Genomic DNA, 57,671 nt, shown 5'->3' on the forward strand with positions numbered 1-57,671 from the left:
TAATTTGCTCTTTGATGAAAAAGGCCTTAATATTATTAATCTCAAAACAGGAGAGCTTTCTTATCCTAGCAATGCAGATGGTCATCAAATGGTTAATGTCTGCGAAGAACTCTCTCAATCGCCCATTGCAAATCCTAAATGGAAAATCTATACAAATCATATCTATTTAGACAAAATGGATACATCAAAACTTCCTATTACCGGGAAAGTTTGCAATGAGTTTATTGATTTATTACACAAACATGGAGGCATCAAAGAATACTATTTGAGCCGATCTTTTTTGCCATCTACAAACATTTTTGGACTATTAGGTGGAATGTTTTTGGAATTTATACGCGAGAGAGGCGTATTTTTCCATTCTTTGCTTATTTTTGAAGAAAATATAGATATGTTTAGAGTGAGTTGTTATTTTGTAGATTATGAAAAATTATTTGAAAATGTTTCTCCAAAAAGTTGTTATTTATTTGTTAAAGATCTTATAGATAAATTTTTTGTCCGTAGTTTCTTTTCTCAAAAAAAGATCACTAATAACTTTCTAAGGCTTGAACTTAAACTCTACTCAAGCCCAAAACTAGATGCTTCTAAACAAGTAATTGATGAAGAATATGCAAGTAATTCAAGAGGGTGGGGGAGTTTTGAAGACGAAATTATAGGGGTGCAAAATACTTTAAAAAATATTTCTTTTGATGCAAATGCCTATCCTGTATTAAATCTTCCTCAAAGAGTAAATGCTCCTATTTGTGTTGTGGGTAATGGTGCTAGTTTGGATGGATTGCTTCCTTTTATCAAAGAAAATCAAGACAAGATGATTATTTTCAGTTGTGGTACGGCCTTAAAACCTCTGAAGGCTTATGGAATAAATCCGGATTTTCAAATAGAAATAGAGAGAATTGATTATCTCAAAGATGTTTTAAAAGAAGCACCATTGGGAGATACTCCCTTACTGTGTGCAAATATGACTAATCCAGAGGTTCTATCACTAGGTAAAGAAAGCTATATTTTTATGCGTGGAGGAAGTAGTAGTGGGTATTTATATAATTCCAAAAGTGTAATAGAGTTTTCTGCCCCCTTTGTTGGGAATGCAGGTTTTGCTTTAGCTTGTCAGCTCGGTTCTGAAGTGTTGCTATGTGGTTTGGATTGTGGTTATATAGAAGGTCTTGGTAAACACGCTTCTCATTCTTATTATGGGCAAGAAGGCTTTGTTTTACCTGCTGATGCTTCTAGGGTAAGGGGGAATTTTGACAAAGTTGTTTATAGTGATTCCATATTTTTACTTTCTATTCAAAATATCACTCAAGCCATCAAAACTTTTAATCCAAAAATGGCACTTAATCTTGGTGAAGGGGCTTATATAGAGGGAGCTAGAGCTACTCGTCCAAGTGAGTTTGATTTGGTGAAAATCAAAAAAAAGAAGCTTGTTAGTCAAATCAAATCTTATTTCACATCCAAAACAAGAATGGCATTTAACGATGTTCGTACGGATTTTTATATCCAAGAAATATCGGATTTTAGAGATGAACTAAAAAATATGTTTCAAACAAATGTAAAAAACAAACGCGAACTTTTTGCACTCATTGATGAGGTGAATTCAATATGTGCAAAAAAAAGTTTTTCGTCTCCGTTTGTGGGGATAATGTTTGAAGGGAGTTTAGCTCATATGTCTCAAAGCTTAATGATTGCTTCTCTGCATTTGGATAGAGATGATGTAGAAGCTTTTTATACAGATGCAAAAGAAGTCATAAAAGAGGCATTAGATCGAATGATGTTTAAATATCGCTTAAGCATCCCCTTGAGACAAAAATAATTTTAAAGCACTCTGTTTTATCTTGACAAAAGCTCTTGAGTTGAGTATAATTCGCCCTTCTATAAGATGTTTTTCGGGGCGTAGCGCAGTCTGGTTAGCGCACTTGGTTTGGGACCAAGGGGTCGAAGGTTCGAATCCTTTCGCCCCGACCATGCATTTTTAGAATTTTTATGGTGGGTGTAGCTCAGTTGGTTAGAGCATCAGGTTGTGGCTCTGAGGGTCGTGGGTTCGATCCCCATCTCCCACCCCATATATATATTATTAATTTACTTGATAAAACTATTTCTGCGTTCGTAGCTCAATTGGATAGAGCACCAGACTTCGGATCTGGGGGTTATGGGTTCGACTCCCTTCGAGCGTACCACCCAGATTTTACGCGCTCGTAGCTCAGTTGGATAGAGCAACAGCCTTCTAAGCCGTAGGTCGCAGGTTCGAATCCTGCCGGGCGTACCACTTCTATAATTTCGAATTATTCAAAAAAACAAAAGTATCAAAACCATATCTGTTATCATTGAATTCATAATAGGGTATTACAATAGTAAGAATCTTAGAAAAATGACATATCTCATCGAATTCAAATAATCTAAAAATAAAAATTATCTCAATAGGGGCAATAAACAATGGAGAATTGGCACAGCAGTCAGATTAAAAATCTTTATGGCACATATGGAATTTTACAATTAGAGGCACTTGAAAAAACTTTTAAATTTGAATGCCGGTGTTCTAGCATCAAACTTACTCAAATTCTAAATTCATCACCTGAGGCTGAGAAAAAAGAAATAGAACCAAAAACATTTTCATTCAATGATAAAAAACACTATGATTTTTTTATTCAGTTCAATCAAAAAAATCCTATTGATTGGAAGGCTTGTGATCATATATTGATAAATTATATTAGTGACTGGATAAATGATAAGAGGCTTTTTATTGTTTTGTATCATCCTGTATTTACAAAAATCAGTGATTTTTCTATTGAGGGTAATTTATCCTTATCAGATGAAGGATATTATGATTATTGGGTAGAACAAAAATAATCAAATTATAAAAAATCATATAATAGGTAATAAAAAATAGAAATAGATAAATATTTTGTTTATTAACAGCAAAAATAGTTGTATAATATCCTATAAAAATATTAATAATAATTCATAAGGATTTTATATGAAAAAATCTATTTCGTTTTCTAATAGTGGAAAAAAATCTCAAAATATTACAGAAGAACAATCATTTTATTCAAAACCTAATTTTGATGTTTTATTAGATATTGAACGAATGATCCAGGAGTGTGAAAAAATCTTAGAATCAAAAGATGCAAAAGCTGCACAAAGTCTTAAGGCAAAAATTTTGGTTGATTATGAAAAATATTATTATAAAGCGATGAATGAAAGCTTAGGAAAAGATATTATTTGTGAATATGATATTTATGGACAATATCATTCTGATGTGTTGCATATAGATCGATGTTATAGATTGAATCATGAGAAATTATTTGAGAATTTATATATCCTAAAGACAAAAATCACATCCTTGAAAAAAATATTTGACAAAAAGCCTAATATTTTTTTGTAGAATTCTTGTTATGTTTTTTGAGATAAAAATAATCCACACAATACTAGAATACTCCCTATAGCAATGTGATAGGTAATCGATTCTCCTAAGGTGATGGAAGCTATGATGACAGAAATAATAGGTACTGTGTACATATACGCACTTGCCTTGAGTGTTCCTAAAAGCTTCATTGAAATTCCCCAAGATAAATAACATAAAGCAGAAGCAACTACACCTAAGAATAAAAGATTCAAGATATCTTTTAGGTTTAAAAATCTATCTAAAGAGGGATTTATCCCTTCGACAAATAAGGTCATAGAGCTGAATATAACCCCGTAAAAAAATATTTTTTTAGTGATAGCTAGAGTGTGAATGTTTTTTTGTGTTTTAAAAAGCTTTTCTAGTAGAATTGTATAAATAGACCAGCACAGACCTGCTAAAATACATAAAATATCACCTAGTGGATTGATATGTACAGGACTATCACCTTTATAAACAATGCAAATAACCCCAACAAGTGAAAATAAAAATCCTATGATAAAAAATTTATTTAATTGTTTTTTGAAGAATATAAATCCCAAAATAGCTGTATAGATAGGATTTATAGATACGAGTACTCCTGCATTTGAAGCAAAGGTATATTCGAGTGCTATATTTTCTAGTAAAAAATATAGACATACTCCGCTTAATCCGCATAATCCAAATAATATTTCTTCTTTTATGGAGGTGGGTTTTAGGACTCTTGGATAAAATATAAACAAACAAATATAAGCGATTATGAAACGAAAAATCAAAATTTCATACGAACTAAAATGTATTAATAATGCTTTTGTGGAGCTAAATGTACTGCCCCAAACAAAAACAGTAAAAATAGCTAAAAGATGTCCTTTTGAGTTTTTCATATTTTTTGATACCCCAATAAGCAAGTTAACAAGATGATAGGAAACTCACACACAACCTAAGAAATAATCAATAAGTATTAGTGTGAGTTTTATTGTTAGGGGAGATGAATTACATATATGAAATCATTACATCTGCAAATTCAGAACATTTTACTTCTTTTGCACCTTCCATAAGTCGTGCAAAATCATAAGTAACTTTTTTTGACTGGATTGCTTTTTTCATAGAATCCACAACAAGATCAGCTGCTTCTAACCATCCCATATGACGGAGCATCATTTCTGCACTTAAGATAATAGATCCTGGATTGACTTTGTCTTGATTAGCATATTTTGGAGCTGTTCCATGTGTAGCTTCAAACATTGCAACACTATCATTCATATTTGCACCTGGTGCAATTCCAATACCTCCAACCATTGCTGCAAGTGCATCTGAAATATAGTCTCCATTTAGATTCATTGTGGCAATTACATCGTATTCTGCAGGACGCAAAAGGATCTGTTGTAAAAACGCATCAGCAATCACATCTTTGATGACGATTTCCTTCCCTGTTTTTGGGTTTTTAAATTTGCACCAAGGACCATTGTCTATTAATGTTGCTCCAAATTCCTTTTGGGCTAGTTCGTATCCCCATTTCATAAATGCCCCTTCGGTAAATTTCATAATGTTACCTTTATGCACAAGTGTTACAGAATCTCTATCGTTATCTATAGCATATTCAATGGCTTTTCTTACCAAGCGATCGGTGCCTTCTTTACTTGCAGGTTTGATACCTATACCACTACTTTGAGGAAAACGAATTTTGGTAACTTTCATTTCATTCATCAAGAAATCAATAATTTTTTTTGCTTCAGGAGTTCCTTGTGGAAATTCAATTCCAGCATAGATATCCTCGCTATTCTCGCGAAATATAACCATATCTACTTTGTTTGGTTCTTTTACTGGACTTGGACTACCATACCATCTCACTGGACGCAAACAAACATATAAATCCATCATTTGACGTAATGCAACATTGAGCGATCTAAATCCTTCCCCTACAGGAGTTGTTAAAGGACCTTTGATAGATACTTTGAAATAGTTGATTGCATCTATAGTATCTGGTAATAGCCATTGTTGCATTGGCGTAAGAGATGATTCATTTTTAAATTTATTAAAGCATTTTTCACCTGTATAAACTTCATACCAAGAAATTTTTCTCTCACCTTTGTATGCTTTTTGAATACTAGCATCGATAACTTTTATCATTGCGGGGGTAATATCTACTCCAATACCATCTCCTTCAATATAGGGTATTACTGGATTATTGGGGACTTTTAATTTTCCGTTTGAGTCTAAAGTGATTGCTTCACCTTCTTTAGGTAGTTGCAAGAATTTTGGATTATAGCCATTGAAATTTGACATTTGATTTCTCCTTTGAAGTTTTAAAAATAATATCGCATAGTTTAGCACTAAAAAATAAAATTATATGAGATATTTGATTTTATTTGATATTTTTTGTTTGGATTAAGTTAGATTAAGTCTTTATGTGTAGAATGATTAATATGGTTTGTTCAAAAAATCGAAAGGATTGCAGAATGGGAACAATAAGTTTAATTAATAACGAGACAAATGAGAAGTTTGATTTTAATATCATCAACTGCACTAGAGGACCAAAAGCTGTAGATTTTTCTAAGCTATTTGAGACGGCGGGGATTTTTTCATATGATCCCGGATATGGCTCTACGGCAGGTTGTGAATCTACTATTAGTTACATTGATGGAAAAAAGGGAGAGTTGCTTTATAAGGGGCATAAAGTTGAAGAACTAGTTGCTAAGTATAAATTTACTGATGTTTGTAAGCTTCTTATTAATGAAGAGTTACCTAAGGATGAAAAAGAATCCAAAGAATTTGATCTAGAACTCAGACATCGCAGTTTTTTACATGAAGGATTGATAAATCTTTTTTCAGCTTTTCCTGATGGAGCACATCCTATGGCAACTTTGTCTTCAGGGGTCTCAGTGCTATCCACTTTATATTTTGATCATAAAGATATGGAAGATGAAGATGATTATCAGACAATGGCGCGAAGGATTATTGCAAAAATACCCACAATGGTTGCATTTTGCTATAGAAATTCTGTGGGAGCTCCTTTTATTTATCCAGATATTCAACGTTCTTATGTGGAAAATTTTCTGTATATGTTACGAGCTTATCCGCACGGAAAGCTCAAGCAGACTATTAAGGGAACAGAAGAAATTACATCTTTAGAGATTGAGGCGTTAGATAAAATTTTTACTCTTCATGCCGATCACGGTCAGAATGCTTCTACAACGACAGTTAGAAATGTTGCCTCAACAGGTGTGCATCCTTATGCAGCTATTGCTGCAGGTATTTCCGCTCTATGGGGACCAGCACACGGGGGAGCAAATGAAAAGGTTCTCAAACAGCTCAACGAAATAGGTGATGTTAAAAATGTTGATAAATTTATTGATAGAGCAAAAGACAAAAATGATCCTTTTAGGTTGATGGGTTTTGGACATAGGGTATATAAAAACTACGATCCCCGAGCGAAGGTGTTGAAAAATCTAAAAGATGAATTAGATAAAAAAGGTATTCGCATGGATCATCATTTGAGTGAAATAGCTCAAAAAGTAGAAGAAGTTGCTTTAAGTGATGAATACTTTATAGAAAGAAACTTGTATCCAAATGTAGATTTCTACTCAGGTATTATTTTAACAGCATTAAAAATCCCTACACAGCTTTTTACTCCGATTTTCGTAATAGGTAGAATGCCTGGCTGGTGTGCTCAATTACTTGAACATATTAAAAATCCTCACGCAAGAATCACCCGTCCTAGACAGGTGTATTTGGGTAAATAATTTTAATTTAGGTCTGTAACTACAGGCCTAAATTCAAGACAAAACTATCACAATAACATTTTAAGTAATATCTTTAGAGGGGGCAGGATTTGATGATGAATTTTTTTAGAAGCATAAGTGATTTTAGTGCTAAATATTTGGCACTTATTGTGGTTATTTTTACGGCTTTAGCATTATTCTTTCCTAGTTATTTTTCATTCATTAGACCTATTTTTATCAATCCTCTATTGGGTTTGATTATGTTTGGAATGGGATTGAGCATAAAAATACAAGACTTTAAACTACTTTTCAAAAAACCAAAAGAAGTGATTATAGGCGTGGTTGCTCAATTTGTAGTGATGCCATTTTTAGCTTTTGTGCTAGTGAAGGTTTTTGCACTTCCTGTGGAAATTGCTATTGGAGTTATACTTGTTGGGGCAAGTCCGGGTGGAACAAGCTCAAATGTTATCACCTATTTGTCAAAAGGCGATGTAGCATTATCGGTGGCTATTACTAGTTGTACAACTTTTCTAGCACCTATTATGACCCCGTTTCTAATTTATATCTTAGCTGGTGAGAGCATAAAGATTGATATGTTTGGAATGTTTTATAGTATCGTTCAGGTTGTTATTATCCCTATTATCTTGGGAGCTATTATTCATAAATTTTTCCCAAAATTTGCACACTTGATACAAGGAGTGTTGCCTCTTATATCAACTATTGGTATTGTTGCTATCATTGCTTCAATTGTGAGTAGAAATTCTGCAAATCTCCTCTCAAGTAGTTTTATGATTGTTTTAATCGTTATTTTACATAATCTTTTTGGCTATTTGTTGGGCTTTGTGATAGGAAAAATTACAAAACAACCGTTGGCAAAAATAAAGGCGATTTCAATTGAGGTAGGTATGCAAAACTCTGGATTAGCAGCTTCTTTAGCTGTTACACACTTCGCGTTTTATCCTCTTGCAAGTGTCCCTGCTGCCATATTTAGTGTATGGCACAATATATCAGGAGGAATTTTAGCGAGTATTTATTCAAGGATGAAAAATTAAAATAGACTTATAAGCTTCAAATTTCACTAAGATGGATTATTTGATAATATGACCTTTTATCAAAAGATATAAACTCAAATCGTCGAGTTCGTTTTGTTTTTGGTATATTTCCTTTGCTAAATCCTCATCATTTTCTATATTTCTCTTTTGTGCGGTGGTGGTAAAATACTCCAAGCCAAAATCTGGTGTGTATAGAAATTGTTCATTTCCTATTACTTCAAAACCTAATGCTATTTTATTTCTTTGAAATGATAGTGTGTGATTATTGCTAAAAAGTGGTGTTCCAAAACTGTGATACACGAAACCTTTTGGAGAAACTAACTCTACAATAGTGGGAGTAATGTCAATATGCGATCCAATATTGGCAAGTTGTTTTGGTGATAGCACAGGAGAGTATAGGATGAATGGTACAGTATGTGTAATGCTTGGTTTGTTTGTAGGAATTGGGGAAATTCTACCGTAATGATCAGCTGTAATTACAAATAACGAATCCGGAAAAACTTGAGACATTTTTAAAATAAAATGGGTAACTTGTTTATCATACCACCAAATATGTCCTAGAATATTTGCATCCATTCCGTTGGTTATTTTATTTTTTGGAAAATTTTCTTTCCAAAAATTCTGTATTTTCTGTATTGGAACATCAAAATAATTCAAATCAACATCATAAGGAGGGTGTACAGAACTTGTCATTATCATATTGAAAGTTGGTTTTGAGCTAAGAGAAACTTTTTGTCCAATAAAATCAAACAAAATATTATCGTGAACACCCCATTCGTTTTGTATATGTTTTTGATAATTTTTGCCTTTGGCAAATTTTAGCACATTGATCGCATCATATGTTTTGTCAAAACCTTCAATTGTTGCAATTTTTGCAAATTCTCCCCATACGCTATAGCCACCATAATAAAATGTACTTTCATAACCTAGTTGATGGAAGATATTGCCCGGTGCAGTTTCAAATAATGAAAAACGTCCTAATAATTTATAAAGTAAAAAATCAGTTTGAGGTATTCCTGTGAGCTGAACTCCTAGGCTTCTGGTGGTGCAGGGTGCATTTTCCAAAAAATGTGCTAATTTGAATCCGTGTTTATTATCTATGAGGGATTTTAATCCTGATGTCAGACCTATTTTGTCAAATACAGGATCAAATGCCCAGTCGCTAAAACTTTCAGATATGATGTAAAAAATATGTTTGATTTGAACATTTGATGTATTGGTGCTTGTGTGGGAAATGAATGGATAAATATCTAATGGAGCTCGGGGGGGGGGGGTAATATTAAAGTAGTTTTGAGCGATTTTAAGCTCTTTTTCTGTAGAAAAATTCATTTTTGCTAGAGATTTATTATCGTTAAAACTTCCTAAGACTTTGTAAAGATTTCTAAGAAAACCATGTTGAGTGCGTTTAAGAAAAACATCCTTGGGGGGCAATAAGGTATCATCAAGTTTGTTTTTTACGCTCAATGTATAAAGTAACGCACAAATGTTGAGCACACCAATAAAAACAATAACCATATAAACGGATTTTTTAGCAATGGTCAAAAAACATTCAAAAATTTTTAATGTTTTTTTAAAAAAAATACAATAGGCAATACTTCCAATTATCCAAATAAGAATTTTGATTATCACTCCATACTGTCCGCTAAAGCCAGTTTTGATGATTGCTATAGTATCGTTATTTATGAATTCAAAGAGCGTAGTATTAAAACCATCTGTGTAGATTTGATAAAATAACATTTCAGAAATACCCAAAAATAAGCAAAGTGCAAAAATAATATATGCGTAAATATTAGAAAATCTAGCATATGAGGGAAACAAGATAATGAATTCACTTATTACTAAATAAATTATGGCGAAAAATGCTATATATCGATTATCATACTGCAGACCTATGCCCAAATTCTTTATTACTTCATAAAATCCAACATCTCCCATGAAATGTTCGTATATTCCTACATATAAGACAAAACTAACACGTATGATAAAAAGTAAAAATATTAAAAATAATGTAAAAACAATCGTTTTTGCTATTGGGTTTAAAAACTTCATATTCTCTGCTTTAAGCTATTTAATTTTTGAGTAGATTTGAGTGAATAAAACTTCTACTTTGATTAATTCTAACATATTTTATTTAGAAAATTTGAAAATATTACCAAAACAGTATTTTGAGTCAGCATAATTTTTCTCATTACATAAACGAATATTTTCTGATATTATGTGGAACCCTTTGAATTTTAATAGGGCTAGGCGAAGAATTAAAACCAAAATACAGAGTTTGATTTTTGTTGCTAGATAGCTTTGGTCGCATTAGTAAAAGTTGGTTTTGATAGAATAATTTAGAATTATAGAACCTATTGCAATACTAGGAAAAACATATGGAATTTTCTCGTTTATTTTTTTAAGATTCTTGTTTGAGAACTAACCATTTTTTAATTCTTCTTTGAGTAAGATAAGCTGAATCAACTTTTTAAAGATATGAGCGTGAAATGCATAATAGGGTATTGTTGCTAGAAGATGATGTTTTGCTTTCAGAGATTCTTATAGAGTTTTTAAATGAACATCACTTCAATATTCATCATTGTACAGATGCGTTGGAGGCAATGGATATTGCATATGAACAAAACTTTGATATTTATCTTTTAGATGTGATGATACCTGATGGAGATGGGTTTAAGGTGCTTAAGAGTTTGCGAGAGATGGGAAAAACTACCCCAGCAATTTTTATCACTTCTTTATCAAGTATGCAAAATCTTGAGCAAGGTTATCAGAGTGGATGTGATGACTATATCCGCAAACCTTTTGAACTTGAGGAATTATTGCTCAGAATCAATGTCTTGCTCAAAAGAAATTTTGCTCATAAAAATACAGATTTTGAAGATTTTGGAAATGGAGTGCGTTTTGAATTTCATACAAAAGCAGTTTATCAGGGTGATAGACTCTTATTTCTACCCAAAAAAGAAATCAAGCTTTTGAGTATTTTTGTGGAAAAACCCAATCAATTTATCACACAACAAGAGATATTTGATGAATTATGGGGGTATGATGAACAACCAAGTGATATGAGTTTGCGTGTGTATATCAAAAACCTTCGCAGCCTTATTGGAAAGGATAAAATTGTCAATCAAAGAGGAAATGGCTATTGTTATGTCAAATGATGAGGAAAAATCTGTTATCTTAAAGATTCTTTCTCTTTATATTATTACAACAATGATATTTTTAGGGATATTTTTCGGTGCTTATTATAATCGTAGTTATGGGCTTATATTACATGAGAGATCAAATGAGTTGCGTGAAGTTTATGAAGATTTGATACGAACGCTTGATAAAAATCATAGCATTAATCAACATACTTTAAGTGAGCTTCTCAATGTAAATCCAAATCTTCATGTGATGATATTAGATAAGAATAAGGTTCCAGTTTACAACAATCTTAATATGGTATTGCCAGAAAAATATCTCAATAAGAAAAATGGTATTTATGTGTTTGATGGCTATGTGTTTATCGACTCCAAGCCACCAAAACATCGAAAAATTCATAAAAAAAATCTATCAAGATCTGATTTATTTTCACAATATCAAGTCATTATTCGTGGAAGTAATATTACTTCAGATATTTGGTGGTTGCGAGTGAAGATGATAGGGTTTTTATTGCTGTCTTTACTGAGTGTGGGGGTGATTGCATATTTTTTACTCAAATTTTCCTTGAAACCCTATAAAAATAAAATCAGTTTTCTTAATCGCTTTATTAAAGATACTACGCACGAGATAAATACGCCTATAAGTGTAATATTAATGAGTATTGAGAGAATAGAAAAAGAAGAAATTTCTGAAAGCAATCTTAAAAAAATCAATCGTATCCATATTGCCGCTAAGACACTTGCGAGTATTTATAGAAATATTGCTTTTTATAGTGTCGCTCAGCAAAAAGATAAAAGTATTTGTGTGGATGTAAAAGAACTCTTAGAACAAAGATTAGAGTTTTTCGATCCATTGTTTGTGCAGAAAAACCTTAATATTAGGACTTCTTTTGCTCCTTCTTTTATCAATGCAACTATAGATGAGATGGGATGCGTGATCGACAATCTTTTGAGTAATGCTATTAAATACAATAAAAAAAATGGAGAAATACAAATCAATCTTGAACCAAATAAACTTTCTATCAAAGACACAGGATGTGGGATATATGAAGAGAATATGAAAAATATTTTTGAACGTTATATCCGATATAACCATTCTCAAGGTGGATTTGGTATTGGATTAGCTCTTGTCAAAGAGCTTTGTGATCGTTATGGTGTTGCTATTAAATGTGAAAGCAAAGTAGGGGAAGGGAGCTTGTTTGTTTTGGAGTGGAAAAAAATACCTAGTAGTAAAATCTTATAGCCCTCCAAATCTTCTTGTGCGTTCTTGATAGGATTGTATGATTTTGTGGAGTTCTGTAGGGGTAAAATCAGGCCAAAGTGTTGTGCTGAAAAATAATTCTGCATAGCTTGATTGCCAAAGTAAAAAATTCGATAATCGCATTTCTCCACCTGTGCGAATGAGTAAATCTACATCCGGGATTCCTGCTGTATCGAGGTTTGATTGTATGAGTTCTTCAATGTTGGATTCTTCTTTATAGGATTTTTTTGACAATATTTTTTCAAAAGTTCTTTTTATTTCATCCCTTGATCCATAATTTAGAGCTAAAATTTGTGTCAGTGCAGTGTTTGAAGATGTGGTTTTTTCTAGATCCTTGATAAGTGCTTTTAGTGGATCGTTAAAAGCATCAATATTTCCAATCGCTTTGAACCGTATATTGTTTTGATGATAAGTATTAGCTTCTTCTAGTAGATATTTTTTTAGACTTTTCATCAAAAAATCAACCTCAGTTTTTGGGCGATTCCAATTTTCTGTTGAAAAGGCATATAAGGTCAAGTAAGAAATATCATTTTTTGCACACCATTGAGTGATTTCTCTAACTGTCTGAATACCCTTCTTGTGACCTTGAGTACGCATTTTTCCTTTTTGTTTTGCCCATCTTCCATTTCCATCCATAATGATGGCTAAATGTTTTAATGTATTCAATCTTCTCTCCTTGAGCATTCATCTATTAGATATGCAATATGTTGCCACCAATCAATTTAGATATAAAAAAACTTCTAATTTTAGCTAATCTATTGGGGACTTTATTATTAAAAAATTATTAAAATGCTATAAAAATTATGAGTTAAGGTGTGTAAGAATGCAAGAAGAAAATTTGAGAAATAAAAAGCTCTTAGGCAAACACAATAAGAGTTATGCTAATCCTGTGTATTTAGATGGATTTAATCCTGAAGAGTATATAGTGATAGATATACGTCATCCATATGATTTTAAAGAAGGTCATTTGCAAGGATCTATAAATATAACAGATTTGCGTACTATAGCCACTATAGCACAAAACAATAAGGATAAAAAAGTTCTTTTGCAATGCTATAGCGGACATACTGCCTCAGTTTATGGTAGCGAACTTGTGAATGCAGGGTTTGATAATATTTATTATTTAGATGAAAATATTGCAGATTTTGAGGATCATGGAATCTTATTGCAGAGTTAATTTTGTGATAGGTATTTAAAAATTCTCATAATGGGCTTTTATTAAAAATATGCTATAGTTAGAAATCTTAAGTTTCAAACATCAATCAGGCATATCCATGAGAAATTTTTTTTTATTTTGCTTACTTATTTCGTTTGTTTTTGCTCAAGATGATTTATTTTTAAATATTAATCAGCCCATTGTAGATCAACCCATATCTGAAAAAAATCTAGAAAATATTGACATCAAGAATGCTTGGGAGAAGGTCTTAAACACTCACTCAGGCATTAAGTCAGCAGAATTTGGTGCAAGTTCGGCTTCAAAGTTGAGTACAGCAACAAAACTATCTTTTTTGCCAAGCATTGATATTAGTGCTCTTTATTTACATTTAGATAAGCCTATTGGTGTAGATGTCATCAAAGACAAAGCTGCTGTTACGCAAATTGCAGGATTATTTCCCCCCTTGAGTGGTTTGCTTCAAACCATAGCATCACCTATAGATATAAGCAAACAAGATGTGATTTTAGGGGCACTCAATATTATTTATCCTCTTTATCTTGGTGGTGCGAGGATTTATGCAAGTAAGATTGCATCTTTGGAAGCAAAAGATGCCTTTGAGGCTTATAGGCTTAAGAAATTAGCCACTTTCGAAGATTTGATCAAAATTTATTATGGCGTTGTCTTGAATCAGGATATTGTAAAGGTGCTCAAGAGTATTGAAGAAGGTCATTATACGCATTATCAAAATGCCCTTAAAATGCAAAATGCAGGTCAAATTGCACGGATTGAAGTTTTGAGTGCACAGGTTGCCTATGATCGGGCAAAAACCAAGACACGACAAGCGGAGGATTCACTGCAGATTGCACAATTATCTTTTGATTCTATTTTGGGTGTAAAACAACAAAAGTTCTATCCATCTTCTTCATTAAGCATTGATATGCAAAAAAGACTACCAAATGTTGATTTTTTTGTGAATGAAACACTTTTGTCTTACCCTGCACTTAAGACGCTATCGAATAAAAGCTTAATTGCCAAGGAATATAAAAAATTACAGATTAGTAAATTTCTTCCACAAGTGGGTTTTTTTGGTTCATATATTATGAAAGAGAATAATTCCATACTTAACAATATGATACCTAACTGGTATGTTGGAATTGGAGCGAGGTTGCCTATCATCACTCCAGGTGGCAGAATTCATAAATATGAGGCGACAAGACTTGCAGAACTTCAGGTTAATGCACTTAATACTCAAGCAATCAAAGATATGAAATTATTAGCCCAAAAAACTTATCAGGAAACAGTTTCTGCATTGCAGGAATATAAGAGTTTGGATTCTAGCATTGAACTTGCAAAAGAAAATCTCAAACTTCAAGAAGAGGCATTTAAGCAAGGTATTGCTACAAGTTCTCAAGTTATAGATTCTAGAAATGCTCTTTCTAGCGTCTTAATTGAGCAAAAGGTTGCTAGTTATCGATATATCACGCTTTTAGCAAGTTTAATGGCTTTAAGTGGGCATTTAGAGATGTTTTATGAATATCAAAAATAAGGATACAAGAATGAATAAAAAAATTGAATTATTTGCGATAGGAGGTTTTATTGCAATTATTTTGATTTGGCTTTGTGTTACATTTTATAAAGCATATAGTCCCAAACCTCAAATTTTACAAGGACAAATCAGTGCAAAAGAATATAGTGTGAGCTCAAAACTTGCTGGAAGGATTGATGAGATTTTTGTTAAAAAAGGCGATAAAGTTAAAAAAGGCGATTTGATATATACTATTAAGAGCCCTGAATTAGAAGCAAAACTCACTCAAGCACAAGCAGGTTATGAGGCAGCAAAGGCATTAAGCGATGAAACCCATAAAGGAACTAGAGAAGAAACTATTATTTCCGCAAAAGATATTTGGCAGAGTGCAAAAACTATGGCTAGTTTAGCGGAAAAAACTTACAATAGAATTCAAAGCCTCTATGATAATGGCGTAGTGAGTTTGCAAAGAAGAGATGAAGCTTATACTGCTTATGAGAGTGCAAAATACAACGAAAATACTGCTTATCAACAATATAAAATTGCCTTAGATGGTGCGAGTGCAGAGATCAAAAAGGCAGCTTTTGAAAAAGAACGTGCAGCAAAAGGGCAGGTAAGCGAAGTTCAAGCTTATATTAAAGACATTCAGACTTATGCTCCAATTGATGGAGAGGTGAGTAATATTCTTTTACATAGTGGAGAACTTAGTCCTAGCGGATTTCCCGTTGCTTTGATTGTGGATATGAAACAAGCTTGGCTTAAAATTGCTGTACCTGAAAAATATCTCAAAAGATTTCAAGTGGGTCAAGATTTTCAAGCTTATATACCTGCACTTGAAAAAAAGGTGACCTTCAAAGTTGATTATGTCTCTGTTATGGGTGAATTTGCTACTTGGAAGGCAACTTCGGCAACCAAAGGCTATGATATGAAAAGTTTTGAGATTGAAGCAAAGCCTATACAAGAGGTTGAAGGTTTGCGTGTAGGCATGAGTGTGCTTGTAAAATTAGATCCAAGTAAATGATTGATTACAAAAAAGCACTTGTGTATTTTGCTAGAAACAAAATGTTGTGTGCTATTTATTTTATTTTGCCTATACCTATAGCACTGCTTATTTATAGTATATTTTATATTCGATTGCCTACAGAACTTCCTATTGGAGTGATTGATGGTGACAAAAGTGGGATTTCAAGAGAAGTTGAATTCAATCTTGATTCAACTTCAACTCTGAGAGTTGTTAAAAAATACAATTCTATTCTTGAAGCTAAGGCTGATCTAAATGAAGGGAATATTTATGGACTTGTAATTATTCCCAATGGACTAGAAAAGAATATCAAGTTGGGCATAGAAACCAAGATAGGATTTTACTATAATGCACAGTTTGTATTGATTGGAAAAGCTCTTGATAGTTCTTTTTTGAAGGTAATTGCGACCATGAATGCAAAAAATGATACCATTAGGAAACTTATCAAGAGTTCTAATTTTGAAATAGCCTTTTCAGGAGCAATGCCCGTTGTTTCTACAATTGGAGCACTGTATAATCCTAGCAATGATTATGCACAGTTTTTGATAACTTTAATTTTGCCATGTGCTTGGCAGATATTGATCGCATTGGGAATGTTAAATGCCATAGGAAAAATTTCTGGTGCAAAAAAATACTTATTAGCATTTGGAATGAATGTGGTTGTCTCTAGTTTTTGGGGGATGGCTATGATGGTTTTTTTTCAAACCATAGGATACCCCATGAATGGAAGTTATAATGTTTTATTCTTGGGTATTTTAGCGATGAGTTGTGCAATTAGCGGTATTGTAATGTTTGTTCAAGCATTTTTGCACAATATGGCAAAAAGCGTGGGTGTTATTGCTGCTTATACTGCACCTGGATTGGCGTTTGCTGGAATCACTTATCCGCAAAACGCAATGGATGGATTTGCGCTTTTTTGGAGTCATATTTTACCTATTTCTTATTTTATGGAGCTTTACTTACAACAAGCAAATTACGGCTTAGATTCAATGGATTCTCTTAAAGTTATAGCTAAAATGTTGCCATTTTTTGTCTTTTTTCCATTAGGGGTATTGATAGAACACTTGAGGGGACAGAAGTGAGTTTTACACGCGTTGTTTTTGAAGAATTTCGTGCTATTTTTACCAATATTCCTGTTATTTTTGTGGTTATTGTGGGTTCGTTTCTTTATGCATTTTTGTATCCCGCACCTTATAAGAATAACATAGTTCAATCTCAAAAAATCGTTGTTGTAGATAATGACAATACAACCTTGTCTAAAAAATTGATTTTTTTAGTTCAAGCTAGTGCTGAGGTTGATGTTGATAAAGTTACTTCTTCAATGAAAAAAGCTCAAGAACTTTTAAATCAGGGAAAAGTTTATGGAATTTTACAAATTCCTAATGGTTTTGAAGCAAGTGTTTATAGACATATTCCTGTTGAGGTTTTTTATTTGGCAAATGCTTCTTATTTCTTGATCTATGGAGCCGTTATAGATGGCATACATAGAGCGGTTGAAGAGTTTTCTGCTAATATAAAACTTAGACGTTTATTGTTTGAGGGAAAATCTCAAAACGAAGATATAGATCTTATTGTACGTGACTCTATTCCGCTATACAATCCCACTGTAGGATACATAAATTATGCACTAGCGGCGATTCTTGTGTTTATCTTACATCAGACATTAATAGCTGGTGCTGGGATTTTGGGAGCTACACAAAATGAACAAAATCTCAAAGGCATTAAGGGTTATTGGAATGAAATAGGAGGATTAAAGTTGGTTTTAGCTAGAATGTTTGCCTTTTTTTGTATTTATGTGGTTTTATTTTTGTTATATTTTGGATTTTTATTTCAATTGTATGGAGTGAATATCGGTGCAGATATTGTTTCTTTTTGGTGTTTTTCTGCGATATTTATTTTGTGTTGTGCAAGTTTTGGAACACTTTTGGGGCTTTTGATAAATCATCCAGCTTTGCCAACTCAGATCGTACTTATTTCTTCCTTGCCTTTGATTTTTATGATGGGATTTATTTGGCCATTAGAGCTTTTGCCAAAACCTATTGTGTGGGCAATCCATTTTATTCCTGCATTTGAGGGTGTTAATGGCTTTATTCGCATCAATCAAATGGGGGCAGATTTGCATCTTGTGATGAATGATTTTTTCTGGCTTTTGGGGCTTTGCATTGGTTGTGTGATGATATGTGTTTTGGTGATAAGACAAAAAATGGGGAATGTGAATGATTCAGAGAAAAGATGAGATTTTTATAGCATTAAAGGATGCTTTTCCTCACACTATTCCTATTATGATGGGATATTTATTGATGGGGTTTGCGTTTGGAGTGCTTTTAGATAAGAGCGGATATGATTTTGTTTGGGCATTTTTTATGTCTGTATTCATCTATGCAGGAGCAATGCAATTTGTAGCTATAGGCTTATTGGCAAGTGGAATAGGAATTTGGAGTGTTGTTGTCTTATCTGCTATGGTTAATGCTAGACAGATATTTTATAGTATCAGTATGCTTGATAGGTTTTCAAAAATGGGCAAAAAACTTCCCTATATGATACATTCACTCACTGATGAAACTTTTGCTCTTTTTAATGTCAAAAAACCACAAGAAGGAACAAATGAAACCTATTTTATGTTTTTTATTGCTTTGCTCAATCATATTTATTGGATTATTGGGAGTTTGGCTGGGTCGCTAATTGGATCAAAGTTTAGTTTTGATTCTAGGGGTGTTGATTTTGTGATGACAGCGATCTTTATGGTGATCTTTATGGAGCAATGGAAACATAGTTCAAACCACACTCCTGCTATTGTAGGTATTTTCACTAGTGTGATTTGCTTGTTGTTGTGGGGAGGAAGCTTTTTGTTACCTTCACTTGTTTTGATGACTTTTATTTTAATGTTATTGAGAAAAAAATTGGAGTGCTAATGTTTGATTCGATAGTGGTTGTTTTGGTGATTGTTGTGGTTACATTTCTTAGTCGTGCTTTGCCTTTTATGATATTTAATTCTAAGCGAAATGCCCCTAATTTTTTGTGTTATCTTGGTAAAGTCTTGCCTAATGCGATTGTTGGAATGTTGATTGTGTATTGTTTAAAGGATATAGACATAAACATTTCTCCTTTTGGAAGTAATGAAATTCTTGCACTTTTATGTGTAGTTGTATTGCAAATTGTATTGAAAATATCTGTAGTTAGCATTATTGCAGGAACGATTTTGTATATGTATTTGATTCAAAGTAATATTTTGAATAGTTTTTTTAATTTTTAAATTTTGCCATCACTGCTGCAATTGCAAATCCTCCATCATGGCTAATACTTACGGAGATTGCATCTATATTAAAGAATTTCATTTTTTTTTCGCTTAGAATTATGAGAGGAGCATTTTTTTTACTTTTAGATAATTTGATATCAAAAAATCTCAAATCTTCGCAAATTCCAACTCCCAAGGCTTTTGAACAAGCTTCTTTTGCTGCCCAAAATCCAGCTATGGTGGAAACTTTATACCCTGATGAATTGTTTACCAGAAGAATTTCTTCTTGATTGAGGAATTTATTCAAAAAATCCTCCCCATATCTTTTGAGATTTTTTTCAATACGAGAAATAGCTACAATATCAATTCCAATCATTGAATCACAAACTCAGTGAAAAAAACATTTTTAATATAGCCATCAATTAAAAAACTATTGATTCTATTAACAATCTCATCTTTTAAGCGATCTTTACCTTTTGTTGTAGCTATTTCTTCGATAGATTTTGAAGATAGGATTTCTATAATGCTATCTTGGATGATAGTGGATTTTGCCTCAACTTCTTTTTGTAGTTTTTCATTGCTAAGTTCCAAACTGATTGAAGTCTTAAGATAACGACGACCACTTTGAGTTACTAAATTGACAATAAAAGGCTCTGGCATTTGATACAATGGTCCAATATTGAGATAATTAGAAGTTCTAGCTTCTCCATTAGGCTTTTTTTGCAACTGAGCACTTGCTGTGGCTTCAGAGTCTTTTGCCTCATCATCACTTTTATTGCCACCTAAGAGCAATACTCCTGCAACAATACCAATTATTAGCAAAAATACAATTACCCCAATAATAACAAAAATCAAAGTTTTATTTTGTTTTGGAGCCTGTTGTTCTTCGGTTACTTCTTTTTCTTCAGCCATTGGTTTCCTTTGTATTATTAAAATTGGATTCGATATAGTATGTTAATGAGCTTTTACCGAATTTTTTTTGTTTTATTATACTAAAATGTTTGATATTTTTAGGAGGTTTATATTCACTCATATGTTCAAAAACCACCAAAAATATACTTGGATTTAGAATTTCTTCTAATAATCTAGTACATTTGGAATATACATCGGCATAATTCTCTCTTATATTAAATGGTGGATCAAAATAAATGATTTTTTTTGTCGTGTTTTTATTGATATGTTGATGTAAAATCTCAAATGTATCCCCGTAAAATCCGTTAGCAAGAATATTTGGATCTCTTTTTTTTAAAAGCAATATATTTGAACTCAAAATATCGAAAGAACTTTTATTGTTTTCAAAAAACCAAGCCTCTTTTGCTCCACGACTCAAGGCCTCTAATCCTATAGAACCTGTTCCAGCAAATGCCTCAATAAAGCAGCTTTCTATCACATCTGAAGAAATAGTATTAAATAGTGATTCTTTCAAAATAGATTTACTTGATCTTGTGAGGTTTGTTGTAGGCATTTTAAGATTTACGCCTTTAAATTTACCCCCAATAATCTTGATCGTAGATTTATTGTCCATTATTTTTGAGTGTTTGATAAATTTTACTTGAAAATTCTTCCAATATAGAATCAATCTGTAGCTTTAATTCGGGATTTTTTATATTCAAAAAATTTTCAGGAATTGTATTGGCAATGATTTTAGTAGATTTAACCTTATGATGGTAGAAATTTTGCAGATCTTTGGATAAGCTCACTTGTGTGAAAGGTTTCTTTATATCTGATTGGGATGTAGATCCAATAATACAGAGTGGTTTGGATATTTGCAGTGGAGTATCAGAGATAACAAATTCACAATCATTAAATGTTGTCAGTATATCTTTTAGATAGTAAGATAAAGCATCTTGAAGAAGCATTGATTCACACATAATTGAGACTTTCACTTAAACTCCATCTATGTTTATTTTTTTTGATTATATAATTTTCTCTCTTAGCTATCCATATATTAAGATGATTTTTAGGCTTCTTTTGGTTCTAAGGTTTGTTCTTTAAAGATTTTTCTAACTTTTAGTCTTTTGATTCTCGCACCATCCATGCTGGAAATTTCAAATTCACAATTTTTATCGCTCACACAATCTCCAACAATAGGAAGTCTTCCTAGCATCCCAAAGACATAACCACCGATGGTTACTTGATCACACTCATCATCAAACTCCACATCCATAATCTCTTCTACGCTCTCTAAATCCATCATTCCATCAAATTCATAGGTATTTTCATCAATTTGATGCATATCCTCTGTTTTTAGATCGTGTTCATCGGAGATATCCCCCATAATTTCTTCAATAATATCTTCCATCGTTAGAAGTCCCGCGGTTCCACCATATTCGTCAATAACCAGAGCGGTATGGATTTGTTCTTTATTCATTTTGATAAGTATTTGCGAAACTGAAGCACTTTCAGGAACGATAATTATTTCTCTAACCAGACTTTTAAGCTCTCTGTTGTCTGCTTCAAATACTGAATTTGTAAGTAAATCTCTAATGTGTATCATTCCTATCACATTGTCTTTGCTACCTTCGCAATATGGATATCTAGTATGGCGGCTATCCATTACAATTTGTATATTTTCCTCATAGGTTTTTTCTGCATTTAAACAAATCATATCTTTTCTAGGCGTCATAATTTCTTTAGCTATGGTATCGGAAAAATCAACCGCATTTTTAATAATTTCACCTTCGATTGAATCAATAAAGCCACCTTTTAAACTTTCTCCGACAATAATTTTTAATTCTTCTTCAGAGTGAATATTGTCTTGTTCTTTAGCTGGTTGTATCCCCAGTCTCTTGAGAAAAAAAGCAGCTAGAATATCAAATAGTCTTATCACAGGATAAAATACAATCCAAAATGAATATAAAGGTCTTGCAACAAATAATGCAGCACTTTCAGATCTAGCAATAGCTATGGATTTTGGGACGATTTCACCCAATACAACATGTAAAAGTGTTATAAAAGTAAAGGCTACAATAAAGCTAATGGTATGAGTAATCACTGAAGAAGCATCAAAAATTTTTTCAAGTGGTATGCTCAATAATTTTGCTACAGCAGGTTCTCCTATCCAGCCAAGTGCCAAAGAGGAGAGGGTGATTCCAAGTTGTGTTGCACTTAAATAAGTATCTAGTTGATTGGAGATTTTCAAGGCTAATTTTGCATTTAATTTATCGGATTTACAAAGCTCTTCAAGTCGAGATTTTCTGATCTTTACAATAGCAAATTCAGAAAGGACAAAAAAGGCATTTAAAAGAACTAAAAATATCGCGAAAATAAACATTAAAACCGACTGATACGGGTCCAAGTAATACTCCTTGATTTTAGGACAATTCCTATGTTATTGAAATATTTTATCATAAAAATGTGTTTGAATTACTAAAGATTGATGTTTATGGCTTTTACCACAAAATAAGCGATAGCTCCTAATACTGCTGAGGCAGGAACGGTTATAATCCAAGAAGCGATGATTTTATTAATCGCACTGCGTTTGACTAGTTCATTTTTATAGGCTTTTTTGAGTGATTTTTTTTCTTTTTTGTTTAGAATTGGTAGAGAGGATTTTTTGCTTATTTTTTTCAAACTCTCAAGCATTGCACCTTTTCTTTTTACACTTGCTTTGTTGAATTTTTCCAAAAACTCTGCGATAACTTTTGAATCTTTTCCTTTGTGGGCTTTGATGATCTTTTCTTGCATTTCGTGGTATCTTTTTTTGAGATATTCTCTTAAAAAACCAACTCCAAATACTGCTCCAATAGCAATATGAGTAGAGCTCACAGGAAGACCAAGTCCAGATGCAACTAGCACTGTTAGAGCTGCTGAGAGGGCAATACAAAATGCCCTTATTTTATCTAGTTCTGTGATTTCGCTCCCTACTGTTTTGATTAGTTTGGGACCATATAAGGCAAGTCCTAAAGAGATTCCAAGTCCTCCAACAATCATGATCCACAAAGGCACACTCGCACTTTTACCTATGCTTTGAAGACTTCCAAGAGCTTGATTGATAGCTGCGAGAGGTCCAATAGCATTTGCCACATCATTTGCTCCGTGTGCAAAGCTCAAAAGTGCTGCAGCAAAGATAAGAGGGATGCTAAAAAGTGCATTAATTTCCTCTTTTGTATTTTGAAGGGAATCAGCTTTTTTGTAAACAAATGGTTTGGCTACAAAATACACACACAATGCTATTAAAAAGCTTAAAATCAATGCAGATGAGAACTCAATAGGAATGATTTTTTTAAGTCCTTTTAAGATTAGATAGAGTCCAAATGTCCAAGTCATTAGGAATATTAAAATTGGGACCACTTTTTTGGCCGCAAGTTTTTTGTCTTGTTTGTAAGTGATGGTTTTTTTGATAATCATCAAAAATATCACCGCAAAAATTCCTCCCATCAAAGGAGAGATGATCCAACTCGCCACAATGCCACCCAAAACTCCCCAATGTGCAACTCCTAGACCTCCAGCAGCGATTCCAGCTCCCAGAATTCCACCAACGATGGAGTGAGTCGTAGAGACAGGAGCACCTAAAATAGTGGCTAGATGAACCCATATTGCACCAGAAACTAGTGCAGCTATCATTACACCTACGAAGATTTTCGGATCGGCAATGCTGATGGGATCAATAATGCCTGATTTGATAGTATCTACAACATCTCCACCAGCTATAATAGCTCCACTTGCTTCACAAATGGCGGCAATTGCTATTGCACCAGCTAAGGTAATAGCTTTAGAACCCACAGCTGGTCCTACATTGTTTGCTACATCATTCGCACCAATACTCATTGCCATATATCCGCCTACTATGGTAGCAAAAACTAGCAATAAGGCATTTGAAGTGTTTCCAAAAATAACCGCTATAACAGAAATAAGTATCGCAAATACCATAATAAAACCTATTTTTAGGCTTTCTTTTTGGAATTTTTTGTTGGTTTTTTGGAATTGATCTAAGTCTTTGAACTCCACTTTTAGTCTCCGGCTGATTTTGGGTATGATACCAAAAACTTTGCTAAAGCAAACTTATAATTTGCTTACAAGATAAGGTTATTAGAATAGCTCAAGGGTTATATTTTACAATTGGAGATGTTTAAAATTTTATTAGATAAGGATTATTAGATAAAATAATAAAAATTTAAATTAATAGGTTTATTTTGAGAAATTTTTTACTAGTGTGCATTCTAACGATCTCTACATATGCACAAGGGGGTAATATTCTTTTAGAAATAGCTAGTGGTACAACATTTCCTAATACTAAATTGGAAGATACCACTACAAAATTAGATTTAAAATCTAAAATTAATTACGATTATAGTTTTAGAATTGGGTATGAATATAAATATTCAAATCAAGGTTTTTTTGTTCGTTACAACTATACGAATAGTTGGGTTGATGATTATCAAAATCCCTTGAAAAATAGAAATCTTTTTGAGTTTGCCTATTTGGTAGGAGATGATATGTCTTATGGCAATAATTTGGGATTTTATGTTGGATTTGGATTAGGTTTTGCAAAAAATAATTTTAAATATAGCGACTTTATATTCGATCACTATGCATATGCCTCCTATAGGCGGACAGATTTTAAAATCACTCCAAAAAATGATTATTTATTTTTATCTAACTTGATGCTAGGCATAAGATACTCAAAGAGAAATTTTTATATCAGTTTTGAAACAAACATAGGTTATACACAAGCAATGGGGGACTTAAATATAAAATATCAAGATCATCCCTCTTCAGGATCAATTTATAGACCTGATCCCCCTTCAACATACTTATCTACAACATCTTCTATCAAAGAAACATTTTTTCCATTTTCAGTAATGCTTGTTTTTGGATTTCCAATTGATTTATTTATATAGATTAGTAATCTAGGTGGTGGTTATTATTTTATTTATTTTTTTGATAAAAAAATTTAAGGAATTAGGAGATTTAAAATAACTCTAGCAACTTTAGCAATGGTGTTTTCAGTTTTAGCTCTAGTTGTAACAGGAGCTATTATTATTTATGACGTGTATAAAATATCAAAAATCTAATTTAGAATTCTAGATTATGTATTATTTTGAACCGTTTAATCTGTGCATATCTAGCTTCAAAATCAATCCTCATAAATGTTTTTCTCAAATATAAAGATATAGATTTTTGTGTTAAAAGCAGCTTTTGTGATTTTGCTTCTAACTGTGGCATATATTTTTGGTATGCGTATGAATATTTTAGTGTATGTTGATTTTGACTTCCAAAAAAAATTAGATATATTACATAGAATTTTTTGGAAGAAATTTAGAAAATTAGGATTGTGATGTTATTAACAATACTTTATATCATCGGAATCACCGCAGAGGGTATGAGTGGAGCATTAGCGGCAGGACGTCATAAGATGGATCTTTTTGGTGTTATATTTATAGCCATTGTGAGTGCGATTGGTGGAGGATCTATTCGAGATGTTCTTTTTGGACATTATCCACTTACTTGGGTTGAAAATCCTTATTATATCATCATTATTTGCTTTGGGGCTATTTTAACTACTAGAATTCCCTCAATTATGGGCAGACTTGAGGCATTATTTTTGTTTTTGGATGCTTTGGGGCTAGTTCTTTTTAGTATTATTGGTGCTGAAATAGCTAGGAATATGGGCTATGGGTTTGTGCTTATTGTTATCAGTGCTGTGATTACAGGGGTTTTTGGTGGAGTTTTGAGAGATATTTTTTGCAATCGCATTCCTTTGGTGTTCCAAAAAGAACTTTATGCTGGAGTAGCAATGCTGGTGGCGAGTTTGTATTATGTGCTTATCGAGTATCTTGGTATTGAGAGCTATATTGCAACTTTTATTGCTCTAGTTTGTGGAGTGATTTTGAGACTTTTGGCAATTTATTATAAAATGGGATTACCTGTTTTTAATTATGAAGACAAGCAAAAAAATAAAGATTAAGGAAAAATAATGCTTTGTGTATTTGATATTGAAACTGTTCCAGATATTGGGATAATTCAAAAAAATTTTACTGACTTAGAGGAACTTTCTGAAATAGAAATCTGTCAAAAAGCGATGACGGATCAGAAAGAAAAAAGCGGAAGCGATTTTTTACCTATTTATTTGCATAGGATTGTTTCTATATCAAGTGTGATTGCAGATGAATATGGTCATTTTATCAAGGTTGGAAATTTTGGAAAAGCAAATAATCTAAATACTGAAGATACAGAGAAATCAATTATTGAGGATTTTTTGAAATTTATCAATAAATCTCAACCAAAGCTTGTAAGTTTCAATGGAAGAGGGTTTGATTTACCAACTATAATGCTAAGAGCAATGAAATATAATCTATCAGCACATGGTTATTATGAACAGGATAATAGTGCATTCAATAAGACAAAATGGGAAAATTATCGTCAGAGATTTTCTGAACGTTTTCACACTGATTTGCTTGATAGTTTAGGGCATTTTGGAATGATTAGAAATCTCAAGCTTGATAATATCTGCTCGATGCTCAATATACCTGGAAAATACGATATGAGTGGAAATCAGGTTTATAAGATTTTTTATGATAAAGAGATGGAACTTCAAACAAGAATTGCAAAAATCGATGAGTATTGCCAAAGTGATGTCTTGAATACATATTGGTTATATCTAAAGTATGAACTTTTAAAAGGGGAAATGATTTTGGGGGATTATTTCAGTATCCTAGATGGGTTTGCCCACAAAATACCTAAAGATATGGGATATACAGATGTTTTTATAAATGCTATCAAAGAAGAGCTCAAGAATGCCTAATAATTATATAACTAAAAATGGCGAATTTATAACTAAAGAGGATTTGATTATAGAGATACAATCGCTTTTAAATCGACTTAAAACTTCTTCTGATAGCACTAGCTTGAATATAGAAATGATGAAGTCTTTAGATGTGCACTCGCTTACATCTATTAGAGATAGTCTTTTGCAAAAATGTGGCAAGGAAATAGAATTTAATTTACAATGGTTGCATTCACTCAAAGATATAAAAGATTGATAAGGTAAATTTATTCTCATTTATCCATCATAAAGCTAAAATGATTATAATTTCATCGTGTTACAACTAAACCAAATTACAACAGGAGATAACTATGTTTGAATTAAGAAAATTACCTTATCCTAAGGACAGTATGGGAGATTTTTTGAGTCCGGTTACATTTGATTTCCACTATGGAAAACATCATCAAACCTACATAACAAATCTTAATGCTCTTATAGAGGGCACAGAATTTGCCAATAGTGAATTGTTTGATATTGTAACTAAGGCAAAGGCTGGTTTGTTTAACAACGCAGCACAGGTATACAATCATGATTTTTATTGGGATTGTATCGCTCCAAAGCAAACTCAAATGAGCCCAGAGCTTCAAGAAGCTATCAATAAAGATTTTGGTTCTTTAGATAATTTTAAAGAGACTTATTTGAAATCTGCCACGACTTTGTTTGGTTCTGGATGGTGTTGGCTAGTGTATGATAAAGCTTCAAATAAGCTTGAGATCATTCAAACAAGCAACGCTGCTACTCCCGTTACAGAAGGCAAAATTCCTGTATTGGTAGTGGATGTTTGGGAACATGCTTATTATGTTGATCATAAAAACGCTAGAGCCACTTATTTAGACAAGTTTTATAATCATATCAATTGGGAATTTGTTTCACAAGCTTACCAATGGGCACAAAAAGAAGGAATAAATTCAGTAAGATTTTATATGAATGATATTCATAAAAAAGCTTGATTTTTTTCTATTGAACCCGCATTTATCTGCGGGTTTTTTTATGTATTTAGAGAATAGTTGCATATGCAACAATAATTATTTTATAAGGAACAAACTATGCAGACACAAGATTCTTCATTGCAAGATAAAAAGACTGATAGTATTATTTTTAAGACAGCACTTTTTTCTATTGCAGCCACTACTGTGCTTGGGAGTACATTAATCGCTCCATCTTTACCTGCTTTGGAGAAGCATTTTTCGGATGTGCAAAATATTGATTTTTTATCCAAGCTTATTTTGACTTTACCCGCTCTTTTTATTATGATTTTCTCTCCTATTTCTGGCTTTATGTTAGAGCGATTTGGAAGGCTTAAGTTGATTTACCCATCATTGGTTGTTTGGAGCGTGATGGGGACAAGTGGATTTTTTCTGGATAACATTTATTTATTGCTTATTTCTAGAGCTATTTTTGGAATTGCTACGGCATTTTTAATGACAGGGGTGAGTGTTTTATTGAGCGATTATTACACAGGAATAAAAAGAGAAAAAGCATTGAGTTTGCAAGGTTTTTTTATGGCATTTGGCGGTGCGGTATTTTTGATGATGGGGGGGTATCTTTCTAATATTGATTGGCGGTATCCTTTTTTGGCTTATTTATTAGGAATTGCGATAATGATTTTGGCAATTTTTGTTTTATTTGAGCCCGTGCGTCATAGTATAGAAAAAAAAGACACTCATATAAAGGAAAATTTTGATTTTGTAAAGTTTGTTCCTGTTTATTTATTAGGTGTTTTTTGTATGGCGATGTTTTATGTTGCTCCTACACAATTACCTTCTTTTATTATCAATACACTTCAAATGAATGGTTCAAAAGTTGGTATATCGATGGCTGTAGCTTCTGTATCAATGGCGATTTTTTCTTTGTTTTATAACCGATTGCGTAGTTATTTGAGTATTTTTAAAATCTATTTTTTAGCTTTGTTTTTGATCGGCTCATCGTTTATGGCAGTTGGGATTTTTCATAATTATCCTATGACGCTTGTAGCATTTGTTTTGATGGGGGCTGGACTAGGTTTTATGATGGTAAATAATAGTTCTTGGCTTTTTAAACTAGCAAAAGATACAGAAAAGGCCAAAGCATACGGGTTTTTAGCAGCTTCTCTTTTTATGGGACAATTCATCTCTCCAATCATCACTCAACCTGTGGTGAATTCTTTTGGATTAATAAAAATGTTTTGTATTTTTGGTGGGTTGATGTATGTGATTGCTTTGTTGTTTTTGGTTCTAAAATCCAAGCACTGATTTTATTGAGCACTTGAGATATATTTGATATAATCGGTTTAAATATCAAGTTATTAAGGTGAGATTATGATGAAAGATACATTGAAAATCGCTCATAAAACATTCAGTTCAAGACTAATAGTAGGGAGTGGCAAATATAAAGATTTTGCCACCACTAAAGAAGCCACTTTGGCTTCATCTGCAGAGATGATAACAGTTGCTGTTAGAAGGATAAATATTACGGAAAAAAATCAAGAAAATTTATTAGAATATTTTAAAGATACAAATATTCAATTTCTTCCAAATTCTGCAGGTTGCACCACAGCAGAAGAAGCAATCGTTTTATTTAGGCTTATCAGAGAGGCTACTGGAATTGATTTTATCAAGCTTGAAATTATTGGGGATACACAAAAAACACTTTATCCTGATGTGATAGAGACGATTAAAGCTTGTGAAGTTTTATCAAAAGAGGGATTTTGTGTTCTTGCATACTCAAGCGATGATCCTATTGTTGCAAAAAGACTTGAAGCTGCGGGAGCTGCAGCTGTGATGCCGCTAGCTGCACCCATTGGAAGTGGGTTAGGGATTCAAAATAGATACAATATTAGCTTTATTAAAGAGGCGATTAGTGTTCCTGTGATTGTTGATGCAGGAGTTGGTTGTGCATCTGATGCTGCAATTGCTATGGAGCTTGGGGCTGATGCGGTTTTGACTAATACGGCGATTGCAATGGCTAAGAATCCTGTAATGATGGCAGAAGCAATGAAATATGCAGTAATTTCAGGAAGAAAAAGTTTTTTGGCTGGACGAATAGAGAAAAAGTCTTATGCTAGTGCAAGTTCTCCTATTTTTGGGATGGCAAATCTTTAAATGAAAGATGAGATATTTTTAACTCCTCCTTTAAAACAGTTTGAATTTGATGAGGGGGTAGCGAGTGTTTTTGATGATATGGTTGCTCGTTCTATTCCTTTTTATGCTCAATCACTTGGTCTTAGCGTAGATTTTGTAAAGAATTGTCTTGAAAAAATTGGACAAAATGGGGGTGTTGTATATGACTTGGGTTGTTCGACCGGGACTTTTTTGCTTGAACTTTCCAATAGGTTGGAAAAAGGTCATCAGCACTCCCTTATAGGAATTGATAACTCAAGTGCTATGATAGAGAGAGCGAAACTAAAAGCAAAAACCTATGGCAAAGAAATAGATTTTGTTTGTAGGGATTTTTTAGATTTTCATATTGACAAAGCTTGTGCAGTTGTTGCAAATTACACTATACAATTTGTACGCCCAATCAATAGAACCTCTTTGATTGATCGTATTTTCAAAGGCATCATTGAAGGTGGAATATTTGTGATGAGCGAGAAAATGAGTAGTCCTGATAAAGTATTAGATAGAGAAATGATACAAAGATACTATGATTATAAAAAAGAACAGGGCTATACACAAAATGAAATCACAATCAAGCGCGAGGCACTTGAAAATGTCCTTGTTCCTTATAGCCTAGAAGAAAACATAGAAATTTTGAAAAATGCAGGGTTTAAAAGCGTAGAAGTTCTTTTCAAATGGATAAATTTCGCTACTATTATTGCTAGAAAATCTTAAACTTCGATATATTCTAATAATCTTAGGTTAAACCCACTTATAGCATTATATTCACGACTGCTATTAGAGCTAATGAGTTTAAAATCAGAGATATCCAATAATCTTAGCATCTGTGCACCGATTCCAAAACCTTTGATTACATCAGAGTGATTCATATCATCGTTTATAAATATAATATAGCCACCTTCTTGCTTGATTTTGATAATGGAACGCATCAAGTATTCGTATGCTTGTGTATTACTCAATAATTCATAATCTGTCGTGATTTTGTGGAATCGTATAATAGGGGTTTTGCTATTGCCAATTTTAAAGGCATAATGACATCTTTTCAGATGATCTTTAAAGGTAATTTTTTCGCACATTGTGTCTAGAAAATCTACTTTTTCTTTTGAAATGATTTCAATCAAAATTTCATGTTGAAGTCTATAGCTAATAAGATCTGAAACATAGAGGATTTTTAGATTGTGTTTTTGGGCAAAATCTATTAAAAATTTATCCCCTCTTTTTGCCATCGTGCCATCTTCTTTCATAATTTCGCAAATTACGCTCACTGGTTTTAATCCAGCAATCTTGCAAATATCTACACTTGCTTCAGTGTGCCCTGTTCTCACTAAAACCCCACCGTCTTTTGCTATCAAAGGGAATATGTGACCAGGTTTGACAAAGTCATCAGGAGCGGTGTTTTCATCGCACATTAACCGGATGGTTAGATCACGTTCAAATGCAGATATACCTGTTTTAGCTTCTTTTGCATCTATAGAGACCGTAAAGGCAGTCTCATGATTAGAGCTATTGTTGCTAACCATCGGAGGAAGATCAAGTTTTTGAGCGATTTCTTTAGTGATAGAGACACAGATAAGTCCCCTAGCTTCTTGTGCCATGAAGTTGATTTTTTCCGGAGTTGAAAAAATACCTGCCATTACCAAGTCACCCTCATTTTCTCTATCTTCATCATCCATAACAATAATCATCTCACCATTTTTTATTGCATCTATAGCCTCTTTTACTCGCTCTAAAGACATCCATTTTCCTTCATCTATTTTGTATTGTAATTATACCTTAAGATTATTTTTATTGACAATATTTGATAAAACTACTATAATTCTGCCCTCAATAGATTTTATTGAATTTGTTTATTGGGGTATCGCCAAGCGGTAAGGCACCTGGTTTTGGTCCAGGCATTCAGAGGTTCGAATCCTTTTACCCCAGCCAATTTTTGAAATATTCTGATTTTAATCAAAAAAGAATCTTATCGCGGGATAGAGCAGTCCGGTAGCTCGTTGGGCTCATAACCCAAAGGTCGGAGGTTCAAATCCTTCTCCCGCAACCATCTAACTTCTTCCATTCATCTTCATTCATAGTATATTGTATCCCATTCATTTCGTGTGTATAAGCCATTTATGTTTGTTAAAATTTATTTATTTTATATTATTTCACAAGGGTTAATTTTGCTTGTAATGATTATGGATTATAAAATTAAATTAATAGGGAGTCAATGGTTTTAACTTGAAGACGGTATTGGCTTTTGTGCCAAAGATAGATCGATATGACAATATCCGCGAGGGTTTTTTTGTAGATATTTTTGATGATATTCTTCAGCTAGATAATAGTTTTTGAGTTCTTTTATTTCTGTTTGTATGGGTTTATTATAGAGTGGTTGTAATTTTTGGACGAAATCCTTACATCTTTGAAGCGTGTCTAAATTTTGAGTATAAATACCACTTCTATATTGAGTTCCAATGTCATTACCTTGCCTATTAATGCTAGTGGGATTGATGATGGAAAAAAATCGCTTAAGGATTTCTTCTAAAGAAAGGATTTCTTCATCATAAAAAAGTTCTAATGCTTCTACGGCACCGCTTTTTCCACTACACACTAATTCGTAGCTAGGGTTTATTATATTTGAGTTTGCATACCCCACACTTGTTTTTTTTACGCCTTCTAAAAGATCAAAATACCCTTGAACTCCCCAGAAACAGCCTCCTGCTAGATAGATACTTTTCAATATTATGTCCTCTTATTTGTTTTGATTCTGTAATATTGTACCAAAAGTTAATCAAGGAGAAGAAATGATTAGTGTGGCTCATAGTCCTGATGCCGATGATTTATTTATGTATTATGCAATCGTGTTTGGTTGGGTAGATAGTTCTTTGGGAGATCGATTTTCTAATGTAGCACTGGATATACAAACACTTAATGAAGCGACCATAAAAGGCACATATGATGTGAGTGCAATTTCATTTGGAGTATATCCTTTTGTAAGTGATGATTTCGCATTATTGCGCACAGGGGTAAGTTTTGGACAGGGATATGGTCCTAAGCTTATAAAGAAAAAAACAACCTATTTAAAGAAAGATTTTAAGGTTGCTTTAAGTGGAAGGCACACAACCAATGCTATCATTTTCTCTTTAGCATATCCAAATGCTAAAATTGTGTATAAAAATTTCCTAGAGATAGAAGACGCTGTGCTTAGTGGTGAGGTTGATGCAGGAGTGCTTATACACGAATCTATTTTAAATTTTAACTCTGAACTTGAGGTATATAGGGAGATTTGGGATGTATGGTGCGAACAAGCAGGAGGAGAGCTTCCTCTACCATTAGGTGGCATGGCACTAAGACGCTCTATTCCACTTAATAAGGCCATTGATATTGAAGCTACTTTGACGAAAGCCGTAAATGTAGCTGTTAAAAATAAAAAAACCCTCTCAAAAATGTTGATGGAGAGAGGGATTATCCGTGTGAATGAAAAAGAACTTGATACTTATCTTAACTTGTATGCCAATGATGATTCTATAAGCTTGAGTGAGAGCCAAAAAAAAGGCATTGATAGGCTTTTTGAACTAGGATTTAAAGCTGGGATTTATGATAAGTTGATCAAATGTGAGGATTACTTCATCCCCACAGAATATAAAGAGATTAGAAATTCTTGATTCTAAGAATTTATGAGGATTTTTTGATAATCGCTAGTTGCCTTTGATAGTTCTTCATTTGTAATTCCCATCGCATTATATACACCAAATACATCTTGTGGCTTCATGTTCATGTAACTAGCGGACATATTCATCGGCATAAGTATTTCATCAATACTCTTTTGATTTCTGCCATCAGAAGTGTATTTTTCTTTTGGACTTCCTATAGAGGTAATGATTTGAAAAGTTTTTCCTGATAACATTTTTGGGTTTTTCCCATATAAAATGGAGCTGAAAACAACATCTTGCCATTCTTTTAGTATGCTAGGTGAGCTAAACCAGTATAGAGGAAACTGAAATACGATTTTATCGTGAGATTTTAGCAACTCTATTTCTTTTAAAGCATCGATTTTGCCATCGGGATAAATTTCATGAAGGTTATGTAATGTAATATCTGAAGTGTTTTTTATGCTTTCACAGAGTGCTTTGTTGATTTTTGAGCTTTTAATATTGGGATGAGCGAGTATAATAAGTGTTTTCACAAATGTCCTTTAAACTTAGTTAGACAATGATTCTAGCAGATTATAGTTATCTTTTAGCATTCTTTATATTTTGAAAGTATCTAATAGAAGCAAATCCTTTTACACCAGTGGATTCTATCTGTGAAACTTGATCTTGACAGATGATTCCTCCGAGTGCAAATAAGGAGTTTTTGATAATTGGACTCAGTCCTTGTAAATATTCTATTCCTAGTGGTTTTCCCTTATTTGGGGTATTGAAAATAGGACTTAAGGTAATAAAATTCACACCAGCATCAATAGCTTTTTGGGCTTCATTGGCACAATGAGAACTATAGAATACGGATAATTTTTCATCCAGAGCTTTTTTTATGGTGTGTAGATTTGTGCCTTTTATATGAATGCCTTGTATATTGTAAATTTTTGCAAGTTCAATACTTGTCTCCGTATTTTTAAGATTTATAAAACTTTGGATTTTGTTTTTTTTACACCATTTAGCAAAAATATCAATCAAATCATTAGAAAAAATCATCGTATCTCTAAAACATGCTTTGTCAATATGATAAGATGAGGAAATATTTTTTAGATTTTCAGAAAAACCAAGCACTGAATTGTTTTCATAAAGAGAAGGAGAGGTTATAAAGTAAGATTGCAACTTCAAGATTGGTTTTTTAAAAGAATGCTTAGCACTTTGGCAATTATAGAAAAAAAACTAAAAATCCCAAAAAAAGTCAAAGCTAGAATAAAAGATAATAAGGGGTTAAAATCTCTAAGAAAAAAAAGACAGGCAATTCCCCCCAAAATGCCAATTCCTCCAAAGAGTCCAGTAAAGAACTCTAAGAATTTGATAAGAGTAGTTTTTTTCATAAATTATAAATAATCTTGCTCTTCAACTAAGACTGCTCCAGCAAGATAAACATAAGTTAGTATCATAAATACAAATGCCTGAAGAACACCCATAAAAATGAGGATTGCAAAAGGTGCGATAGGAATAATCCATGGTACGAGCATTAGCATAACTAACAAAAACATATCATCGCCTTTGATGTTTCCAAAAAGTCTGAAAGATAAGGATATGATACGAGAAAGATGAGAGATGATCTCAATAGGAAACATTAGAGGAGAAAGCCACTTTACAGGACCCATAAAATGGACTATATAGTGAAAAACACCCTGAGCTTTGATGCCTTCATAATGATAATAGAAAAATACAACCAATGCCAAAACAAGCGTAAAACTCCAACTAGAAGTAGGGGCTTCAAATCCAGGTATAATACCTATCATATTGCAGAAGAATACATAGATTCCAATTGTTCCTGCGAGTGGAAAATATTTTCTAGCAAGTTTTTCACCAATAACATCTTTTGCGATAAGCAACATACCACCAATAACAGTTTCATATAGATTTTGAATCCCAGAAGGAACAACCTTCATTCTAGTGGTAGCTAGTTTGGCTGTAGCTATCGTGATAATCGCACATAAAATGGTATAAAAACCAATAATAAAATCGTGATCGGGGTTGATTAAACCTGCAAATGTGAAAAGTCTGTGTTCCATATGAAACCTCATTTAGTTGTTTTTGATAGGGATATTCTAGCTAATTTATTTTTAAGTATCAATTAATAATCTCCAAAAATGAGTAGTCATTTTTTAATGATAGAAGGTTTTTTTACAATGGTTGTACTGCAAAGAATATCATGAAGGCATTTTTTATCTTTTCGAAAAAAAGGAGTGAGAATACCCACAAAAATTGCTATTCCAAATATCCAGATAAAAAATCTTATCAGGGCTCTAAAAAATCCTACTTTTCTTCCATTATCTCTTATGATAGCTAATTGCATATATCTAAAACCAGGAGTTTGAGAGGATAGTGAGATAAATAGTGCAGAAATAATCCCATATAGCAGCACACAAGCAAAAATACTTTTTTGATCATGCCGAAATTTTTCTGCACTGCCTAATACAAAATAGGTGATAATGTAAAGAATAGGAGTATAAATCATAAACATATCTGTAATAAAAGCCTTAATTCTAGCAAAGGCATAAGTTTCCTTTAGGGTCTGTATAATAGGAGATTTTTTATCCAAACTAGGAGTTTGTGAGATATTTTTTTGATTTTTGATTTTTCGCCATCGATACTTTGAACTCAAGATATATCCTAGTTTCCTCTACTGCCGGGTTTAATTGCCTTACTTCCATCTTTACACAAAGGACAATCTTTTGGATCATACATATTGAAAATAAAATCTTCTAATGCAAACAAAGGTACATTTTCAGGAAGTTTGGATTCGGGTTTTCTCTGTAAGTTAGATCCAACTCTTTTACAAAATCCCCTATTAGCAAGTCCTGCATAAGCAACAACCTCTCCGTTTTGTGCTTGGATACATTGAGCTGCTTCAAGTGCAGAACCCCCTGTTGTGATAATATCTTCGCAAATAAGAACTTTTTCATTTGGTTTGACTTCAAAACCTCTTCGCAAGGTCATTACACCTTCAATACGTTCTGTAAAAATAAATCTTACACCAAGTGCTCTGGCGAGTTCATACCCTGCAAGAATTCCACCAAGTGCAGGAGAACAGACACAATCTACAACTAATCCATAATCTTTTATTTGATTGCTTAATGCTTCTGCTAGGGTTTGTGCTACATCTGGTTTTTCTAGCACCTTTGCTGATTGCAGATAATGGTCAGAATGATTACCGCTACTGAGGAGAAAATGTCCTTGAAGGAGAGCATCGGCATCCATATAGTATTTTCTAATATCAATATCCATAGATTTCCCTTTGAAGTTTATCTTTTTGTAAAATAATTGGTTTATACCTTCATTACATCTTCTTCTTTACGTTTTGTTATCTCATCTATTTTTTTTACATACTCATCAGTGTATTTTTGTATTTCATCAAAACCTTTTTTGCTTTCATCTTCTGTGATGTTTTTGTCTTTTTCTAGCTTCTTTATTTGATTGTTTGCATCTTGTCTGATATTTCTTATTGCTATTTTTGCTTTTTCACCCATAGATTTTGCCTCTTTGGCAATTTCTTTTCTTTGCTCTTGGGTCATTGGAGGAAAAAATAATTTAATTGAATCTCCATCAGAATTTGGATTTACGCCTATATTTGCTTCCTGTATTGCCCTTTCAATTTCTTTTAGAAGGTTTTTTTCCCAAGGGTTGATAACAATGGTTGTCGCATCTTGTGCTATAACTGAACCGACTTGATTTAAAGGGGTAGGGGTATCATAGTAGCTAACTCTAATATTATCTAGTATATTTATAGACACTTTTCCGCTTCTAAGTGTACCAAAGTCCCTATGAAGTGCTTCTAATGTTTTTTCCATATGGGATTTGGTATATGTATAAACGTCTTTTAGCATTTTCCTTATCCTTTATTTTGTTTCTTGTGCTGGAATATTGGGTGCTAAGGGTGCAATAGGCTTGACTGGCTCTAGCGTATTTAGCGGTGCAGCAGGGACTAAAGACTTTGTATTATGATTATCTAGGATGCTTTTATTGTGGGATTTGTTATAGATATAACCTAGTGAGATGGTGTTAATTAAAAACAAAAGACCCAAAAACATCGTTACTTTTGCCATAAAACCAGCTGGACCTTTTGCTCCAAAAACTGAATCATTACTCCCGCTATACACTCCAAGACCTATGCTTGAGCTTTTTTGTAGCAATACGACAGTAACAATTAAAACTGCCAAAATTATTTGAATCACAAGGAGTGCGTTGATCATTAAAATTCTCCAAATCAGTGTTATTTAGAATGTGATTTTACCAAAACTTTATTGATTACAATATAAAATTACAAAATGATAGTCAGAATAAAAAACAAGAAGAAACTAAATTCTTTTGCAAAACAAGCTCATTCATACAAGCAATCATCATTGATCCAATCGCAAATTGTTCAGATGCTACTTGCTTCGTGCGATTTTACAAGTATTCATAGGGTAATGGATATAGGTTGTGGATGTGGGGCTGTGGCGTTAGAGATAGATAAACTAGGGATAAAGGTAGATAAATTTTATGCTTTAGATATTGCACATGAGATGATTTCTCAGCATCCAAAAAAAACAAAATATATTCCCCATATAGAACTGATTTGCGAAGATTTTGAGGAATTTGTTTTTGATAAGTATGATGTTGTTTTTGCAGCATCTTCTTTACAATGGGCACAGGATTTGGATTCTGTGATGTATAAAATTGCAAAATCTTCTCATATGGTTCGATTTGCTATTCATACAAACAAAAGTTTAGATTCTGTCCATCGTTTTTTAGGGACATCTTCTCCATTGAGAGATAAAAAGTGCCTAGAATCTATTCTGCAGAAGTACTTTAATGGAAAGATATGGATAGAAAAACTAGAGCGAAATTTCACTAACAGACAAGATTTTTTGGGACATCTAAAAGAATCTGGACTTCTAGGTGGAGGAGTTTTGAATTTTTCTCAAGCTAGATATTTTAGAAACAATATCCCCTTTGCAAAGATAGAATATGAAGTTCTGATGTTTGCAGGGGTATCAAAATTTAGTTTTAGATAACTAAAAATCTTCTTTTTAGTTGGTTGATTTTTTACCATCTATGATTTCATCTACAGCTTCAGAAAGTGCTTTTGCAGCTGCTTTATCAACTGATTTACTTTTAGCTAGATTTTCTTCTAAAAGCTTTGTATCGAGTTTATCTACTTTTACAAGCACCCAAATAGTGCCATCTTTGCTTATCCATGTTTTAACTCGCTTTGATCCAGAAAGTGTTGTATTTACACTATTTCTAATTGCTTGGACAACTTCCTGAGATACATCATCTTCATTGCTAGTAGTAAGTTCTTTGTATTTGCTCTCAATCTGTGTAGCTATTTGACTAGCTATCTCTGCTCTAGCTGTATTTGTAGCCTGTGTAGTTGCAAAACCAACATTGTTATTTTTGATTTTTGCACTTGCTGTAGCGCTTAAAAGTTCTTTATCGCTATTTAAAACCCAATCAGGAGCATCTTCTAAACCATATGCGGAAACATTTCCTAATTGTTCGCCTTTACTAGCACAACCTGCAAAGATAGCGATAAGTACCAGAATGCTAAGAAAGTAAGCTTTTTTCATTATTTTGCCTTTTTTGTGAATTTGCTTTAGTTTGGAATATGAAAATGATATTGTCAAACTAAAAATCTTTGTCATTATAATTGTTTTTTTCACAGAATGCAATAAAAACAATTATATTTTTTATTTTCTGGTAGTTTTTTTGAATTTGTGTGGTTTGGAGTGTATAATTTAGTTTTTAAAATTTTATGCTTGGGAGGTTTGCCTATGATAAAAAAAAGAGTGTTTTCAGGAATTCAGCCAACAGGTCAAATTCATTTGGGAAACTACTTAGGAGCGGTGAAAAATTGGGTAGATTCTCAAGATGAGTATGAAAATATTTTTTGTGTGGTAAATTCTCATGCTATTACAACAACGCAAAATCCAAAAGAACTCAAAGAAAATACTTACGAACTTACCGCTATGCTTTTAGCTTGTGGAATAGATATGAAAAAATCAAATCTTTTTATTCAGAGCGAGATAGATGAACATCCAGCTCTTTCTTGGATATTTGATTGTAATGTTTCTATGGGAGAGATGAATCGAATGACGCAATTCAAAGATAAGTCTGCAAAAAATCCAAAGAACATCAATGTGGGTTTATTTAATTATCCTGTTTTGATGGCAGCAGATATATTGCTCTATCAAGCCGATGGTGTTCCAGTAGGCGAAGATCAAAAACAACATTTAGAACTTACAAGAAATATTGCTCAAAGATTTAATCGTGATTTTGGTGAATGTTTTAAAATCCCAGAACCTATGATTCCAAAAACCGGATCTAGAGTAATGGGACTAGATGATCCTACGACCAAAATGAGTAAATCTTCAAAGGGTGCAAATCATGCAATATTTTTATTGGATGCCCCAGATGTGATAATGAGAAAAATCAAAAAGGCCACGACGGATTCCCAAACCTCAATCGTTTTTGATGAAAATAGAGAAGGGTTGTATAATTTACTTAGTATTTATGAGGTTTTAACACATCAAACAAGAGAAGCTATTGAAAAAGAATTTGAGGGTAAGGGTTATGGGGAATTCAAAGTTGCTGTAGCTGAAGTTATTATAGAATCGCTTAGACCTATCAGGGAAAAATATGAACAAATCAGCAACCAAAAAGGTTATATAGAGAAAATACTCCAAGAAGGAGCAGATAAAGTCCGTCCCATAGCCTCAAAGACCTACCAGAAGGCAAAAGAACTTGTGGGGTTAGTTTAAGGGTTATTTTGTTTTAAATACAGAGATCTTCCACTCTGCATCTCCTACTTGGGAGAATTCTCCTACTTTATACCCTTCTTCTGCTGCCCATTCAGGGATGCTTTGAGTTGCTTGTGTGCAATCAAAGTGAATAATCAGCTCTTCTCCGATTTGTAGCTCTTGCATTGCTTGTTTTGCTTCCACTAGAGGAAAGGGGCACACAAGTCCATTGGTTTGTAGTATTTTTGCCATTTTTTTCCTTTATGATTTTGTTTTTAAAGCCAATTTAGACGGTCTGATAATCATTACATAGGTTGCTATAGAACTTCCTATAAAAAAGCATAGCATGGCTACCCAGCCTTGGTAGGAAAAAATGGCTGTTTCCACAAGACCATTTCCTATAGTGCATCCTCCAGCTAAAGAGGCTCCAAATCCCATTAAAAGACCACCAAAAGCATTTTGTCCTAGTGTTTTTTTATCAGGGAGTCTGAATTTGAATTCATTAGATCCTTTTGCGGCTATAAAACTTCCAATAAAAATCCCTAAAACTAAAAATACCCCCCAGTCAATCAAATCAATATTTCCTGCAGTGAGAAATCCTATGATATTTGCAGAAGGAGTTGTAATTCCCAAACCAAACTCTCTTCCAGTAGCATAGCTTAATGGCCACGCTAAAATCGCAATCAAGCCCACGAGAATTGCACTAACAAAAGGATGCCAAGATTTTTCAAAAAGCCAGTGAGAAATACCTGTTTTTTTAGCAGAGAGTCTAGCTATTTTAAGCTTTGGTTTTTTTAATTCTCTATAAACCAGCAGACAAACGATAAAGAATAAAATCACAATCAACACAAGTGGTGATACGCCCAAACTTTGATATATAGTAGAATCCTGTATCTGATAGCTTTTGAGATTTTCATTTATAGGTTTTAAAACACCAAACTTAACCATTGCAGCCCCTAGCATATAAAACAACAAGGCAATATAGCTTCCAATAAGCCCCTCTCCTGATCGATACCAAGTGCCAGTAGCACATCCACCTGCTAAAACCATCCCAAAACCAAAAACAATACCACCAAGTATGGTCGCAAGCCAGAAAAAAGGTTCGTGATTGACTTTTATAATACCGCTATTTTCAAGCAAAAATACACCCACACTTTGAATAAAAATAGCAATAAAAATAGCTACAAATACAGTAAATTTTTTGGAAAGTATAATATCTCTATAAGCACCCACTACACAAAAACGACCTCTTTGTAAAACAAAGCCTAATAAAATTCCACAAATCATACCTGTTATAAGCATTTTCATTATTTCCTTGTTGTCTAATATTATTTGTTTTATACTAAGATTTCAGCCTAATTTTATAGTTTTTGGGCGTAACATATTTTTGGTTTATGGATTTAGAACCATAGATTTAAGGGGCGTCATTTTAGACAAAAAAAGTAAATACATAATGTGTATTTACTTTTTAAATTTTTTTTGGGATTGGGAATGTTGATTTTTAGAGTGATTTGTTTTATTTTAGTCTTGAGCCATTTTTTTTATGGAGCATCTTATATTTCTTTGGGAGAGAAGGCAAAGTATCCAAAATTAAAATATTTTGATTATGTGAATCCAAAAGCTCCAAAAGGTGGAGTTATAAAAAATTATTCATTAGGCACATTTGATAGTTTGAATCCTTTTGTTATTAAAGGCACCCCTGCTGATGGGCTTGATCTTGTTTATGATACGCTTTTGGCACAGAGTTTGGATGAAGATTATGCTGAATATGCTTTGATTGCAGATGATATTGAGGTCGCTAAAGATAATTCCTATGTGATTTTTCATATTGATAAACGAGCTAAATTTAGTGATGGAGTGAGTGTAACTGCACAAGATGTTAAGTTTAGTTTTGATATTTTGAGAGAAAAAGGTTCTCCAATTTTTAGGCAATATTATGCAGATGTCAAAGATGCACAAGTGCTAGATAAGCAAAATATAAAATTTACTTTCAAAACGACCAAAAATAGAGAACTTGCCCTTATATTAGGTCAGCTTCAGATCCTACCCAAACACTACTATGAAAAAAATTCTTTTGGAAAGAATCCATTATTGATCCCAATAGGCAGTGGTCCTTATAAAATCAAATCATACAAGGTCGGCAAAGAAATTATTTATGAACGAGATAAAAACTACTGGGCAAAAGATATTCCCACTAGAGTGGGACAATTCAATTTTGATACCTCTATTTATGAGTATTATAAAGATGATACTGTTGCACTTAGGGCATTTTTGAGTGGAGAGTATGACTGGCGTATAGAGACTAGTGCTAAAGTTTGGGCAAGGGGTTATGTGGGCAAAGCTGTTGATTCAGGAAAGATTAAAAAAGTTTCTATTGTTCATAGTCTTCCAAGCGGTATGCAAGGATTTTTTTTCAACACAAGACGAGATATTTTTAAGGATATCAGGGTTAGAGAGGCGTTGTTTTATGCCTTTGATTTTGAGTGGAGCAATAAGAATTTGTTTTTTTCACAATACAAACGTACAAAGAGCTATTTTAATAATTCTATTTTTGCTTCTTCTGGGATTCCAGAGGGTAAAGAACTTAAGATTTTAGATCATTACAAAAAAGAATTACAAGAAACAGCCCCACATATCTTTGATAAACCCTATTTGATACCGACAACCAACGGAAGAAAAATCGTTGGAGAAAATAGGAGAGAAAATCTTAAATATGCTCAAAAACTTTTACAAGAAGCAGGGTGGGTAGTGAAAAATAATCAGCTTATCAACCTTAAAACAGGAAGACCTTTTGTTTTTACCTTACTTTTAGATAATCCAGCGTTTGAACGATTGGCACTTTCTTATGCTCAGGATTTGAAAGTTTTGGGTATTAAAATGAATATTCAAAAGGTTGATTTGAGCCAGTATATGAATCGCTTGAGGGACTTTGACTACGATATGATTATTGCAGTAATTGGGCAATCTTTGTTTCCTGGAAATGAACAGAGATATTTTTGGGGAAGTCAAAGTGCGACTACAAAGGGTAGTAGAAATTATTCAGGCATAAAAGATCCTGTGATAGATAACCTCATAGACTTGTTACTAAAAGCTCAAGATAGAAATGATCAAATAGCTATTACTAGAGCTCTTGATAGGGTTTTATTGTGGGGGTTTTATGTGATACCTCATTATTACTTACCTAGTTTTCGTATTGCTTATTGGGATAAAATCGCTATGCCATCAATCAATCCAAAGTATGGGTTTTCTCAATATCTATGGTGGGATAGAAATATCCAAAAAGAACAATAGATGTTGAAGTATATTTTTAAGCGGCTTTTGCTTATTATTCCAACTCTTTTTGGAATTATTACTATTAATTTTTTTATCATTCAAATTGCTCCTGGTGGTCCTGTGGAACAAATGATGGCAAAAATAGAAAATATTCAAACACAAGGAGAATCTTCTATTGGAAAAATTGGTAATAGCCCATATCGTGGTGCAGATGGAATGGATGATGATTTATTGCAATCTTTGCAAAAACTCTATGGTTTTGATCAGCCTCTTTGGAAACGATATCTAATGATGCTAAAAAATTATTTGAAATTTGATTTTGGAGAGAGTTTTTATCGTCAAATTAAAGTTATTGATTTGATTAAAGAAAAACTCCCTGTTTCTATATCTCTAGGTGTTTTTAGCACGATTTTAATTTATCTTATTTCTATTCCCTTAGGTATATTTAAGGCTAGACACAACGGCTCTAAAATAGATATTTTGAGTAGTTTAATTATTGTGGTTGCTAATGCTATACCAGCTTTTTTATTTGCTATTTTATTGATCGTTCTGTTTGCTGGAGGAAGTTATTGGGATATATTTCCATTACGTGCACTTGTGAGCGATAATTTTGATACCTTGAGTTTATTTGGGAAGATAAAAGACTATTTATGGCATATTACTCTCCCTGTTGTGTGTCTTTCTATCGGTGGTTTTGCAACACTTACATTGTTAGTAAAAAACTCATTTTTAGATGAGATGAATAAGCTTTATGTCAATACTGCTAGGGCAAAAGGTGCATCTGAGGGGAGAATACTATATCGACATATCTTTCGCAATGCAATGTTGCTTGTGATCTCGAGTTTTCCAGCGGCTTTTTTGGGAATGTTTTTTAGTGGAAGTTTACTCATTGAAATCATTTTTAGTTTAGACGGTTTAGGGTTGTTGGGATATGACAGTGTTATAAATAGAGATTATCCTGTAGTTTTTGGAACGCTTTATATCTTTACTATTTTAGGGCTTATTATAAATCTTATCAGCGATGTTTTATATACCTTTATTGATCCTAGAATTGACTTTGAAAAACGCTAACAGCATAAAAATTAAAACACTTGAGTTTAGTTAGATTTTGTTTGATTTAAAGTTTGATACAAGCAAGTGTTATTGAAAATGTGGTTGATAAGCAGGATAGGTGAAAAATAATAAATGGATTAGATTTAATCCAAAGTGAAAAAAAGTTGAAATCCATATTCTCCCACTCCACATCCATGCAATACCATAAATTAGACCTGCAAGAGTTGCAAATACAATCAATAAATACCCTCCGTGATAATGAATCAATCCAAACAATACTGCCGTTATTAAGAGAGCAGGAATACTTCCTATAAAATCATTCAGACGTTTTTGTATATAACCTCTAAATAGTGTCTCTTCTGCTAGTGAAACAAAGAATAAATTTGCCAAGATGAATTGCCATATCCAGCTTGGCAAAGCAAATTCAAGTTTTAATCCTCCCAAAAGCACGGCAATACCAAGTAGAATAGGTATAGATAAACTCAGTATAAGCCATTTCCACCAAGTTTGATGCTTGATAGGTTTGGTATAAAACAAGGTAGGAAGAGCTAAAATAAGGACAAAAGGAACAATTGATTTGTCCAAGTTAAAATACATTGAATATAAACTACTTTGAGATCCTGTTAGGACTTTATCTAAAATTTTAGGATTATTAAAGCCAGTAATCAAATGAAAAAATAGTGCTATTGCACCCATAAAGAGTAAAAATTCTATCAATATACTCAATATAGATTTGTAATTATAGTATTTATGGATAATACCTATACAAAAAAATACTAATAAAATTCCTATTGCATAAAGTGTGATAAAACCCTCAAATAACGCACTGATCAAAACTACTATAAGCAAAAGAAATGCAAAATTTTTTTTCCATGATAAAAAAACTAGAGAAAAGGCTAAAGTAATCCACATGAAAAATCCTACTATTTAAATTCTTTTCGATATTACCATATATTTTATTAAATTTTAAAAATTATTTTTTTGAGATATTTTAGATGGAATTTTTGATTTTTTGTCTAAATAATTAATATTAAATTTTGCAATTAGGGTGAATATTATCAATAGTATCTATATGATATATTTTAATTATTTAAAATAATATTCATTTTATATAAAATTAATAATGATTATAATAATATAAAATCTTTAAATTATCATGAAGGATTTTAATATGAAGAGAAATAAAATTTCTTATTTAGTATCAGCTATTTTATGTCCATTTATACTATTAGCAGATGACTCTAATGCGATAGGAGAAAAGAGTTATACGCTTGATAAATCTGTTGTTTCTGCTTCTGGATTTGCTCAAGATATTAAGGATGCTCCTGCCTCTATTTCAGTCATTAATGAGAAAAGTTTGCAAGAGGTTGATTACCATGATTTAGCTCAAGCAGTGTTTAATGTACCTGGTGTGGATATTGGTACAGGACAAGGAAAAACAGGGGGATATGAAATATCCATTAGAGGGTTACCTGCAAGTTATACACTTTATTTAGTAGATGGTTTGCGTCAAGATGTTGGTGGGGATGTTGGAACAGAAAACTATGGTTGGGCACAAGCACTTACAGTTTTTATGCCACCTAGGGTTGCTATTGATCATATTGAAGTTATAAGAGGTCCTATGAGTACTCTTTATGGAAGTGATGCACTAGGTGGTGTAGTGAATGTTATACTCAAAAAACCAAATATGCAGCAATGGGATAGTGCATTGGAATTTCAGACAACTGTTAATGAACGCAAAGAATTTAGCAATTATTATGGCGTCAATTTTTATACTTCAGGTCCAATTATCAAAAATAAACTTGCCCTTCAGCTTAGGGGAAATTATACCTATCGAAATGCCTCTGATGTTCAATTTAATTATACCGCAGTAGATGGAAGTGTAAAAACATCCACTCCGGGATATATAGGTAATCCTACTGAAGGAAATATTTACAATATAGGCTTAAGATTGGCTTATGCAATGGATGAGAAAAATTATTTTTATTTTGATTTTGCAAATGGCTATCAGAATTATGACAATCGCAAAAAGCAACTCGGAGACTTTACTTCTTCTCCTAAATTTTATGTGAATTATAGATATAACTATGTTTTAGCTCATTTAGGAACTTATGATTGGGGTCAAAGCAAAACGACTTTGCAGTATAACAATACCGTAAATCGTGGTCGTGTGGTCCCTTATCAAAAATCACTCACAGACACTAGCCATGAAAATAGGGATATTAAAGGTAATGACATGATTTTGCAGAGTCAATTCAACGTCCCTGTTTATACTAACAGTTGGTTTGCAGATACAATTACTGTAGGGGCACAATACTGGTTACAAACATTCCATGATTCTCCTTATGGGGCCAATCCATATCCTGTAAGTCATGATAGCACCAAAACTTCTGATGCTACAGATAAGACTCTAGTAACAACTAATTTTATTCCTTATGCAACTCCAAATGGTGTGAATACTTTGAAAAATCAAATCGCTGTATATCTAGAAAATCAAAGTATTTTTTTAGATAATATCATCTTGACTTTAGGGGCTAGATACACCTATGATCAGCAGTTTGGAAATAATATTTCCCCTCGTGCATATCTTACTTACAATCCTGTAGAGTGGTTTCAGGTTCGAGGCGGGGTATCTACAGGTTATAAGCAACCTTATTTGAGTGAAACGACGACTTCAGCTTTTGGTTTTGGAGCACAAGGAGGATTGCCATTTTTGGGAAATAAAGATCTCAAACCAGAAACTTCTGTGAGCTATGAGGGTGGCGTTGCTTTTGATTTTGAATATGTTGATTTTTCTGCTACTTATTTTAGAAATAACTATAAAAATAAAATCAATAGAGATTCTCTTAAATATGGCGATCCTGGTTGTTCAAATCCATATGTTGTAGGACATGATGCTAGTAGTATTGGATGCAGTATTAATGTAAATGTAGATGAAGCATATTCACAAGGCGTAGAAAGTACATTTTCTATCAAACCCATTTATGGATTTAGGCTTGATGCAAATTACACATTCACTCAAAGTGAGCAACTCACTGGAAAAAGTAAAGGTAATCCTATCACCAACACTCCAAAACATCAAGTCAATGTCAGCTTAGGCTATAATATATTAGGCAAGGCAGATGTTTATTTGCAAGGCGTGTATAAATCTGAAAGATACAGAAATGCAGGAAGTAAAAAAGAGCCAAAAATAGCTAAAGTTTGGGGAGATTATTTAGCAAAATGGTATAAGCCTTATTATGTTTTGAATCTTGGTGTGAATTATAAAATTAACAAGAATTTTCGAGTGAGTCTTGGAATTCAAAATCTTCTAAATACAAATTTTATTGATTATAGATCTTATGAAAAAGGTAAGGGAGCACAAGATAATCTTATCAATCTTTGGAATGCCAGTTATGAAGGAAGGCGATATTTTCTTACTCTTGCCACTGATTTTTAGAATCTAAATTGAGATTTGTTTATATAAGGCTTCTTTGAATTTATTATTTTTTTGTACAATTCCTAGAAAAAGGGAATATTTAATGGTTTTTTTCGGTTTTGCGAATTCTCCGATATTGAAGCAACGATGGAGGATATTTTGTAAAAACAAAAGAGCCTTTTATTCCCTATGGATTTTTATTATTTTGTTTCTTGTTTCAATGAGTGCAGATTTTATTGCAAATCAAAAACCATTGTTTATTTATAAAGATCATAAAGCTTATTTTCCTATTTTTATTAGTTACCCCGAAAAAGTTTTTGGGGGTGATTTTGATACAGAAGCTAACTATAATGATCCTTATGTAAAAAAACTCCTTCAAAATGCCTTTGTGATTTACCCTATTATCCCTTATAGCTACAATACCATAGTGATGGATTTGGATTCTCCAGCACCTAATCCTCCTAGTTTTAAACATTGGCTCGGAACTGATGATCAAGCTAGAGATGTGAGTGCGAGATTGCTTTATGGCTATAGAATCTCTCTTATTTTTGCTCTGATTTTGAGTTTTTTTAGTGTGATAATTGGTGTAAGTGTAGGAGCATTACAGGGGTATTATGGGGGAGCATTGGATTTATTTGGGCAAAGATTTGTAGAGATTTGGAGCGGAGTACCTATGTTGTTTTTAGTTATTATTATTTCTAGTTTTATTGCTCCGAATTTTTGGTGGATACTTGCTTTAGTGCTTCTTTTTAGCTGGATGAGTTTAGTTGGCGTAGTTCGTGCAGAATTTTTAAGAGGCAGAAATATGGACTATGTTAGAGCCTCTAAGGCATTAGGTAGTAGTGATATTAGAATTATTTTTTATCATATTTTGCCAAATGCACTTGTAGCAACCATTACTTATATCCCTTTTATCATGGCAGGGAGTATCGCTGCACTTACAAGTTTGGATTTTTTAGGTTTTGGAATGCCAGTAGGGAGTGCTTCTTTAGGAGAGCTTTTGTCTCAAGGAAAAAATAATCTCACTTCTCCTCATCTAGCAATAGTGGGATTTATGGCGGTGGCTATCTTGCTTTCTGTATTGGTTTTTATAGGGGAGGGTGTTCGAGATGCCTTTGATTCAAATGTCAGATAAATTACCATTATTAAACATCAGATCATTGAATTGTGGTTTTGTGGGAGGATTTGGGCTTAAAGATATTGATTTGGATATTTATGCTGGAGAGAGAGTGGGGCTTGTTGGAGAATCTGGAAGTGGAAAAAGTTTTATTTCCAATATGATATTGAAACTTTATTCCGATGTGCTTATAAAAAGTGGTAGCATAGAATTTGAAGGAAAGAATTTATTAGACTTAAAGAAAAAATCAATACAACTTCTTCGAGGTAAAGAGATCGGATATATTTCTCAAGAACCTTTAGGGAGTTTAAACCCCTTACATAAAGTTGGAAGACAGGTTTTAGAATCTTTTTTTCTACACCATACACATTTGAATGCAAAAACAATGGAACAAAAAGTGGATGAGATTTTTTTACGAGTTGGCTTAGATGTAAAACTAAAAAATCGTTATCCTTATGAATTAAGTGGAGGACAGAGACAAAGAATAGCTATTGCTATGGCTGTAATCAATAATCCCAAACTCCTTATTTGTGATGAACCAACAACTGCATTAGACATGAGTGTTCAAAAACAGATTTTAGATTTGCTTTATAATTTGAGTGAAATAAATAAAATTGCGATTTTATTTATTAGCCATGATTTGGGAATTGTGAAGGATTTTGTTAATAGGGTGTATGTAATGAAAGAGGGTAGAATTTGCGAAAAAGGGCAGGTGGAAAGAGTTTTTTCTTCTCCTGAAGATGCCTACACCCAAAAGCTTTTAGATGCTTTAGTTTTGCCCAAAAAAAAACTTTTACAAACAGATAAAAAAATATTTGAGGTTAAAGATTTTGCCATCAGTTATACAAAGGAAAACTTCTTTTTTGGCAAAAAGGAAAATAAGGTTCTATCAGAAATATTTCTAATTCTCCATCAATCTCAAACTATAGGTATAGTAGGAGAATCTGGAAGTGGAAAAAGTAGTTTTGCATTGGGAGTTTTAAGGCTAATAAAAAGCACAGGAGAAGAGTGGATTTTAGGAAATCGAGTCGATAAAATGAATCAAAAAACCTTCAAGCCATATCGAAGGGATATTCAAATCGTCTTTCAAGATCCATATGCTTCATTAAACCCTAGAATGAGGATATGTGATATTATCCTTGAGGCATTGAAGCTAGGAGAAATTAGAGAGAATGAAGGGGTTGAAAAAATTCTTGAATCTGTAGGGCTTAATCCTAGCTTTATGCAATCTTATCCTCATCAATTAAGTGGAGGACAAAGACAAAGAGTGGCTATTGCTAGAGCGATTGCACTTAGACCTAAAATCATCATTTTAGATGAACCTACATCCGCACTTGATAAAAGCACCCAAAAAATTGTGATCGAATTGCTTTTGAAACTTCAAAAAGACTATGGATTGAGTTATTTATTTATTAGCCATGATTTAGATGTGATCGAGGCAGTATGTGATGATGTGATGGTTTTATGGAAGGGAAGGATGATGGAGTATGGACGCACAAAAGAGGTTTTTACAAATCCAAAGAATCCTTATACTCAAGAATTGTTAAGTTCAAGAATGCGAGTTTAATGGGACTTGATAGATATTTTAATAAATTCTAAGCATATTTGAGTTATAATCTCCCATTAATGTAAATCTTTTGAAGGAAGTGTAATGAAAAAAGGCATTCATCCAGAGTATGTTCCCTGTAAGGTTACTTGTGTTACAAGTGGAAAAGAAATTGAAGTATTGAGCACTAAAAGTGAGCTTAGAATTGATATATCTAGTTTTTGTCATCCTTTTTATACAGGTAGTGATAAAATAGCTGATGCAGCAGGTAGAGTTGAGAAATTTAAACAAAAATATAGTCTAAAATAATTTTGTGCTGACCCTTTTGCCCACGCCTATAGGCAATTTGGCTGATATTACCTTGCGTAGTTTGCAGGTTTTAGCAGATTCAGATGTGATAATGTGTGAGGATGTTAGGGTTGGCAAGAAACTCATATCACTTCTTGAAAAAAATTCTCTAATTAAAGATAATTTTCCCAAAATTTTTGATTCCAAGCAGTTTATCCCTTTTCATTCCCATAATGAAAAAGAATTTTTAGATTCTATTCACAGGGGTTTTTTTGAAAAAAATATTGTATTTATAAGTGATGCTGGAATGCCTTGTGTGAGCGATCCTGGTATGAGCTTGGTCGCATACGCTATGAGCGAAAATATTCCTTATGATGTTTTGCCTGGTGTGAGTGCTAGTGTGAGTGCTTATTGTTTTTCAGGTATTGTATCTGATGGATTTTTGTTTGCAGGATTCTTGCCACATAAACAAAAAGACAGAAAAGAACGCATTGCTAATCTCATGCAAGGTATCTCGATTTTGCAACAAGATGTTGTGATTGTTGTGTATGAGAGTCCTCATAGGATTTTGGATTCTTTAGGGGATATTGTTTGTTTGTATCCAAATATTCATTTATTTGCCATCAAAGAGATGACCAAGTTGCATCAAAAATTTTTCTATGGAAAAGCGGTGGATGTTTTAGAGGAAATAAAAAAAGTCAATACTAATGGAGAATGGGTTTTGGTGATGAATGTAGAGAAAAAAATTGAACCCTCTCTTACTTTGGCTCAAATATCGCAAATGGATATTCCTCCTAAAGTAAAAGCCAAAATACTCGCTAAGCTTGAAAATAAAGATATTAAAAGCATCTATGAAAGAATCTGCAAAGAAGGACAAAATAGATGATTGTTTATGGTAAGCAAGTTGTGATGTATTTATTGCAATATCATCCTCAAAAAATTGAAGAAATTTATCTTGCCAAAGAGATCGAACCAAAGCTTTTTTCTATGATGGCTAAAAACAATAGGGTGATATTACGTGTAGATAATAAAAAAGCCCAAGCTCTTGCTAGAGGGGGGAATCATCAAGGTTTTTTGGCAAAAATAATCCCTCCTACTCATACTCCCATAAAGGATATTAAAAAGTTTAACAGACTTTTGATACTTTGTGGTATCACTGATGTTGGAAATATAGGAGCTATTTTTAGAAGTGCTTATTGTTTGGGAGTGGAAGGGATTGTCTTGGGGCTTTCAGAAAGTATTTCTTATGAAGGTGTATTGCGTTCAAGCGTAGGAGCTATGCTAGATATTCCATTTTGTATTTCCAAGAATGTTTTAGAGATTATCAATGAGCTAAAAAATGAAGGATTTTGCTGTTATGGAGCTGATATGAAGGGTGAAAATATTCAAGAAGTAAGTATAAAAAATAAATGGGCTTTATTTTTGGGAAATGAAGGTGCAGGATTAAATAGGAAAATTTTATCAAAACTTGATAAAATAGTGTCAATCAAAATAAAAAATGATTTCAATTCGCTTAATGTGAGCGTAGCTGCTGGAATTTTAATCAATAGGATGTGTTGAATGGATGAAGCGATAGATATACTCAAAAAAATTGGTGTCAAAGAAATCAACAAAACAACAAAGATTTCTATCAATAAAATAGAGGATATATTAGAAAAAAGATTTTCTAATGTGCAGAGGGTTCGCGTGGTTGGGTTTTTGAAAATACTTGAACGTGAATATAAAGTTGATTTGAGCTCTTGGCTCAAGGAGTATGATGAAAGGTTTTTTGTAGATATTGACACTCAAGATGATGGTAGAGATTTAGTAGTTGAACCTCCTGTGAGTAATCTGTATTTAGATACTCAAAAACAAAAAGATGATTTAATCGAAGAGAGAAAAAAACAGATTATTTCAAAAAAGCGATTTTATATTTTAATTGTTGTTGTGGTAGTTATCTTAGGTGGTTATCTTGTATATAAAAGTTTCTCTCATCATTCTGAAATGGCTGATACACAGGATATTGCACAAAGTTCTCAAACTACACAAGATGTTGATATATCTACTCAATTAACCCCTAAAGAATCTCAAGATGAAGCTCAAACATCTACAGGAGCCAAAAGTGATTTTGACTCCAAAGAAGATGGGAATGTTTCTGAAATTAACAAAATTCAAGCCCCTTCAGTTTCACCAGAACCTAAGGTTGCAAATAAAGCTAGTGATTTGGCTACTACATCTTCTGAGACATTACAGCCAAGTGATCAAAATATTCCTGAAGAAAGTGAAATTTTAGTAACTCCGAAAAAAAGCCTTTGGGTTGAAGTAATAGACTTAGATACCAAAGAAAAAAAACAAACCATCATTCAGGACAGCTATTCAATAAAAACTGGAAGTGATAGCTTGTTGATATCTTTTGGTCATGGAGAACTTACACTTCAAAACAATGATGAAAGGGTTGAATATGATAAGGCATATCCACTTAGATTTTTATATACTCCAAAAGATGGGCTTAAACAAATTCGATATTCAAAATATTTGGAATTAAGCGGTCAAGAACAATGATAAAAAAGTTTTTTTTCTGCTTTTTTTTGTTTGTGCTGACTTTATGGGGGGATATACTAGATGATAAAGTTCAAAACCTTATAGGCATGCAATCATATAATGTTAATAAAAACTTTATTGATAGGATTTTCAAAGACAGAGAAAAATTTTATTCTGATGGCAGACTTGATATTAAAAAAGTTGTCACCACATTAAAGGACAATGGTTTGTTGATATTGAAGTTTAGCGAACCTGGCGATCTTGATATTACTTTTGCTTCCCAGACAACCCCCATTTTCTTAGCTCGAAGCATTAATAGTGCCCTTTCTTCAATGGGTTATTCGTATTTTGCTGTATCACAGGCACAATACGAAAAAGGAATGTCGAAGATAACTTTTAGTTTTTCTACTGAACATGCATTAGATCCTTCTATTATTATTAACGAACTAGCTAAACGTGGATACATTTTTTTGGATATCAAAAGAAATTCAATTACTAGCTGGGAATATGATATTGAATTGGTGGATCCAAAACTTGCCAATACCAAACAAATAGAAGCCCCCCAAACTCTCCAAGTAACAGAAGTGAGTGGAGAGTACTGGTTTAGCGTAAAAGGGCAGGGAAATATGACTATTACGGCAAACACTACTTCTTGGCGTCCAAGAATTGTGCTTTATGATAAAAATCTACAAATCATCAATCTCATCACCCAAAGTGCAACCGCAAAAGAGATAACTTTGACTATTTTGGAAGGAGTTAGTTTTATTATGGTTACTGATGCTCAAAATCCTGCTATTATAAAAAATGGAATTAAAATAGATTTTCAAAATTTTGATAAGAAATAGGGAGGAGGGGCTTATGTTCGATGAAATAGAATTTGAAAAAATCAAGCGTCTACCAAAATATGTATTTGCAGCTATTAATGAGATCAAATTAGACATGAGACAACACAACGAAGATGTGATTGATTTTAGTATGGGTAATCCTGATGGCCCTACTCCACAACATATCATAGACAAACTATCTGAAGCTATTTCTAAGCCAAAAAATCATGGATATTCTGCAAGTAGGGGTATTTATAAATTGCGTTTAGGGATATGTAATTGGTATAAACGCAAATATAATGTTGATCTTGATGCTAATAGTGAAGTTTGTGTCAGCATGGGGAGTAAAGAGGGGTATGTGCATTTAATACAAGCGATCACAAACCCCGGTGATAATGCTATTGTCGCTGAACCTGCTTATCCAATTCATTACTATGCTTTTATACTCAATGGTGCAAATGTTGCGAGATTTGGTATCAAGTGGAATGAAAAAATGGAGCTTGATGAAGATCATTTTTTTAACAATATATCAAGAATACTCAAAGAGGCAATGCCTAAACCGAAGTTTGTTGTCGTGAATTTTCCTCACAATCCTACTACTGTTATAGCTTATAAAAGTTTTTATGAGCGTTTGGTGAGCTTAGCAAAGCAAGAACGTTTTTATATTATAAGTGATATTGCTTATGCTGATTTGTGTTATGATGGGTATGAAACACCAAGCATTATGCAGATAGCAGGAGCAAAGGATGTCGCTGTTGAAACTTATACTTTGAGTAAAAGTTACAATATGGCAGGATGGAGGATTGGTTTTGTGGTTGGTAATACCAAGATGATTACCGCATTGCAAAAAATCAAGAGCTGGATTGATTATGGCATTTATACTCCTATGCAGATAGCAGCAACTGTTGCTTTAGAAGGAGATCAAGAGTGCGTCGAGGATATCAAGAAAAAATATCAAAGACGAATGGAAGTATTGATAAAAAGTTTTAAAGAAGCTGGATGGGAGATAAATAAACCAAAAGCAAGTATGTTTATTTGGGCGAAAATTCCAGCATGTGTTGAGCATTTGGGCAGTCTTGAGTTTTCAAAAAGATTATTAAAAGAAGCCAAAATCGCCTTAAGTCCAGGTGTTGGATTTGGTGAGCATGGGGAAGGTTATGTGAGGATTGCACTGATAGAGAATGAAAAACGTATCAGACAAGCCTCAAGAAATTTGAAAAATTTTTTGAAGAACTTCCATTAATTAAGTCCTTTATCAAAGGACTTTTTCTCCCTTGATATATACTTCTTTTGGTAGAATATTTCCTAGTTCTTCGCTAGGGATATTGAAAATATCTTTATCAAGGATTTGAAAACTCGCTTCATATCCTTTTTCTAGCTTCCCTATATCTTTTAATCCCATTATTTTAGCTCCATTGATTGAGAGCATATCTATAGCTTTTGAAACGCTGATAGCTTCTTTTTTATTCATATCTTTGCCTGTAGAGCTGACACGATTTACACTTGCTCCAAGCGTTGTATATAGATTTTCTGGATCAACCCAAAGCGTAGCAGGAGAATCGCTAGAGAGGGTTGTGAGTACATATTCATCATCTGTTTTCATTCCATATGCCATTGCCAACAAATCAGGAGTTAAATTATTCTTATAAGCCATATATTCAGAAAAGAGAAAAATAGGTTGTGGAGCTATTCCAAAAGACATTTTAGCGTCTTTCATTGTTTTTAGTATAGGCACAGACATGATCGAGGCATGTTCTAATCTGATATTGGGTGTGTCTTTTAGCCAAGGTTGTATATCTTTGCAGGTATTGACAATAAATTCAATTGAAGCATCTCCCATTACATGAATAGCGACTTGCAGATGATTTTCTCTAGCATATTCGATCGCTTCAAGAAGTTCGGCCTCATCCATCATCTTCATTCCTACATCATTGCTATTAGGATAAGGTTTTTTCATAAATGCAGTTCTTCCAGCGATGCTGCCATCCATAAAAAGCTTGATACCCCCGATAAAAATATCCCCAACCTCTCTTTTTAAAGGTTTTTTGCCTAGCTTTTTGATAGCTCCCCACTCATAATAAAGTACAACTTTTTGTTTGAAACCTCTTTTTTTTGCCTCTTCATAGATACTGATTCTGTCATAAGGGTGAAAAAGACATAGCATATCAGCTACCGCACTCACTCCTAATGAATCATATTTTTTTCCTAGTTTAAGCACTTGAGTAATTGTATCTTCTAGACTATCAGGTTTTTGTTTGTTTGCGACAAGATTAATAGCTCCCATTTCATAGAAAATACCATTGGGTTCGCCATTTTCAAATCTTCCTATTTTGCCCTTTTGTGTGTCTTTGGTATTTTTATCAACCCCAGCTATTTCAATGGCTTTTGAATTGCAGACGATCAAGTGATAAGATGAATGATAGACAATCACAGGTTGAGTGGTGGAAACCTTATCAATATCTTTGCAAGTTGGAAGTCTTCCTTCGCTAAAAACATTTTCATCCCAGCCATAGCCCTCTATCCAATCATTAGGATTTCCTGTATTTTGAGGAGATTTTTTTAGGGCTTCAATCATTTCTGCTATAGAATTTACAAGTGGTGGCAGACATGGAACTCTATCGATATTTTTTGCTACCATACTAGGGTGGGTGTGTGAGTCAATAAAAGTAGGAATAACAAGGGAGTTTTTTAAATCCAAAGCATTTTCATTTTTGATGGATTCATTGTCTCCAACCCAAGCAATTTTTCCATTTTCTATACCCATTGCCTCGCAAAATTTCGCCTCTCCTTGAAAAATTTTACCATTCTTAAAATACTGCATTGTAAGTCCTTTTAGTTTGAAGTTTCACGTGCTAATAAATAAAATATATCAGTAAATAGTG

Annotated in this window: 59 protein-coding genes, 6 tRNA genes and 1 pseudogene (1 of these 66 only partly in view); 42 read left to right on the forward strand and 24 right to left on the reverse strand. The window is 33.0% G+C overall.

The window, feature by feature from the left end; translation table 11 throughout:
- The 7 genes from Q5I06_RS04370 to Q5I06_RS04400 all read left to right on the forward strand — a co-directional run.
- On the forward strand, positions 1-1,804 hold the 3' portion of the coding sequence (locus Q5I06_RS04370; RefSeq protein WP_305516842.1) for a motility associated factor glycosyltransferase family protein. 143 nt of this gene lie to the left of the window's left edge; the window shows 1,804 of its 1,947 coding nt (coding positions 144-1,947); its start codon lies beyond the left edge, outside the window; it ends in the stop codon at positions 1,802-1,804.
- 74 nt (positions 1,805-1,878) lie between these two features.
- A tRNA-Pro gene (locus tag Q5I06_RS04375) sits at positions 1,879-1,956 on the forward strand.
- A gap of 21 nt (positions 1,957-1,977) precedes the next feature.
- Positions 1,978-2,054: transfer RNA gene (locus Q5I06_RS04380), tRNA-His, on the forward strand.
- A 37-nt stretch (positions 2,055-2,091) separates the two neighbouring features.
- Positions 2,092-2,168: transfer RNA gene (locus tag Q5I06_RS04385), tRNA-Arg, on the forward strand.
- A 12-nt stretch (positions 2,169-2,180) separates the two neighbouring features.
- A tRNA-Arg gene (locus tag Q5I06_RS04390) sits at positions 2,181-2,257 on the forward strand.
- Positions 2,258-2,424: 167 nt separating this feature from the next.
- Entirely contained in the window at positions 2,425-2,838 is a 414-nt protein-coding gene (locus Q5I06_RS04395; RefSeq protein WP_305516841.1) for a hypothetical protein, read from the forward strand.
- 127 nt (positions 2,839-2,965) lie between these two features.
- Positions 2,966-3,373, forward strand: coding sequence for a hypothetical protein (locus Q5I06_RS04400; RefSeq protein WP_305516840.1), 408 nt, complete (start codon positions 2,966-2,968; stop codon positions 3,371-3,373).
- An 8-nt stretch (positions 3,374-3,381) separates the two neighbouring features.
- Here the strand turns inward: Q5I06_RS04400 and Q5I06_RS04405 are convergent, their stop codons facing one another.
- Both Q5I06_RS04405 and icd read right to left on the reverse strand, forming a co-directional pair.
- Positions 3,382-4,254 (reverse strand): DMT family transporter, encoded by an 873-nt coding sequence (locus tag Q5I06_RS04405; protein WP_305516839.1) that lies wholly within the window; start codon positions 4,252-4,254, stop codon positions 3,382-3,384.
- Positions 4,255-4,363: 109 nt separating this feature from the next.
- Positions 4,364-5,656 (reverse strand): isocitrate dehydrogenase (NADP(+)), encoded by a 1,293-nt coding sequence (icd, locus tag Q5I06_RS04410; RefSeq protein WP_305516838.1) that lies wholly within the window; start codon positions 5,654-5,656, stop codon positions 4,364-4,366.
- A gap of 173 nt (positions 5,657-5,829) precedes the next feature.
- Between icd and Q5I06_RS04415 the strand changes: the two genes are divergently transcribed.
- Positions 5,830-7,113, forward strand: a complete 1,284-nt coding sequence (locus Q5I06_RS04415) for a citrate synthase (RefSeq protein WP_305516837.1) — start codon at positions 5,830-5,832, stop codon at positions 7,111-7,113.
- A gap of 95 nt (positions 7,114-7,208) precedes the next feature.
- Positions 7,209-8,144, forward strand: coding sequence for a bile acid:sodium symporter family protein (locus Q5I06_RS04420; RefSeq protein WP_305516836.1), 936 nt, complete (start codon positions 7,209-7,211; stop codon positions 8,142-8,144).
- Positions 8,145-8,180: 36 nt separating this feature from the next.
- Here the strand turns inward: Q5I06_RS04420 and Q5I06_RS04425 are convergent, their stop codons facing one another.
- The gene (locus tag Q5I06_RS04425; protein WP_305520914.1) at positions 8,181-10,193 is read right to left on the reverse strand and encodes an LTA synthase family protein; all 2,013 of its coding nucleotides are present in this window, start codon (positions 10,191-10,193) and stop codon (positions 8,181-8,183) included.
- Between the two features lie 437 nt (positions 10,194-10,630).
- Here Q5I06_RS04425 and Q5I06_RS04430 point away from each other — a divergent pair, with 437 nt between their 5' ends.
- On the forward strand, positions 10,631-11,299 hold the full coding sequence (locus Q5I06_RS04430) for a response regulator transcription factor (protein ID WP_305516834.1): 669 nt from the start codon (positions 10,631-10,633) through the stop codon (positions 11,297-11,299).
- Entirely contained in the window at positions 11,259-12,524 is a 1,266-nt protein-coding gene (locus Q5I06_RS04435) for a sensor histidine kinase (protein WP_305516833.1), read from the forward strand. The genes Q5I06_RS04430 and Q5I06_RS04435 overlap by 41 nt, the downstream gene beginning before the upstream one ends.
- Here the strand turns inward: Q5I06_RS04435 and Q5I06_RS04440 are convergent.
- A complete protein-coding gene (locus tag Q5I06_RS04440; protein WP_305516832.1) occupies positions 12,519-13,208 on the reverse strand; it encodes a di-trans,poly-cis-decaprenylcistransferase in 690 nt (229 codons plus the stop codon). The two genes, Q5I06_RS04435 and Q5I06_RS04440, sit on opposite strands and share 6 nt — an antisense overlap.
- 157 nt (positions 13,209-13,365) lie before the next feature.
- Here Q5I06_RS04440 and Q5I06_RS04445 point away from each other — a divergent pair, with 157 nt between their 5' ends.
- The 7 genes from Q5I06_RS04445 to Q5I06_RS04475 all read left to right on the forward strand — a co-directional run bounded on the left by Q5I06_RS04445 (position 13,366) and on the right by Q5I06_RS04475 (position 19,497).
- A complete protein-coding gene (locus Q5I06_RS04445; protein WP_305516831.1) occupies positions 13,366-13,719 on the forward strand; it encodes a rhodanese-like domain-containing protein in 354 nt (117 codons plus the stop codon).
- Between the two features lie 97 nt (positions 13,720-13,816).
- Positions 13,817-15,244 carry a TolC family protein gene (locus tag Q5I06_RS04450; protein ID WP_305516830.1) on the forward strand — a complete coding sequence of 476 codons (1,428 nt, stop codon included), beginning with the start codon at positions 13,817-13,819 and terminating at the stop codon, positions 15,242-15,244.
- Positions 15,245-15,254: 10 nt separating this feature from the next.
- The gene (locus tag Q5I06_RS04455; RefSeq protein ID WP_305516829.1) at positions 15,255-16,244 is read left to right on the forward strand and encodes an HlyD family secretion protein; all 990 of its coding nucleotides are present in this window, start codon (positions 15,255-15,257) and stop codon (positions 16,242-16,244) included.
- A complete protein-coding gene (locus Q5I06_RS04460; protein WP_305516828.1) occupies positions 16,241-17,326 on the forward strand; it encodes an ABC transporter permease in 1,086 nt (361 codons plus the stop codon). The genes Q5I06_RS04455 and Q5I06_RS04460 overlap by 4 nt, the downstream gene beginning before the upstream one ends.
- The gene (locus tag Q5I06_RS04465; RefSeq protein WP_305516827.1) at positions 17,323-18,480 is read left to right on the forward strand and encodes an ABC transporter permease; all 1,158 of its coding nucleotides are present in this window, start codon (positions 17,323-17,325) and stop codon (positions 18,478-18,480) included. Before Q5I06_RS04460 ends, Q5I06_RS04465 begins: the two co-directional genes overlap by 4 nt.
- Entirely contained in the window at positions 18,461-19,156 is a 696-nt protein-coding gene (locus Q5I06_RS04470; RefSeq protein ID WP_305516826.1) for an AzlC family ABC transporter permease, read from the forward strand. Before Q5I06_RS04465 ends, Q5I06_RS04470 begins: the two co-directional genes overlap by 20 nt.
- The gene (locus Q5I06_RS04475; RefSeq protein ID WP_305516825.1) at positions 19,156-19,497 is read left to right on the forward strand and encodes a branched-chain amino acid transporter permease; all 342 of its coding nucleotides are present in this window, start codon (positions 19,156-19,158) and stop codon (positions 19,495-19,497) included. Before Q5I06_RS04470 ends, Q5I06_RS04475 begins: the two co-directional genes overlap by 1 nt.
- Here the strand turns inward: Q5I06_RS04475 and acpS are convergent.
- The 6 genes from acpS to Q5I06_RS04505 form a co-directional block, all read right to left on the reverse strand.
- Complete coding sequence (gene acpS / locus Q5I06_RS04480) at positions 19,487-19,855, reverse strand: holo-ACP synthase (RefSeq protein WP_305516824.1); 369 nt, start codon at positions 19,853-19,855, stop codon at positions 19,487-19,489. The two genes, Q5I06_RS04475 and acpS, sit on opposite strands and share 11 nt — an antisense overlap.
- Entirely contained in the window at positions 19,852-20,391 is a 540-nt protein-coding gene (gene fliL / locus Q5I06_RS04485; protein ID WP_305516823.1) for a flagellar basal body-associated protein FliL, read from the reverse strand. The genes acpS and fliL overlap by 4 nt, the downstream gene beginning before the upstream one ends.
- Positions 20,384-21,004 carry a 16S rRNA (guanine(966)-N(2))-methyltransferase RsmD gene (gene rsmD / locus Q5I06_RS04490; protein WP_305516822.1) on the reverse strand — a complete coding sequence of 207 codons (621 nt, stop codon included), beginning with the start codon at positions 21,002-21,004 and terminating at the stop codon, positions 20,384-20,386. The genes fliL and rsmD overlap by 8 nt, the downstream gene beginning before the upstream one ends.
- Positions 20,994-21,365: a hypothetical protein gene (locus Q5I06_RS04495; RefSeq protein ID WP_305516821.1), complete on the reverse strand. Its 372-nt coding sequence runs from the start codon at positions 21,363-21,365 to the stop codon at positions 20,994-20,996. The genes rsmD and Q5I06_RS04495 overlap by 11 nt, the downstream gene beginning before the upstream one ends.
- Positions 21,366-21,439: 74 nt before the next feature.
- Positions 21,440-22,753 carry a hemolysin family protein gene (locus Q5I06_RS04500; RefSeq protein ID WP_305516893.1) on the reverse strand — a complete coding sequence of 438 codons (1,314 nt, stop codon included), beginning with the start codon at positions 22,751-22,753 and terminating at the stop codon, positions 21,440-21,442.
- A gap of 95 nt (positions 22,754-22,848) precedes the next feature.
- A complete protein-coding gene (locus Q5I06_RS04505) occupies positions 22,849-24,429 on the reverse strand; it encodes an inorganic phosphate transporter (RefSeq protein ID WP_305516820.1) in 1,581 nt (526 codons plus the stop codon).
- Between the two features lie 185 nt (positions 24,430-24,614).
- Here Q5I06_RS04505 and Q5I06_RS04510 point away from each other — a divergent pair, with 185 nt between their 5' ends.
- The 8 genes from Q5I06_RS04510 to cmoA all read left to right on the forward strand — a co-directional run bounded on the left by Q5I06_RS04510 (position 24,615) and on the right by cmoA (position 31,056).
- Positions 24,615-25,322 (forward strand): hypothetical protein, encoded by a 708-nt coding sequence (locus Q5I06_RS04510; protein WP_305516819.1) that lies wholly within the window; start codon positions 24,615-24,617, stop codon positions 25,320-25,322.
- A gap of 437 nt (positions 25,323-25,759) precedes the next feature.
- Positions 25,760-26,389 carry a trimeric intracellular cation channel family protein gene (locus Q5I06_RS04515; RefSeq protein WP_305516818.1) on the forward strand — a complete coding sequence of 210 codons (630 nt, stop codon included), beginning with the start codon at positions 25,760-25,762 and terminating at the stop codon, positions 26,387-26,389.
- A gap of 9 nt (positions 26,390-26,398) precedes the next feature.
- Complete coding sequence (locus tag Q5I06_RS04520) at positions 26,399-27,226, forward strand: 3'-5' exonuclease (protein ID WP_305516817.1); 828 nt, start codon at positions 26,399-26,401, stop codon at positions 27,224-27,226.
- Positions 27,219-27,464, forward strand: a complete 246-nt coding sequence (locus tag Q5I06_RS04525) for a hypothetical protein (protein WP_305516816.1) — start codon at positions 27,219-27,221, stop codon at positions 27,462-27,464. Before Q5I06_RS04520 ends, Q5I06_RS04525 begins: the two co-directional genes overlap by 8 nt.
- Positions 27,465-27,558: 94 nt before the next feature.
- A complete protein-coding gene (locus Q5I06_RS04530; protein WP_305516815.1) occupies positions 27,559-28,197 on the forward strand; it encodes a superoxide dismutase in 639 nt (212 codons plus the stop codon).
- 96 nt (positions 28,198-28,293) lie between these two features.
- The gene (locus Q5I06_RS04535; RefSeq protein WP_305516814.1) at positions 28,294-29,478 is read left to right on the forward strand and encodes an MFS transporter; all 1,185 of its coding nucleotides are present in this window, start codon (positions 28,294-28,296) and stop codon (positions 29,476-29,478) included.
- Positions 29,479-29,547: 69 nt separating this feature from the next.
- Positions 29,548-30,327, forward strand: a complete 780-nt coding sequence (locus tag Q5I06_RS04540; protein WP_305516892.1) for a thiazole synthase — start codon at positions 29,548-29,550, stop codon at positions 30,325-30,327.
- A complete protein-coding gene (gene cmoA, locus Q5I06_RS04545; RefSeq protein WP_305516813.1) occupies positions 30,328-31,056 on the forward strand; it encodes a carboxy-S-adenosyl-L-methionine synthase CmoA in 729 nt (242 codons plus the stop codon).
- Here the strand turns inward: cmoA and Q5I06_RS04550 are convergent.
- Positions 31,053-32,078 (reverse strand): bifunctional 3,4-dihydroxy-2-butanone 4-phosphate synthase/GTP cyclohydrolase II, encoded by a 1,026-nt coding sequence (locus Q5I06_RS04550; RefSeq protein WP_305516812.1) that lies wholly within the window; start codon positions 32,076-32,078, stop codon positions 31,053-31,055. The two genes, cmoA and Q5I06_RS04550, sit on opposite strands and share 4 nt — an antisense overlap.
- Positions 32,079-32,193: 115 nt before the next feature.
- On the opposite strand from Q5I06_RS04550, the gene Q5I06_RS04555 reads away from it, so the two are divergent.
- Positions 32,194-32,268: transfer RNA gene (locus Q5I06_RS04555), tRNA-Gln, on the forward strand.
- A 41-nt stretch (positions 32,269-32,309) separates the two neighbouring features.
- Positions 32,310-32,386, forward strand: a tRNA-Met gene (locus Q5I06_RS04560).
- A gap of 171 nt (positions 32,387-32,557) precedes the next feature.
- On the opposite strand, the gene msrA is transcribed toward Q5I06_RS04560, so the two are convergent.
- Positions 32,558-33,061 (reverse strand): peptide-methionine (S)-S-oxide reductase MsrA, encoded by a 504-nt coding sequence (gene msrA / locus Q5I06_RS04565; protein ID WP_305516811.1) that lies wholly within the window; start codon positions 33,059-33,061, stop codon positions 32,558-32,560.
- 64 nt (positions 33,062-33,125) lie between these two features.
- On the opposite strand from msrA, the gene Q5I06_RS04570 reads away from it, so the two are divergent.
- A complete protein-coding gene (locus tag Q5I06_RS04570; protein WP_305516810.1) occupies positions 33,126-33,986 on the forward strand; it encodes a menaquinone biosynthesis family protein in 861 nt (286 codons plus the stop codon).
- 2 nt (positions 33,987-33,988) lie between these two features.
- Here the strand turns inward: Q5I06_RS04570 and Q5I06_RS04575 are convergent, their stop codons facing one another.
- The 7 genes and pseudogenes from Q5I06_RS04575 to secG all read right to left on the reverse strand — a co-directional run.
- Complete coding sequence (locus Q5I06_RS04575) at positions 33,989-34,507, reverse strand: NAD(P)H-dependent oxidoreductase (protein WP_305516809.1); 519 nt, start codon at positions 34,505-34,507, stop codon at positions 33,989-33,991.
- 46 nt (positions 34,508-34,553) lie between these two features.
- Entirely contained in the window at positions 34,554-35,144 is a 591-nt protein-coding gene (locus tag Q5I06_RS04580; RefSeq protein WP_305516808.1) for a thiamine phosphate synthase, read from the reverse strand.
- A 209-nt stretch (positions 35,145-35,353) separates the two neighbouring features.
- Entirely contained in the window at positions 35,354-36,040 is a 687-nt protein-coding gene (locus tag Q5I06_RS04585) for a F0F1 ATP synthase subunit A (RefSeq protein ID WP_305516807.1), read from the reverse strand.
- Positions 36,041-36,126: 86 nt separating this feature from the next.
- The gene (locus Q5I06_RS04590; protein ID WP_305516806.1) at positions 36,127-36,633 is read right to left on the reverse strand and encodes an RDD family protein; all 507 of its coding nucleotides are present in this window, start codon (positions 36,631-36,633) and stop codon (positions 36,127-36,129) included.
- A gap of 8 nt (positions 36,634-36,641) precedes the next feature.
- Positions 36,642-37,256, reverse strand: a complete 615-nt coding sequence (pyrE, locus tag Q5I06_RS04595; RefSeq protein ID WP_305516805.1) for an orotate phosphoribosyltransferase — start codon at positions 37,254-37,256, stop codon at positions 36,642-36,644.
- 41 nt (positions 37,257-37,297) lie between these two features.
- The gene (gene frr / locus Q5I06_RS04600; RefSeq protein WP_305516804.1) at positions 37,298-37,855 is read right to left on the reverse strand and encodes a ribosome recycling factor; all 558 of its coding nucleotides are present in this window, start codon (positions 37,853-37,855) and stop codon (positions 37,298-37,300) included.
- A gap of 63 nt (positions 37,856-37,918) precedes the next feature.
- Positions 37,919-38,221 (reverse strand): annotated as a pseudogene (secG, locus tag Q5I06_RS04605) (preprotein translocase subunit SecG); the annotation flags it as partial.
- Positions 38,222-38,296: 75 nt separating this feature from the next.
- Here secG and Q5I06_RS04610 point away from each other — a divergent pair.
- Entirely contained in the window at positions 38,297-39,025 is a 729-nt protein-coding gene (locus Q5I06_RS04610; RefSeq protein ID WP_305516803.1) for a class I SAM-dependent methyltransferase, read from the forward strand.
- Between the two features lie 15 nt (positions 39,026-39,040).
- Here Q5I06_RS04610 and Q5I06_RS04615 read toward each other — a convergent pair whose 3' ends face one another.
- Positions 39,041-39,580, reverse strand: coding sequence for an LPP20 family lipoprotein (locus tag Q5I06_RS04615; RefSeq protein WP_305516802.1), 540 nt, complete (start codon positions 39,578-39,580; stop codon positions 39,041-39,043).
- A gap of 204 nt (positions 39,581-39,784) precedes the next feature.
- Between Q5I06_RS04615 and trpS the strand changes: the two genes are divergently transcribed.
- A complete protein-coding gene (gene trpS, locus Q5I06_RS04620; protein WP_305516801.1) occupies positions 39,785-40,771 on the forward strand; it encodes a tryptophan--tRNA ligase in 987 nt (328 codons plus the stop codon).
- Positions 40,772-40,774: 3 nt separating this feature from the next.
- Here the strand turns inward: trpS and Q5I06_RS04625 are convergent, their stop codons facing one another.
- Together Q5I06_RS04625 and Q5I06_RS04630 are read right to left on the reverse strand one after the other, a co-directional pair.
- Positions 40,775-41,002, reverse strand: a complete 228-nt coding sequence (locus Q5I06_RS04625; protein ID WP_305516800.1) for a sulfurtransferase TusA family protein — start codon at positions 41,000-41,002, stop codon at positions 40,775-40,777.
- Positions 41,003-41,011: 9 nt separating this feature from the next.
- A complete protein-coding gene (locus Q5I06_RS04630; protein WP_370690919.1) occupies positions 41,012-42,052 on the reverse strand; it encodes a YeeE/YedE thiosulfate transporter family protein in 1,041 nt (346 codons plus the stop codon).
- A gap of 192 nt (positions 42,053-42,244) precedes the next feature.
- On the opposite strand from Q5I06_RS04630, the gene Q5I06_RS04635 reads away from it, so the two are divergent.
- Together Q5I06_RS04635 and Q5I06_RS04640 are read left to right on the forward strand one after the other, a co-directional pair.
- Positions 42,245-44,041 (forward strand): extracellular solute-binding protein, encoded by a 1,797-nt coding sequence (locus tag Q5I06_RS04635; protein WP_370690918.1) that lies wholly within the window; start codon positions 42,245-42,247, stop codon positions 44,039-44,041.
- Positions 44,042-45,094: a microcin C ABC transporter permease YejB gene (locus Q5I06_RS04640; protein WP_305516797.1), complete on the forward strand. Its 1,053-nt coding sequence runs from the start codon at positions 44,042-44,044 to the stop codon at positions 45,092-45,094.
- Between the two features lie 69 nt (positions 45,095-45,163).
- Here the strand turns inward: Q5I06_RS04640 and Q5I06_RS04645 are convergent, their stop codons facing one another.
- Positions 45,164-45,988 (reverse strand): CPBP family intramembrane glutamic endopeptidase, encoded by an 825-nt coding sequence (locus Q5I06_RS04645; protein ID WP_305516796.1) that lies wholly within the window; start codon positions 45,986-45,988, stop codon positions 45,164-45,166.
- A gap of 259 nt (positions 45,989-46,247) precedes the next feature.
- Between Q5I06_RS04645 and Q5I06_RS04650 the strand changes: the two genes are divergently transcribed.
- The 9 genes from Q5I06_RS04650 to Q5I06_RS04690 all read left to right on the forward strand — a co-directional run bounded on the left by Q5I06_RS04650 (position 46,248) and on the right by Q5I06_RS04690 (position 56,032).
- Complete coding sequence (locus Q5I06_RS04650) at positions 46,248-48,515, forward strand: TonB-dependent receptor domain-containing protein (RefSeq protein WP_305516795.1); 2,268 nt, start codon at positions 46,248-46,250, stop codon at positions 48,513-48,515.
- Between the two features lie 82 nt (positions 48,516-48,597).
- Entirely contained in the window at positions 48,598-49,629 is a 1,032-nt protein-coding gene (locus Q5I06_RS04655) for an ABC transporter permease (protein WP_305516794.1), read from the forward strand.
- Positions 49,604-51,178, forward strand: coding sequence for a dipeptide ABC transporter ATP-binding protein (locus Q5I06_RS04660; protein ID WP_305516793.1), 1,575 nt, complete (start codon positions 49,604-49,606; stop codon positions 51,176-51,178). Before Q5I06_RS04655 ends, Q5I06_RS04660 begins: the two co-directional genes overlap by 26 nt.
- A gap of 84 nt (positions 51,179-51,262) precedes the next feature.
- On the forward strand, positions 51,263-51,466 hold the full coding sequence (gene rpmE / locus Q5I06_RS04665) for a 50S ribosomal protein L31 (protein WP_095294080.1): 204 nt from the start codon (positions 51,263-51,265) through the stop codon (positions 51,464-51,466).
- 4 nt (positions 51,467-51,470) lie between these two features.
- A complete protein-coding gene (gene rsmI / locus Q5I06_RS04670) occupies positions 51,471-52,331 on the forward strand; it encodes a 16S rRNA (cytidine(1402)-2'-O)-methyltransferase (RefSeq protein WP_305516792.1) in 861 nt (286 codons plus the stop codon).
- On the forward strand, positions 52,328-53,005 hold the full coding sequence (rlmB, locus tag Q5I06_RS04675) for a 23S rRNA (guanosine(2251)-2'-O)-methyltransferase RlmB (protein ID WP_305516791.1): 678 nt from the start codon (positions 52,328-52,330) through the stop codon (positions 53,003-53,005). Before rsmI ends, rlmB begins: the two co-directional genes overlap by 4 nt.
- Positions 53,006-53,986 carry a hypothetical protein gene (locus Q5I06_RS04680; protein WP_305516790.1) on the forward strand — a complete coding sequence of 327 codons (981 nt, stop codon included), beginning with the start codon at positions 53,006-53,008 and terminating at the stop codon, positions 53,984-53,986.
- Complete coding sequence (locus tag Q5I06_RS04685; RefSeq protein ID WP_305516789.1) at positions 53,983-54,810, forward strand: hypothetical protein; 828 nt, start codon at positions 53,983-53,985, stop codon at positions 54,808-54,810. The genes Q5I06_RS04680 and Q5I06_RS04685 overlap by 4 nt, the downstream gene beginning before the upstream one ends.
- A gap of 13 nt (positions 54,811-54,823) precedes the next feature.
- The gene (locus Q5I06_RS04690) at positions 54,824-56,032 is read left to right on the forward strand and encodes an LL-diaminopimelate aminotransferase (protein WP_305516788.1); all 1,209 of its coding nucleotides are present in this window, start codon (positions 54,824-54,826) and stop codon (positions 56,030-56,032) included.
- Between the two features lie 12 nt (positions 56,033-56,044).
- Here Q5I06_RS04690 and Q5I06_RS04695 read toward each other — a convergent pair whose 3' ends face one another.
- The gene (locus Q5I06_RS04695; RefSeq protein WP_305516787.1) at positions 56,045-57,610 is read right to left on the reverse strand and encodes an amidohydrolase; all 1,566 of its coding nucleotides are present in this window, start codon (positions 57,608-57,610) and stop codon (positions 56,045-56,047) included.
- Positions 57,611-57,671 lie beyond the last annotated feature (61 nt).

Source organism: Helicobacter cappadocius (assembly GCF_030688855.1).
GTDB classification, from domain to species: domain Bacteria; phylum Campylobacterota; class Campylobacteria; order Campylobacterales; family Helicobacteraceae; genus Helicobacter_J; species Helicobacter_J cappadocius.

Excerpts from the sequence above, each read along its gene's own strand:
- rpmE (WP_095294080.1), top strand. The coding sequence starts at position 51,263 with ATGAAAAAAGGCATTCATCCAGAGTATGTTCCCTGTAAGGTTACTTGT.
- icd (WP_305516838.1), bottom strand. The coding sequence starts at position 5,656 with ATGTCAAATTTCAATGGCTATAATCCAAAATTCTTGCAACTACCTAAA.
- Q5I06_RS04420 (WP_305516836.1), top strand. The coding sequence starts at position 7,209 with ATGAATTTTTTTAGAAGCATAAGTGATTTTAGTGCTAAATATTTGGCA.
- rlmB (WP_305516791.1), top strand. The coding sequence starts at position 52,328 with ATGATTGTTTATGGTAAGCAAGTTGTGATGTATTTATTGCAATATCAT.
- Q5I06_RS04450 (WP_305516830.1), top strand. The coding sequence starts at position 13,817 with ATGAGAAATTTTTTTTTATTTTGCTTACTTATTTCGTTTGTTTTTGCT.
- acpS (WP_305516824.1), bottom strand. The coding sequence starts at position 19,855 with ATGATTGGAATTGATATTGTAGCTATTTCTCGTATTGAAAAAAATCTC.
- Q5I06_RS04585 (WP_305516807.1), bottom strand. The coding sequence starts at position 36,040 with ATGGAACACAGACTTTTCACATTTGCAGGTTTAATCAACCCCGATCAC.
- Q5I06_RS04425 (WP_305520914.1), bottom strand. The coding sequence starts at position 10,193 with ATGAAGTTTTTAAACCCAATAGCAAAAACGATTGTTTTTACATTATTT.
- pyrE (WP_305516805.1), bottom strand. The coding sequence starts at position 37,256 with ATGGATATTGATATTAGAAAATACTATATGGATGCCGATGCTCTCCTT.
- Q5I06_RS04405 (WP_305516839.1), bottom strand. The coding sequence starts at position 4,254 with ATGAAAAACTCAAAAGGACATCTTTTAGCTATTTTTACTGTTTTTGTT.
- Q5I06_RS04680 (WP_305516790.1), top strand. The coding sequence starts at position 53,006 with ATGGATGAAGCGATAGATATACTCAAAAAAATTGGTGTCAAAGAAATC.
- Q5I06_RS04400 (WP_305516840.1), top strand. The coding sequence starts at position 2,966 with ATGAAAAAATCTATTTCGTTTTCTAATAGTGGAAAAAAATCTCAAAAT.
- frr (WP_305516804.1), bottom strand. The coding sequence starts at position 37,855 with ATGCTAAAAGACGTTTATACATATACCAAATCCCATATGGAAAAAACA.
- Q5I06_RS04395 (WP_305516841.1), top strand. The coding sequence starts at position 2,425 with ATGGAGAATTGGCACAGCAGTCAGATTAAAAATCTTTATGGCACATAT.
- Q5I06_RS04685 (WP_305516789.1), top strand. The coding sequence starts at position 53,983 with ATGATAAAAAAGTTTTTTTTCTGCTTTTTTTTGTTTGTGCTGACTTTA.
- Q5I06_RS04500 (WP_305516893.1), bottom strand. The coding sequence starts at position 22,753 with ATGTTTATTTTCGCGATATTTTTAGTTCTTTTAAATGCCTTTTTTGTC.
- Q5I06_RS04475 (WP_305516825.1), top strand. The coding sequence starts at position 19,156 with ATGTTTGATTCGATAGTGGTTGTTTTGGTGATTGTTGTGGTTACATTT.
- Q5I06_RS04455 (WP_305516829.1), top strand. The coding sequence starts at position 15,255 with ATGAATAAAAAAATTGAATTATTTGCGATAGGAGGTTTTATTGCAATT.
- fliL (WP_305516823.1), bottom strand. The coding sequence starts at position 20,391 with ATGGCTGAAGAAAAAGAAGTAACCGAAGAACAACAGGCTCCAAAACAA.
- Q5I06_RS04540 (WP_305516892.1), top strand. The coding sequence starts at position 29,548 with ATGAAAGATACATTGAAAATCGCTCATAAAACATTCAGTTCAAGACTA.
- Q5I06_RS04650 (WP_305516795.1), top strand. The coding sequence starts at position 46,248 with ATGAAGAGAAATAAAATTTCTTATTTAGTATCAGCTATTTTATGTCCA.
- Q5I06_RS04535 (WP_305516814.1), top strand. The coding sequence starts at position 28,294 with ATGCAGACACAAGATTCTTCATTGCAAGATAAAAAGACTGATAGTATT.
- Q5I06_RS04630 (WP_370690919.1), bottom strand. The coding sequence starts at position 42,052 with ATGCTTATAACAGGTATGATTTGTGGAATTTTATTAGGCTTTGTTTTA.
- Q5I06_RS04530 (WP_305516815.1), top strand. The coding sequence starts at position 27,559 with ATGTTTGAATTAAGAAAATTACCTTATCCTAAGGACAGTATGGGAGAT.
- Q5I06_RS04525 (WP_305516816.1), top strand. The coding sequence starts at position 27,219 with ATGCCTAATAATTATATAACTAAAAATGGCGAATTTATAACTAAAGAG.
- cmoA (WP_305516813.1), top strand. The coding sequence starts at position 30,328 with ATGAAAGATGAGATATTTTTAACTCCTCCTTTAAAACAGTTTGAATTT.
- rsmD (WP_305516822.1), bottom strand. The coding sequence starts at position 21,004 with ATGGACAATAAATCTACGATCAAGATTATTGGGGGTAAATTTAAAGGC.
- Q5I06_RS04520 (WP_305516817.1), top strand. The coding sequence starts at position 26,399 with ATGCTTTGTGTATTTGATATTGAAACTGTTCCAGATATTGGGATAATT.
- Q5I06_RS04640 (WP_305516797.1), top strand. The coding sequence starts at position 44,042 with ATGTTGAAGTATATTTTTAAGCGGCTTTTGCTTATTATTCCAACTCTT.
- Q5I06_RS04655 (WP_305516794.1), top strand. The coding sequence starts at position 48,598 with ATGGTTTTTTTCGGTTTTGCGAATTCTCCGATATTGAAGCAACGATGG.
- Q5I06_RS04625 (WP_305516800.1), bottom strand. The coding sequence starts at position 41,002 with ATGGCAAAAATACTACAAACCAATGGACTTGTGTGCCCCTTTCCTCTA.
- Q5I06_RS04515 (WP_305516818.1), top strand. The coding sequence starts at position 25,760 with ATGTTATTAACAATACTTTATATCATCGGAATCACCGCAGAGGGTATG.
- Q5I06_RS04660 (WP_305516793.1), top strand. The coding sequence starts at position 49,604 with ATGCCTTTGATTCAAATGTCAGATAAATTACCATTATTAAACATCAGA.
- Q5I06_RS04470 (WP_305516826.1), top strand. The coding sequence starts at position 18,461 with ATGATTCAGAGAAAAGATGAGATTTTTATAGCATTAAAGGATGCTTTT.
- Q5I06_RS04645 (WP_305516796.1), bottom strand. The coding sequence starts at position 45,988 with ATGTGGATTACTTTAGCCTTTTCTCTAGTTTTTTTATCATGGAAAAAA.
- Q5I06_RS04460 (WP_305516828.1), top strand. The coding sequence starts at position 16,241 with ATGATTGATTACAAAAAAGCACTTGTGTATTTTGCTAGAAACAAAATG.
- Q5I06_RS04430 (WP_305516834.1), top strand. The coding sequence starts at position 10,631 with ATGCATAATAGGGTATTGTTGCTAGAAGATGATGTTTTGCTTTCAGAG.
- Q5I06_RS04610 (WP_305516803.1), top strand. The coding sequence starts at position 38,297 with ATGATAGTCAGAATAAAAAACAAGAAGAAACTAAATTCTTTTGCAAAA.
- Q5I06_RS04570 (WP_305516810.1), top strand. The coding sequence starts at position 33,126 with ATGATTAGTGTGGCTCATAGTCCTGATGCCGATGATTTATTTATGTAT.
- Q5I06_RS04615 (WP_305516802.1), bottom strand. The coding sequence starts at position 39,580 with ATGAAAAAAGCTTACTTTCTTAGCATTCTGGTACTTATCGCTATCTTT.
- Q5I06_RS04415 (WP_305516837.1), top strand. The coding sequence starts at position 5,830 with ATGGGAACAATAAGTTTAATTAATAACGAGACAAATGAGAAGTTTGAT.
- Q5I06_RS04550 (WP_305516812.1), bottom strand. The coding sequence starts at position 32,078 with ATGTCTTTAGAGCGAGTAAAAGAGGCTATAGATGCAATAAAAAATGGT.
- Q5I06_RS04695 (WP_305516787.1), bottom strand. The coding sequence starts at position 57,610 with ATGCAGTATTTTAAGAATGGTAAAATTTTTCAAGGAGAGGCGAAATTT.
- trpS (WP_305516801.1), top strand. The coding sequence starts at position 39,785 with ATGATAAAAAAAAGAGTGTTTTCAGGAATTCAGCCAACAGGTCAAATT.
- Q5I06_RS04445 (WP_305516831.1), top strand. The coding sequence starts at position 13,366 with ATGCAAGAAGAAAATTTGAGAAATAAAAAGCTCTTAGGCAAACACAAT.
- Q5I06_RS04690 (WP_305516788.1), top strand. The coding sequence starts at position 54,824 with ATGTTCGATGAAATAGAATTTGAAAAAATCAAGCGTCTACCAAAATAT.